Genomic DNA, 56,815 nt, shown 5'->3' on the forward strand with positions numbered 1-56,815 from the left:
GTACTCGATCTCCTCGGGCACGCTCTGCTCACCGACGAAGACGTCCTTGCGGACCTGGAAGCAGGCGGCGAGGTCCTGCTCGCCGACGGCGACGCGGGTGGTGTACGGAGCGGGCACGCCGGTCACCGGCTCTCCGCCGCGATCCGGTCGAGGGCCGTCCGCAGGTCGTCCGGGTAGTCGCTGGAGAACTCCACCCAGCCGCCGTCGGAGGGGTGCTCGAAGCCGAGCCGGACGGCGTGCAGCCACTGCCGGGCAAGGCCGAGGCGCTTGGCCATCGTCGGGTCGGCGCCGTAGGTGAGGTCGCCGACGCAGGGGTGGCGGTGAGCGGACATGTGCACCCGGATCTGGTGGGTGCGGCCGGTCTCCAGCTTGATGTCCAGGAGGCTGGCGGCCCGGTACGCCTCGATGAGGTCGTAGTGCGTCACGGAGGGCTTGCCCTCGGCCGTGACGGCCCACTTGTAGTCGTGGTTCGGGTGACGCCCGATGGGTGCGTCGATGGTGCCGCTCATCGGGTCCGGGTGGCCCTGCACCAGCGCGTGGTACTTCTTCTCCACGACCCGGTCGCGGAACTGCGCCTTCAGCAGGGTGTAGGCCCGCTCCGACTTGGCGACGACCATCAGGCCGGAGGTGCCGACGTCGAGGCGGTGGACGATGCCCTGGCGCTCGGCCGCGCCGGACGTGGAGATCCGGTACCCGGCCGCGGCGAGCCCGCCGATCACCGTCGTGCCGGTCCAGCCGGGGCTCGGATGGGCGGCGACCCCCACCGGCTTCACGATCACCACGATGTCGTCGTCGTCGTGCACGATCTCCATGCCCTCGACGGGCTCGGCGACGATCTGGACCGGTGCGGGCGCCTGCGGCATCTCCACCTCCAGCCAGGCGCCGCCCCGAACCCGCTCGGACTTCCCGACCACCGCGCCGTCCACCTGCACCTTCCCGGCGGCGGCCAGATCGGCGGCCTTGGTGCGGGAGAAGCCGAACATGCGGGAGATGGCGGCGTCGACGCGCTCGCCCTCCAGGCCGTCGGGAACGGGCAGGGTGCGGACCTCGGGATACGTACTCACCCGATCGAGTATGCCTTGCGGCCGCCGGTCCTCGTGCACGGTCGGTCCCCGCGCACGGTCAGCCCTTGCGCAGGGGTCAGTCCTTGTGCACGGTGCCGTCGGGGTCCAGGCCCCGGAAGGAGAGGAGCACGATGAGGATGCCGCCGCAGACGATCGCGGAGTCGGCGAGGTTGAAGACGGCGAAGTGCTCGACCGAGATGAAGTCCACCACCGCGCCCCGGAAGAAGCCGGGCGCGCGGAGGAGGCGGTCGGTGAGGTTGCCGAGCGCCCCGCCGAGCAGCAGGCCGAGCGCGATCGCCCACGGCAGGCTGTAGAGCTTGCGGGCCAGCCGGGCGATCACCACGATCACCGTCGCCGCGATGGCGGTGAAGACGATCGTGTACGCCTCGCCGAAGCTGAAGGCGGCGCCCGAGTTGCGGATCACGTCGAATCTGAGCCAGGTACCGATGGCCTCGATCGGCTGGTGGTGCTCCAGCTTCGCGACCACGACCAGCTTGCTGACCAGGTCCAGCAGATAGGCGACGACGGCCACGCCGAAGAGCGCCGCGATCTTCCGCCTGCCCGTGCCGGCCGTCGCCCCGGACGCCTCGTCGGCCGTCCCGTCGGCCGGGTTCCCGGTCCGGTCCCCGGGCCCCTCCCCCTCGGTCCCCTCAGCATCGGGGATGTCCGGCGTACCGATGATGCGCTCCGCCTCTGCCACGTGAGTCCCTCAACCTAGGTTCCTGACTGAGGACGAGGGTACGACACGCCTCGGCGGATCAGCCGCGTCGCTCCTGCTTCTGTTTGTCCTCGACGCAGAGAGTGGCGCGGGGGAACGCCTGCATCCGCGCCTTGCCGATCGGTTTGCCGCAGACCTCGCACAGCCCGTACGTGCCGGCGTCGAGCCGGGCCAGCGCCCGCTCGGTCTGGTCCAGCATCTCCCGGGCGTTGGCGGCGAGCGCCATCTCGTGCTCCCGGGTGATGTTCTTGGTCCCGGTGTCCGCCTCGTCGTCGCCCGCCCCGTCGCCGGAATCGCGCATCAGCCCGGCGAGCGCGGCACCCGCGGACTCCAGTTCGCTGCGCAACCGCGTGATCTCGCCGCTCAGGGCGGCCCGCGCCTCGTCGACCTCCTCCGGGGTCCAGGGGTCCTCGCCCGGCCGGACCGCCAGCTCGCCCGGAACGGTCGTGGCGACCCCGCCGCCCGACGCGGCGGGTGCCGCCCCCTCGTCGGCCCTGCGGGTCCTGGCCCTGCTCTTCTTGGCTACCACCGTGTGGGCTCCCGTCTGCTCGGCGGACTCGGCCGCCTCCGTGGCCGCCGGGGCGGCCTTCTTCGAAGCCTTCCTGGCCGCGCTCTTCCTCGCGGGGGCCTTGCGGGCCGGTGCCGCGGCCCTCGCCCCCGAAGCCCTCTTCCCCGTGGACGTCCCGGCCGCGGCCTCCTCCGCCGCTTCGGCCGCCGAGCCCGTCCCGGCGCCGCTCTCCATACCCTCCTGCGGACCCGCGCTCCCCGCCACCGCACCCTTGGATCTCGCCGACGCCGTCTTCTTCGCGGCGGACTTCTTCGCCACCATGGCCGCGGCCCCTTCACATATTGTGATCTTGCACGCGAATCGTGCTGGGACGATAAATCGACACCGGCCCCGCGGCAACGGGGCACGCCGCCCGTCCACGCACGCCCGCACCCGTGCGCCGACCCGCCCCAATCCGTTGTGCCCAGCTCACCGGCCGGTAATCCGGCTCCCGGCACCCCGGCGGCCGTATCCGGACCGCCCCGTTCCCGTCTGTCCATTCGGGTCACCCCGGCGCCGCGCGATATATCGGTCGGCCGACGTCCGTACGGGCCCGTACACTGGCCTGAGCGAGAGGCGTGGATGGGACGAGTAGCGTCGTACGCGGCCAGGAGCGACCCGGGGACGGTGGAAGCCCGGGGGCGAGCGCGTCGTGAAGATCACCCGGAGCCGCCGGAAGAACGCCCCAGGGCAAGTAGAACCGGTATCGCGACCCCAATGAGGGGGCCACGGGCGCACACCCGGGGCCAAGGAGGGTGGTACCGCGGGAGTCGACGAGACTCTCGTCCCTCCGACGGAAGTGGAAATCGTCCGCCGGAGGAAGTCCCCCATGACATCGCCGCAGTACCGCCAGGTGCCCGCCCAGGTCGACCTGCCCGCGCTGGAGCACGCCGTGCTCGATCTCTGGCGCGAGAACAAGATCTTCGCCAAGACCCTCGAACAGTCCGAGGGCCGCCCGGAGTGGGTCTTCTACGAGGGCCCGCCCACCGCGAACGGCATGCCGGGCGCCCACCACATCGAGGCCCGCGTCTTCAAGGACGTCTTCCCCCGCTTCCGCACCATGCGGGGCTACCACGTCGGCCGCAAGGCCGGCTGGGACTGCCACGGGCTGCCGGTCGAGCTCGCGGTGGAGAAGGAGCTGGGCTTCAACGGCAAGAACGACATCGAGGCGTACGGCATCGCCGAGTTCAACGCCAAGTGCCGGGAGTCGGTGACCCGCCACACCGACGCCTTCACGGAGCTCACGACCCGGATGGGCTACTGGGTCGACCTCGACGACGCCTACCGCACGATGGACCCCGAGTACGTCGAGTCGGTGTGGTGGTCGCTGAAGGAGATCTTCAAGAAGGGCCTGCTGGTCCAGGACCACCGCGTCGCCCCCTGGTGCCCCCGCTGCGGGACCGGCCTGTCCGACCACGAGCTGGCACAGGGGTACGAGACGGTCGTCGACCCGTCGGTCTTCGTCCGCTTCCCCCTCACCTCCGGCCCGCTGGCCGGCGACGCCGCGCTGCTGGTCTGGACGACCACCCCCTGGACCCTGGTCTCCAACACCGCCGTCGCCGCCCATCCCGACGTCACCTACGTCGTCGCCACCGACGGCGAGGAGAAGCTCGTCGTCGCGCAGCCGCTCGTCGAGAAGGCTCTCGGCGAGGGCTGGGAGACGACCGGGCAGACCTTCACCGGCCGCGAGATGGAGCGCTGGACGTACGAGCGCCCGTTCGACCTCGTCGACTTCCCGAGCGAGGCGCACTACGTCGTCAACGCCGAGTACGTGACGACCGAGGACGGTACGGGTCTGGTCCACCAGTCCCCCGCCTTCGGCGCCGACGACCTCCTGGTCTGCAAGGCGTACGGCCTCCCGGTCGTGAACCCGGTCCGCCCGGACGGCACCTTCGAGGAGGACCTGCCGCTGGTCGGCGGCGTCTTCTTCAAGAAGGCCGACGAGACGCTCACCGAGGACCTGGCCACCCGCGGCAGGCTCTTCCGGCACGTCCCGTACGAGCACAGCTACCCGCACTGCTGGCGCTGCCACACCGCACTGCTCTACTACGCGCAGCCCTCCTGGTACATCCGCACCACCGCGGTCAAGGACCGGCTGCTCGCGGAGAACGAGAAGACCAACTGGTTCCCGGACTCGGTCAAGCACGGCCGCTTCGGCGACTGGCTGAACAACAACGTCGACTGGGCGCTGTCCCGCAACCGCTACTGGGGCACCCCGCTGCCGATCTGGCGCTGCGAGGACGGCCACCTCACCTGTGTCGGCTCGCGTGCGGAGCTCGGTGAGCTCACCGGCGCCGACCTCTCCGGGCTCGACCCGCACCGCCCGTTCATCGACGAGATCACGTTCACCTGTTCGCACGAGAACTGCCAGCTGGAGGCGTACCGCGTCCCCGAGGTCATCGACGCCTGGTACGACTCGGGCTCGATGCCGTTCGCCCAGTGGGGCTACCCGTACAAGAACAAGGAGATCTTCGAGGCCCGCTACCCGGCGCAGTTCATCTCGGAGGCCATCGACCAGACCCGCGGCTGGTTCTACACGCTGATGGCGGTCGGCACCCTGGTCTTCGACAAGTCGTCCTACGAGAACGTGGTCTGCCTGGGCCACATCCTCGCCGAGGACGGCCGCAAGATGTCCAAGCACCTCGGGAACATCCTCCAGCCGATCCCGCTCATGGACCAGCACGGCGCCGACGCGGTGCGCTGGTTCATGGCGGCCGGCGGCTCCCCCTGGGCGGCCCGCCGCGTCGGTCACAACACCATCCAGGAAGTCGTCCGCAAGACGCTGCTGACGTACTGGAACACGGTCGCCTTCCAGGCCCTGTACGCCCGGACGTCGAACTGGGCACCGTCCGCGGCCGACCCGGCCCCGGCGGACCGCACGGTCCTGGACCGCTGGCTGCTGAGCGAACTGAACGCACTGGTGGACCAGATCACGCAGGCCCTGGAGGGGTACGACACCCAGCGCGCCGGCAAGCTGCTGTCCGCCTTCGTCGACGACCTGTCCAACTGGTACGTCCGCCGCTCGCGCCGCCGGTTCTGGCAGGGCGACAGCGCGGCGCTGCGCACGCTGCACGAGGTCGTCGAGACGGTGACCCGGCTGATGGCCCCGCTCACCCCGTTCATCACCGAACGGGTCTGGCAGGACCTGGTCGTTCCGGTCACCCCGGACGCCCCCGAGTCGGTCCACCTCTCGACCTGGCCCGAGGCGGACCTGTCGGCGATCGACCCGTCGCTCTCCACGCAGATGGCGCTGGTGCGGCGCCTTGTCGAACTGGGCCGGGCCACCCGTGCCGAGTCGGGCGTCAAGACCCGTCAGCCGCTGTCCCGGGCCCTGGTCGCGGCGTCCGGCTTCGAGTCGCTCCCGCCCGAACTGCGCGCCCAGATCACGGAGGAGCTGAACGTCTCCTCGCTCGCCTCGCTCTCCGAGGTCGGTGGCTCGCTGGTCGACACCACGGCGAAGGCCAACTTCCGCGCGCTCGGCAAGCGCTTCGGCAAGGGGGTCCAGGCGGTCGCGAAGGCGGTCGCGAACGCCGACGCGGCGGCGCTCTCGCTGGCTCTGCGCGACGGCACGGCGACGGTCGAGGTGGACGGCGAGACCGTCGCCCTCGCCCCCGACGAGGTGATCATCACCGAGACCCCGCGCGAGGGCTGGTCGGTCGCGTCCGACTCGGGCGCGACGGTCGCCCTGGACCTGGAGATCACCCCGGAACTGCGCCGCGCGGGCCTCGCCCGTGACGCGATCCGGCTCATCCAGGAGGCCCGCAAGAACAGCGGCCTGGACGTCGCCGACCGCATCGCCGTCCGCTGGACGTCGGCCGACGCCGCCACGGTGGACGCGCTGACCGAGCATGCCGCCCTGATCGCGGACGAGGTCCTCGCGCTCGACTACGCGCAGGGCGAGGCCGACCCCGCCTACGGCGCCCCGTTCGAGGACGAGGGCCTGGCCCTGACGTTCCGCCTCCGCAAGACGGAGCACACCGTGCGGTGACCGGAACGCGTCACACGGAGGCCCGCCCCGGACAGATCCTGTTCCGGGGCGGGCCTCCGCCATGTTCCCCCATCGGTTCCGGCCACGACCACGGCCACGGGAAAAGGGCCGGGCCCCGGGGAAGTCCCCGGGGCCCGGCCCTCAGCCTGCCGACGGCTACGCGCTCATCGCGCGCACCCGGCTCAGTTGTCGTCCTCGTCGATGAGGAAGCCGCGCATCGGCGAAGGTGCCTGCTGCATCGGCTGCGGCGCCTGCGGGCGCACCGGCGCCATCGGCTGGGTCATCGCCGGCGACATCTGCTGCTGGCCGCCGTACGAGGGCCCACCGCCCATGGACGGGTTGCCGCCCATCGGCTGGCTGCCGTGGTTGCCGTGGTTGCCGCCCATGCTGTGCCCCATGGCACCCGCGCCGGCCGGGGCCAGCGACGGAGAGGGGGACGGCGGGAGCGAGGCGGCCGCCGGGGTCCGCGGCGGGGCGAGCGAGTCGTCCGCCTGCGTCTCCAGCTGACGCAGCTGGCTCTCCAGGTACGACTTCAGGCGGGTGCGGTACTCGCGCTCGAAGCCGCGCAGGTCCTCGACCTTGCGCTCCAGCGTCGCGCGGGCCGACTCCAGCGAGCCCATCGCCACACGGTGCTTCTCCTGCGCGTCCCGCTCCAGCGCGTCCGCCTTGGCCCGCGCGTCGCGCTCCAGGCCCTCGGCGCGGCTGCGGGCCTCGCCGACGATCTTGTTGGCCTCGGAACGGGCCTCCGCGATCGCCTGGTCGGCGGTCTGCTGCGCGAGGGAGAGGACACGGGCGGCGCTGTCGCCACCGGGGCCCTGGCCGGGCTGCTGCATCTGCGGCGGCGGCTGCATCTGCTGCATCTGCTGCTGCGGGGCGTGACCGCCCATCGGACCGCCCATCGAGCCGCCCATCGGGCCGCCCATGGGGCCGCCCTGCATCGGGCCGGGGCCGTGCGGGCCCTGCGGACCGGGGCCGTGCTGACCCTGGGGGCCAGGACCATGACCACTGGGACCGGCGGGCAGCTGCGGAGCACCACCGGGCAGCTGGGGGGGACCCATCTGCGGGGGCTGCTGCTGGACCGGCGGACCCGATATGGCGGCGGGCACGGGAGCCCCCGGCCGGTCCTGCGGCTCCGGCTTGCGCATCGCCTGCTGCTGCTGGTTCTGCGCGGCGGCACGCGTGGCGGCGGCCAGCTTGGCGCGCAGGTCCTCGTTCTCACGGAGCAGGCGGTTCAGCTCGGCCTCGACCTCGTCGAGGAAGGCATCCACCTCGTCCTCGTCGTAGCCTTCTCGGAGGCGGACGGTAGTGAACTGCTTGTTCCGCACATCCTCGGGGGTCAGCGGCATCTCTTCTTCACCTCTACGTAGTCGTCGGCAGTCGGCAAGACCGTATCGCTCACAACCCGATCACGATGCCTCTCAGGATGAAAACGATGATCATCAGAACGAAGAAGGACAGGTCGAGTGCCACGCCCCCGAGACGCAGCGGCGGGATGAACCGCCGCAGAAGCTTGAGCGGTGGATCGGTGACCGTATAAGTGGCCTCGAGTATGACGACCATCGGCTTGCCTGGCTGCCATGAACGTGCGAACTGGAAGACGTAGTCCATGACCAGCCGGAAGATCAGCACGATGAGGAAACACGTCAACGCGATATAGACAACCTGCAGTGCGACGCCCATCCCGCGTTTCCCTCTCCCCTGGCTCTCTGGCTCCGGCCTCGCGGCCGGGTCGTTCCCGGTGTCGTGTTCTCAGCTCTGGTTGAAGAATCCGCCCTCAGCGATGCGGGCCTTGTCCTCCGCCGTGACATCGACGTTAGCAGGCGACAACAGGAACACCTTCTGCGTCACGCGCTCAATGCTGCCATGGAGACCGAAGACGAGTCCTGCGGCAAAGTCGACAAGTCGCTTCGCGTCCGTATCGTCCATCTCCGTGAGATTCATGATCACCGGAGTGCCCTCACGGAAGTGTTCCCCGATGGTACGGGCCTCGTTGTAGGTCCTGGGGTGCAGTGTGGTGATGCGGTACGGCTCCCGCTCGGACACGACCTTGGGCATGATCACCGGTGCGTTCTTCTCCATGTTCGGGCGTTCAGGTGTGATGGATGCCACGGGGGCGATTCGGGCGGGTCGCTCCCTTTCCGCCGGGATCTGAACCGGCTCCCGCTGTGCGGGAGGCTGCACCGCTCGTACCGGTTCGTCCCGCTCGCGCTCACGTTCCCGCTCGACCTGATGCGCGGGCTGGTGCCGCCGCCGGTCCCGCTCGGGCTCCGGCTCGGGTTCGAATTCGTCGTCGGGGTCGAACCCCGGACCGTCGTACCCATCGTCCTCCACGAGGCCGAGGTAGACCGCCATCTTGCGCATCGCGCCGGCCATGCTCTGCATCCTCCGCTCTGTGGTGGATCGGCATCTGTCACCAAGTGCCCCGCGATCCACTGTGGCCTGCCCGCCATCGGCGGGATTGACCATATTTTCTGCTGTGGTCCGACTCGCTTGGCGACGTTACCCGAGCCTCGGTCGGACTCCGAGTACCGCCGTACCGACGCGTACATGTGTCGCTCCGGCCGCGATCGCGTCCTCAAGGTCCGAACTCATCCCCGCGGACACCATGTTCGCAGCCGGATGGTTCGCGCGCAGGCGGGATGAGAATTCCATCAGCCGACCGAAGGCGGCGCGTTGGCGTCCGGCATACGGTCCGGCGAGCGGTGCGACGGTCATCAGACCGTCGAGCCGCAGTCCGGGCGCGGACTCGACCGCGGCGGCCAACTCCTCGATCCCGTCCGGCGCGACGCCGCCCCGCTCCCCCCGCTCACCGCTCTCCGCGTCGAGTGCGACCTGGACGAGGCAGCCGAGTTCGCGGCCCTCACGCGAGGCCGCCGCCGACAGAGCGTTGACCAGTCGAATCCGGTCGATCGACTGCACAACATCGGCATAACTCGTCACAGAACGAACCTTGTTCGTCTGCAATTGACCGACAAAGTGCCATGTGAGCGACAGATCCGCACATTCGGCAGCCTTCGGCGCGGCGTCCTGGTCACGGTTCTCCGCGACGTGGCGCACACCGAGTTCGTGCAGAATCCGCACATCGCTCGCAGGGTAGGTCTTGGTGACCACGATGAGGGTCACGTCCTCCCGCGCACGGCCGGCGGCGTCGCAGGCCGAGGCGATGCGCTCCTCCACCCGTGCCAGGTTCCCGGCGAGTTGAGCCCTACGGTCCGTCATGCCCTATCCGTCCAGCCAGACATATCCGGCGAGCCGCCCGGTGGTGCGGTCGCGGCGGTACGAGAAGTGATCGCCCGATTCGAGGGTGCAGACCGGCGAGGCCTGCCGGTCCGTCACCCCGAGGGCCCGGAGCTGGGCGTGGACCCCGGCGGTGACGTCCACGGCCGGGGTGCCCCAGCTCGTCTCGGACCAGGAGGCCGGGACGGCCTCTGCCACCTCGGCCCTCATCCCGGACGGGACTTCGTAGCACCGCCCGCAGACGGCCGGCCCGGTACGGGCGACGATCCGGGAGACCTCGGCGCCGAGCGCGACCATGGCCTCGACCGTGGCGGGGACGACTCCGGCGACCAGGCCGGGGCGGCCGGCGTGCGCGGCCGCCGCGACCCCGGCGACGGGATCGGCGAGCAGTACGGGGGTGCAGTCGGCGGTGAGCACGGCGAGCGGGAGTCCGCGCCGCGCGGTCACCACGGCGTCGACGGCGGGAATCCGCGAGGCGTCCTCCCAGGGGCCGTCGACGACGGCGACGTCCCGCCCGTGCACCTGGTTCATCCAGACGACACGCGCCGGATCCAGGCCCAGGGCCCCGGCGGCGCGCCCCCGATTGGCCAGAACGGCGGCCGGGTCGTCGCCGACCGCGCCGCCGAGGTTGAGCTCCTCGTACGGGGCGGCGCTCACTCCGCCCCACCTGTCGGTGAAGGCGAAGTGCGCGTGGCCCCCCGAGGTTTCCGAGGGCTCCCCCGGAACCGGGTGGTGCGGGACTATCACTTCAGGAAGTCCGGAACATCCAGCTCTTCGACCTGCGAGTCCTGGTAGGGGCGGGCCGGCGGGATGTGCGGCGCGGTGACCGGGGGCAGGTGCGACTCGGCGACCGGGACGGACTCGGCCGGGGCCTTGGGCTCGTCGCGCGGGGGCACGGAGCCCAGTCCGCCGTTCTGGCGCACCGGTTCGGCGGGCCGGACCGGCGACGTCGTCTCCTCGCGCTTGGCGGAGCTCGCGCCCAGCACGTTCTCACGACGGGCCGGCGGCTGTCCGCCGTCGAAGCCCGCCGCGATCACGGTGACCCGCACCTCGTCGCCCAGCGCGTCGTCGATGACCGCGCCGAAGATGATGTTCGCCTCGGGGTGTGCCGCCTCGCTCACCAGCTGGGCGGCCTCGTTGATCTCGAAGAGACCGAGGTCGCTGCCGCCGGAGATGGAGAGCAGGACGCCTCGGGCGCCGTCGATGGACGCCTCCAGGAGCGGCGAGGAGATCGCCATCTCCGCGGCGGCCACCGCGCGGTCGTCGCCCCGGGCCGAGCCGATGCCCATGAGTGCCGATCCCGCCTCGGACATGACCGACTTGACGTCGGCGAAGTCGAGATTGATCAGACCGGGCGTGGTGATCAGGTCGGTGATTCCCTGCACGCCCGAGAGCAGCACCTGGTCGGCCGACTTGAACGCGTCGAGCACGCTGACCTGCCGGTCCGAGATGGACAGCAGACGGTCGTTGGGGATGACGATGAGGGTGTCGACCTCTTCGCGGAGTTCGGCGATGCCGTCCTCCGCCTGGTTCGCACGCCGCCGGCCCTCGAAGGTGAACGGGCGGGTGACCACACCGATCGTCAGGGCGCCCAGCGAGCGGGCGATGTTGGCGACGACGGGTGCGCCGCCGGTGCCGGTGCCGCCGCCCTCTCCTGCGGTGACGAAGACCATGTCGGCCCCCTTGAGGACCTCCTCGATCTCCTCCCGGTGGTCCTCTGCCGCCTTGCGACCGACGGCCGGGTTGGCCCCGGCGCCGAGGCCGCGGGTGAGTTCACGGCCGACGTCGAGCTTGACGTCGGCGTCGCTCATCAACAGGGCTTGCGCATCCGTGTTGATCGCGATGAACTCGACGCCCTTGAGGCCGACCTCGATCATTCGGTTGATGGCATTGACACCACCGCCGCCGACACCGATGACCTTGATGACTGCGAGGTAGTTCTGCGGTGCTGCCACGTCGAAGGCCTCTCGCCTCGAGTTACGTGTCGTCGCTTCGCGGTGTTCCCGCCGCGACGACGGATGCCGATTGGGGCGGTCCGAAACGCCGACCCAAACCCTAACGTTGAAGTTTAGGGTTACCAGTGTGTCTGCTTCATGGACTCTTCCGAACAGGACACTAAGTCGACAAGTGGCGCGCGTTCAACGAACACGCCGAACCTCCCGTTTTTCTTTTCACCCTATGTGATCACCCGTAGCGATGACCAACCAGGGTGCTGGCCAGGCCAGATGTTCGTCAACCACCCGACGCCGCAGGGGCGGTGGGGGCACTCACGTCGAAGTGCCCCGCTTTGGGCGCCGTTTTCATCAGAGCGGTGAGGACCTTCGCCTTCACCGGCCCGTCCTCACCACTGCCCCAGTTCACCGTGCGCCCCCGGGTGAGTTCCAGGGAGATCGAGTCGTACGAGGTGACCCGCACGACTTCGGTGTCCCTGGCGACGCGGTCCGGAAGCCCGCCCGCCACCCGGACCGCCTCCCGGACCAGCCGGGCACTGCCGAAGCGTCGCAGACTCGCCGACCGGTCGGGGGTCAGCACCAGGAGCGGCACCCGTCCGGGCGAGGTGTCCACGGTCGCGAAACGGACGCCCTTCGCGTCCACTTCGACGAACTTCGTGCCCTTTTTCATCAAGAGGACCGGTTTCCGTTCGGTCACCTTAAGTCCGATTCCGTGCGGCCATGACCGTACGACATCCACGGAGTCGATACGAGGCACCTTCCGGAGCAACCGGTCGGCGATGGCGTCGGTGTCCACGGAGACGAGCGGGGCATCGATCGGCACCGACGCGGCGGCCTCCACCTCCGCCGGGGTCAGCACGTCGACGCCGGTCGTCTCGACCTGTTCGACCCGGAGCCAGGAGGAGCCGTAGAGCACCCAGACCGTGCCCGAACCGAGCAGCAGCACCAGCACACCGATCAGGATCAGCTGCCTGCGGCCGAGTCGTCGGCGCCCCTCGGGCCGGGGGCGCGGCGGGCGGGCCGGGGCGTCCTCCCGCTGGGGTGCAGCACCGCGCTGGGCGGTCGTCGGTCCGGCCACGCTCGCTCCTTATGCCGGTTCCGGGGGCGACGCCCCCGGAACCGCCCGCCTCACGCGCCTCGGCGTGCGGCGATCGCCTCGTACACCATGCCGACGAGCAGGTCGTCGGCGTCCCGGCGGCCGAACTCGGCCGCGGCGCGGGACATCTCGTACAGCCGGTGCGGATCCGCGAGCACCGGCAGGACGTTGCCCTGCACCCACTCGGGGGTGAGCGCCGCGTCGTCCACCAGCAGACCGCCGCCCGCGTTCACCACCGGCTGGGCGTTGAGCCGCTGCTCGCCGTTGCCGATGGGCAGCGGTACGTACGCGGCCGGGAGCCCGACGGCCGAGAGTTCGGCGACGGTCATCGCGCCCGCGCGGCAGAGCATCATGTCGGCCGCCGCGTACGCGAGGTCCATCCGGTCCACGTACGGTACCGGGATGTACGGGGGCATCCCGGGCATGTTGTCGATGCGCGGCATTTCGTTCTTCGGCCCGACGACGTGCAGGATCTGGATCCCGGAACGCTGGAGCAGCGGGGCGACCCGCTGGACCACCTCGTTGAGATGGCGCGCGCCCTGCGAACCGCCGGACACCAGCAGGGTCGGCAGGTTGGGGTCCAGGCCGAAGGCGGCACGCGCCTCGGGGCGGGCCCTGGCGCGGTCCAGGGTCGCGATGGTGCGGCGCAGCGGGATGCCGATGTAGCGGGCGCCTCGGAGCTTGCTGTCGGGGGTGGAGACGGCGACCCCGTGCGCGTACCGCGAGCCGATCTTGTTGGCCAGTCCCGGCCGGGCGTTGGCCTCGTGGACGACGATCGGCACACCGGCCCGCTTGGCGGCGAGGTAGCCCGGCAGGGCGACGTAGCCGCCGAAGCCGACCACGCAGTCCGCGCCGGTGCGCTCCAGGACCTGCTCGGCGGCCTTGATGGTGCCGCGCAGTCGTCCCGGGACGGTGATCAGCTCCGGAGTGGGCTTGCGCGGCAGCGGCACGGCAGGGATCAGGGCGAGTTCGTACCCCCGCTCGGGTACGAGCCTGGTCTCGAGTCCGCGCTCCGTGCCGAGGGCAGTGATCCCCACGGTCGGGTCCTGCCTGCGCAGGGCGTCCGCGAGGGCGAGCGCGGGCTCGATGTGGCCGGCGGTCCCCCCGCCGGCGAGTACGACATGCACCGAAATTCACCGCTCTCCGGACGGACGCTTCTTGACGCGCCGTCTCATCGTCTTCCATCTCACCCCGGGCCTCCGCATCGCCAGGGCCGCCTTCGCGGCGGGTTCCTGTCGCGCGAACGCGATCAGCAGCCCGAGCGCGAACATGGTCGGCAGCAGGGCCGACCCCCCGTAGGAGAACAGCGGGAGCGGGACACCGGCGATCGGCAGCAGGCCGAGCACCGCACCGACGTTGATCACGGCCTGCGCCATGATCCAGGTGGTCACGCCTCCCGCGGCATACCTCACGAAGGGGTCCTCCGTGCGTCCGGCCACGCGGATACCCGCATAGCCTAGAGCCGCGAAGAGGGCGAGTACCGACAGCGTCCCCGCCAACCCCAGTTCCTCACCGGTGATGGCGAAGATGAAGTCGGTGTGCGGTTCAGGTAGTTGACCCCATTTTTCCACACTCGCACCGAGTCCGGAACCGAACCATCCGCCGGATGCCAGAGCATAGATGCCGTGCACGGCCTGCCAGCAGGAGTCCCCCGGACCCGGTTCGCTGGCGCCGATGCAGGCGAGCCGGGACATCCGGTTCGGACTGGTCTTGATCAGCAGGAAGGCGATCGCTCCCGCGAAGCCGAGCACTCCGGCGAAGAGCCGGGTGGGGGCGCCTGCCAGCCAGAGCAGTCCGAACAGGATCGCCGTGAGAATGATCGCAGTGCCCATGTCGCCGCCGAGCATGATCAGCCCGAGCAGCATGAAGGCGCCCGGGACGAGCGGTACGAGCATGTGCTTCCACTGCGTGAGCAGGTGCTTGTCCTGTTTGCGGGCGAGCAGGTCCGCGCTCCACAGGACCAGGGCGAGCTTGCCGAACTCGCTGGGCTGGAGCTGGAAGGGGCCGCCCAGGTAGAGCCAGTTGCGGTTGCCGTTGACCGTCATCCCTATCCCCGGCACCTGGACCAGTGCCATCAGGAAGACGGTTCCCACGAGCAACGGGTAGGCGAGGGCACGGTGCAGTTTGGTGGGCATCCGGGCGGCGAGCGCCATCAGACCGCCGCCGATGACGGCGGCGAGGAACTGTTTGCGGAAGAAGTAGCTGCCGGGCTTGCCCAGCTCCAGGGCCTTGATCATCGAGGCGGAGTAGACCATCACGAGGCCGAGCACGGTGATCAGCAGGCCGGCGCCCAGGATCAGGTAGTACGCGGTCAGCGGCCGGTCCCAGGCCCTGCGCACCCGCTCGTAGGTCCGTCGCGCCCCGCCGCCGCGGGGGGCACGCGGGGAACCGGTGGAGCGTCCCTTGGCCCGCGGCGCCGCGGGCCGCCGGGCCCCGGCCGCGGAACGGACCCGCAGAGCCGCCCCCGGCGGCACCGGGGCGCCCGCACCGGCGAGCAGCGGCGGGGCGAGTGCCCGGCTGATGGCCGCAAAGGCCCGTGGGCGGCCCCCGCGGGGTACGGCAGAGCTCTCGTCGGCCGGCATGGTCGCTGTCCCCTCCACTGTGCGTGCCCGGGGCCGCCGCCGAGGGCCGGGGCCCCCGGACGGCCGCCCGCGCCCGGTCGTCCGGGACAGTACGGCGCGGGGGCCGGGCCCGTCAGTCGCTCTCGGCTGCGAGCGCGCGCACCGCGTCCGCGAACGCCTCGCCCCGCTTGTTGTAGTTGACGAACATGTCCATCGAGGCGCAGGCCGGGGCCAGCAGCACGGTGTCCCCCGGCCGGGCGAGCCGTGCCGCCTCGCGGACCGCCTCGGACATCGCCCCAGTGTCGGTCCGGTCGAGGTCCACCACCGGGACCTCGGGGGCGTGTCGCGCCAGGGCTTCGCGGATCAGCGCCCGGTCGCGTCCCATCAGCACGACGCCGCGCAGCCGCCCGGCGGCGCCGGTGACCAGTTCGTCGAAGGTGGCGCCCTTGGCGAGGCCGCCGGCGATCCAGACGATCGGGTCGTAGGCGGCGAGGGACGCCTCGGTGGCGTGGGTGTTGGTGGCCTTGGAGTCGTCCACGTACGCGACCCCGCCGACGTCCGCGATGTGCTCGATGCGGTGCGGATCGGGCCGGAAGGCCCGCAGGCCGTCCCGCACGGCCGCGGGCTCGACGCCGAAGGCGCGGGCCAGGGCCGCCGCGGCCAGCGCGTTGGCGATGTTGTGCGGGGCCGGCGGGTCGATGTCGGTGACCTCGGCGAGCTCCTGGGCCTGCTTCTGCCGGTTCTCCACGAAGGCGCGGTCGACGAGGATGCCGTCGACGACACCGAGTTGCGACGGTCCCGGCGTGGCCAGGGTGAAGCCGATGGCGCGGCAGCCCTCCTCCACATCGGCCTCGCGGACCAGGTCCTCGGTGGCCTTCTCGGCCGCATTGTAGACGCAGGCGACCCGGTTTCCCTCGTAGATCCGGCCCTTGTCCGCGGCGTACGCCTCCATGGAGCCGTGCCAGTCGAGGTGGTCGGGGGCCAGGTTGAGGACGGCCGCGGAGTGGGCGCGCAGCGACGGCGCCCAGTGCAGCTGGTAGCTGGACAGCTCGACGGCGAGCACGTCGTACTCCCGGTCGCCGAGGACGGCGTCGAGGAGGGAGACGCCGATGTTCCCGACGGCCGCGGTGCGCAGCCCGGCCGCCTCCAGGATGGAGGCGAGCATCCGTACGGTTGTGGTCTTGCCGTTGGTGCCGGTCACCGCGAGCCAGGGGGCCGGTTCCCGGCCGTCGAGGCCGCGCAGCCGCCAGGCGAGTTCGACGTCGCCCCAGACCGGAACGCCCGCCTCGGCCGCTGCGGCGAACAGCGGCTTGTCGGGCTTCCAGCCGGGGGCGGTGACGACGAGTTCGGTGGACTCGGGCAGGGTCGCCCCGTCGCCGAGGCGCACCGTGATGCCCTGCGCCTCCAGCTCGGCGGCCTGCGCGCGGGAGCGTTCGTCGTCGCCGTCGTTGACCACCGTGACGACGGCTCCGAGGCCGTGCAGCACCCGGGCCGCCGGAATTCCGGAGACGCCGAGTCCGGCGACGGTGACGTGGGTTCCCTGCCAGTCCACTGTGCTCACTTCTCGGCTGCCCATCCCGCGTAGAAGAGACCGAGGCCGACGATCACGCACATGCCCTGGATGATCCAGAAGCGGACCACCACAAGGACTTCGGACCACCCCTTGAGTTCGAAGTGGTGCTGGAGCGGTGCCATCCGGAAGACCCGTTTGCCGGTCATCTTGAAGGAGCCGACCTGGATGACCACGGAGAGGGTGATCATCACGAAGAGGCCGCCGAGGATCGCCAGCAGGAACTCGGTGCGGGAGCAGATCGCCAGACCGGACAGGGCGCCGCCGAGGGCGAGCGAGCCGGTGTCGCCCATGAAGATCTTGGCGGGCGAGGTGTTCCACCACAGGAAGCCGAAGCAGGCGCCCATCAGGGCGGAGGCGACGACGGCGAGGTCGAGTGGATCGCGTACCTGGAAGCAGGCGTTGGGATTGGTCAGGGTCTCCGCGTTGACGCAGGACTCCTGGAACTGCCACAGCCCGATGAAGGTGTACGCGCCGAAGACCATCACCGACGCGCCGGTGGCCAGGCCGTCCAGACCGTCCGTCAGGTTCACGCCGTTGGACATGGCGAGGATCATGAACAGCGCCCAGACGACGAACAGCACCGGGCCGATCGACCAGCCGAAGTCCGTGACGAACGACAGCTTCATGGAGGCCGGGGCGTTGCCGCGGGAGTCGGCGAACTGGAGCGAGAGCACCGCGAAGGCGATGCCGACGATCAGCTGGCCCGCCATCTTCGCCTTGGCCCGCAGACCCAGCGAACGCTGCTTGACGATCTTGATGTAGTCGTCGAGGAAGCCGACGAGGCCCATGCCGGCCATCAGGAAGAGCACCAGCACGCCGGAGAACGTCATCGGTTCGCCGGTGATCACCTTCGTGAGGAAGTACGCGATGATCGTCGCCAGGATGAAGGCGATCCCACCCATGGTGGGGGTGCCCTTCTTGGACCCGTGGGTGCGCGGGCCGTCGTCCCGGATGAACTGACCGTATCCCTTGCGGGCCAGCAGCTTGATCAGCAGCGGGGTTCCGACCAGGGTCAGGAAGAGCCCGATGGCCCCCGCGAACAGGATCTGCCTCATCGGCCGGCGACCTCGCCCTCGGACGCGTTCCCCAGCAGTGCCATGGCGACCTGCTCCAGGCCGACCGACCGGGACGCCTTCACCAGCACGACGTCTCCCGGGCGCAGTTCACTGCGCAACAGGTCGACCGCAGCCTGTGCGTCGGACACGTGCACCGACTCCTCACCCCACGAACCCTCGTTGTATGCGCCCAGTTGCAGCCACGAGGCCTCTCGGCCCCCGACCGCGACGAGCTTGCTGACGTTGAGCCGGACGGCGAGCCGTCCGACCGCGTCGTGCTCGGCGAGCGAGGCGTCGCCCAGCTCGGCCATCGGGCCGAGCACCGCCCACGTGCGACGGCCCTTCCCCATGGCAACCAGCGCGCGCAGCGCCGCTCTCATGGATTCGGGGTTCGCGTTGTAGGCGTCATTGACGAACGTCACGCCGTCCGGTCGCTCGGTGACCTCCATGCGCCAACGGGAGAGGGTGCCCGCCTCGGAGAGCCCTTCGGCGATCTCGTCTGCGGACAGGCCCAGCTCATGGGCGACGGCGGCCGCGGCGAGCGCGTTCGACACGTGGTGCTCACCGTACAGGCGCATGGTCACATCGCTGCACCCGGTGGGTGTGTGGAGCGCGAAAGCGGGGCGGCCGTCCTCGGTGAGACGTACGTTCTCGCCCCGTACGTCCGCTTCCGGGGCCTCGCCGAAGAGGACGACCCGGGCCTTGGTGCGGGAGGCCATGGCGCGTACCAGCGGATCGTCGGCGTTGAGCACCGCGATGCCGTCCTCGGGCAGCGACTCGACCATCTCGCCCTTGGCCTGGGCGATCTGTTCCCGGCCGCCGAACTCGCCGATGTGGGCGGTGCCGACGTTGAGGACGAGGCCGACCCGGGGCGGGACGAGGCCGGTGAGGTAGCGGATGTCGCCGATGTACCGCGCACCCATTTCGAGGACGAGGTGCCGGGTGTCCTCGGTGGCGCGCAGCGCGGTGAGCGGCAGGCCGATCTCGTTGTTGAGGTTGCCCGCCGGGTAGACGGTGGGCCCCTTGCGTTCCAGGAGCTGGGCGATGAGGTCCTTGGTGGACGTCTTGCCCGCGGAGCCGGTGAGGGCGACGACGGTGGTGCCGAGGCGGGCGACGACGGCGCGGGAGAGCGCGCCGAGGGCGGCCACGACGTCGTCGACGACGATCGCCGGAACGCCGACGGGGCGGGCGGCCAGCACGGCTGCCGCGCCCGCCTCGACGGCGCGCTGCGCGTAGTCGTGGCCGTCGGCCCGTTCACCGGCGAAGGCCGCGAACAGACTGCCTTGTTCCACCTTCCGGGAGTCGATGACGACGGGCCCGCTGACGACTGCTGCCGGATCGGGTATGTCGTGCGACTGCCCGCCGACGATTTCGGCGATCTCGGCGAGGGAAAGGGCGATCACTTGGTCATCCCTGACTGTTGTTCTCGTGGGTGTGGGCGTGGTCGGCGGCGTTCTCGGTGCCGCCGTGTCCCAGGGAGCGTTCGATGGCCGCGCGCAGGACCACGCGGTCGTCGAAGGGGCGTACCACGCCGTGGATGTCCTGCCCCTGCTCGTGGCCCTTGCCGGCGATCAGCACGGTGTCACCGGGCTCGGCACGGGCGACCGCGGCGGCGACGGCGGCGGCCCGGTCGGCGTCGACCAGGACGTCGCCCCGCTCGTGGACGGGCACCTCCGCGGCGCCCGCGAGCATGGCGGCGAGGATTCCGAGGGGATCCTCGGAACGGGGGTTGTCGGAGGTCAGTACGGCGGTGTCGGCGAGCCGGGCGGCGGCGGCGCCCATCGGACCGCGCTTGGTGGTGTCGCGGTCGCCGCCGCAGCCGAGGACGATGTGCAGCCTGCCCCGGGTGACCTTGCGCAGCGAGCGCAGGACGGACTCGACGGCGTCGGTCTTGTGCGCGTAGTCGACGACGGCGAGGTAGTCCTGTCCGGCGTCGACGCGCTCCAGCCGGCCCGGGACGCCCGGGACGGCGGCGATTCCGTCGGCCGCGGTCTGCGGGTCGAGGCCCGCGACGGCGAGCGTGACGATCGCGGCGAGGGTGTTGGCGACGTTGAACGGGCCGGGCAGCGGGGCCTCGGCGGCGATCCGCTCGCCCTTGGGGCCGACGGCGGTGAAGGCGGAGCCCTGCGGCCCGACCTCGACGTCCTCGGCGCGCCAGTCGGCGTCCGGGTGGCCCTCGGCCGAGAAGGTGACGACCGGGACGGACGCCTCGGCGATCAGCCTGCGGCCGTACGCGTCGTCGAAGTTGACGACGCCCTGCCGGCTGCGCCGGGGGGTGAAGAGCTGCGCCTTGGCCTGGAAGTAGTCCTCCATCCCGGAGTGGAACTCCATGTGCTCCGGGCTGAGGTTGTTGAAGACCGCGACGTCGAAGACGCAGCCGTCGACCCGGCCCAGCACCAGTGCGTGGCTGGAGACCTCCATGGTCACCGCCTCGACGCCGCGTTCGCGCATCACGGCGAACAGGGCCTGGAGGTCGGTGGCCTCGGGGGTGGTGCGCTCGGACTTGATGCGCTCGTCGCCGATCCGGGTCTCCACCGTGCCGATCAGGCCGGTGGCGCGCCCGGCGCCGCGGAAGCCGCCCTCGACGAGGTAGGCGGTGGTGGTCTTGCCGGAGGTCCCGGTGATGCCGATCTGCAGCAGGCCGGCGCCGGGCCGTCCGTAGATCTCGGCGGCGAGTTCGCCCATCCGGCCGCGCGGGTCCTCGGTGACCAGGACCGGCAGTCCGGTGGCGGCGGCCCGCTCGGCGCCGGTCGGGTCGGTGAGGATCGCCGCGGCGCCGAGCCCGGCCGCCTGGGCGGCGAAGTCGGCACCGTGGAAGCGGGCGCCCGGCAGGGCCGCGTAGATGTCACCGGGGCGGACCGCGCGGGAGTCGTGGGTGATGCCGGTGACCTCGCCGGTCCCCGGTGGTTCGGCTCCCAGCCGGGCCGCCAGCTCGCCGAGGGGCGTCGGGCCGAGCCGATCCGGACGGGGCGCTCCCGGGTAGTTCACAGGGGCGTCCTTCTGGGTGGTTTGGAACTGATCAGCGTGGGGCACGGCGGTGAGCGTACCGGGCTCACCGGGCCTCTCGCGAAGTGAGGGCCCGGCGTTGCGGTGGTTCTCGTTCCGGTTCCCGGGATCGGGCGTGATGGTTGTCACTGGTCGGTTCCCCGTGTTCATTCGCCGGGATCGAAGGAGACCGGCAGCCGGGCCGGCGGGCTGCCGGACGGCGGGGTCTGGAGGGTCTTCAGCGCGAACTCCATGACCTGTTTGTAGATCGGTCCGCAGATCTGGCCGCCGAAATAGCTGCCCGCGGTGGGGTTCTGGATCGCGCAGTAGACGGTGATCTGCGGGTCGTCGGCCGGTGCGAAGCCCGCGAAGGAGGCGGTGTAGCCGTGGTACCCGCCGCGTACCGGATCGACCCGGTTGGCCGTACCGGTCTTGCCCGCCACGCGGTAGCCGGGGATCTTGGCCTTGGTCCCGGTGCCCTCCTCGTCGCCGACCACCGATTCCAGCATGGCGGCGAGCGTCCTGGCGGTCTTCTCGCTGACCACCCGGGTCTTCTCGGGCGCGGGCGCGGGTTCGTAGTGCCCGTCGGGGCCCTTGGTGCCGCGCACCAGCGTGGGCGCGACGCGGACGCCGCCGTTGGCGATCGTCGAGTAGATCGAGGCTGCCTGCATGGCGTTGAGCGAGAGGCCCTGGCCGAACGGGATCGTGTACTGCTGCGAGGTCGACCAGTCCCCGGGTCTGGCGAGAATGCCCGGGGTCTCGCCCGGGTAGCCGAGGCCGGTCGGCGAGCCGATGCCGAACTTGCGCAGGTAGGAGTAGAGGACCTTGTTGGCCTCGGGCTGTGTCTTGCCCAGCTCGCCGGTGGCCAGAATGGTGCCGATGTTGCTCGACTTGGCGAGTACGCCGTTGAGCGTCAGGTGCCATTCGGGGTGGTCGATGTCGTCCTTGAAGAGCCGGTCGCCGCGGTGCAGCCGGTTGGGGACGGTGACGTGGGTGCCGGGGGTGGCGGCTCCCTCCTCCAGCACGGCGGCCATGGACATGACCTTGCTGGTGGAGCCGGGCTCGTACACGTCCTGGAGCGCGGCGTTGCCCAGCGACGCGGGATCGGCCTTCGAGAGGTCGTTGGGGTCGAAGCCGGGAGCGTTGGCCATGGCCAGGACCTCGCCGGTCCTGGTGTTCTGCACGATGACGTAACCGCGGTCCGCCTTGGACTTCTTCACCTGCGCGGCGATGGCCTGCTGGGCGGCCCACTGGATGTCGCGGTCGATGGTCAGCTCGATGTCGGAACCGGGGACGGCCGGAACCTCCTTGGTGTCCACCGTGGGCACCCGGCGTCCACCGGACTGGGCATACCTGATCGTGCCGTCCTCGCCCGCGAGCTCCTTCTCCAGCTGTGATTCGAGGCCGCCCGCGCCCTTGCCCTCGGCGTTGACGTAGCCCAGTATTCCGGCGGCGAGTCCGCCGTTGGGGTAGACGCGCTTGGTCGTCGTCTCCTGGAAGATCCCCGCCAGCACGCTGGTCCCGGGGCCGCCCGCCGACCTGTCCTTCGCGGCCTTCTCGGCGAAGACGGACTTGAGGTCCCTGATCTGGTTCCAGACCTGTGGGGTCTGCCGACGGGCCAGAACGGCGTAGCGTCCCTTTCCGGACAACTTCTTGGTCAGTTCGGCGGCATCGGTGCCCAGGATCGGGGCGAGGAGCGCCGCCGCCTGCTGGGGCGCGTCGGGGACCTTGCTGAAGTCGGGCGTGAACATGAACGGGTCGGCGGTGATGTCGTACGCGTCGACGCTGGTGGCCAGCGCGATCCCGCTGCGGTCGGTGATCTGGCCGCGTTCGGCCGAGACGGTGTAGCTGAGGTAGCGGTTCACCTTCGCCTTGGCCGCGTACGCGTTGGCGTCGACGGCCTGGACCTGGAGGAGCCGGACGACGAACACCAGCATGACGAGCGTCAGGGCGAGGCTGACGAGGCGGAGGCGCGGGCGCGGGCTGCCGAGCCGGAGCGGGCGCCCGGAGCGGCTGCGGGGCGCCCGGGGGCGCGGTGCCGGGGACGAGGGGCGGCGGGCCGCGGGCCGCGGGCGGCCCTGACCGCCGGCGGCGCCGCGCGGGCGGGCGGGGCCGGGGACCCGGCGGCGCGGTGGTTCCTTGGGCGGCACTGCGTCACCTGCCGGGGCTCGTCGGGGACTGGTCTGCCGGGGCGGGCGCCCCGGCGGGCGGGTTCGCGAAGGCACCGGGCTTCGCGGCGGCGCCCGGCGAGCCTGCCGGTGCCGACGGGGAGGACGGGGCCGGGGTACCCGCGGACGCGGTGGTCACGGGTGCGACGGGCTGCCGCGTCGGCGTCGGCGTGGGCGTCGGCTCGGCGCTCGCCTCGACGGGCACGCCGCGCACCTTTCCGTCCGGATCGAGGAAGGCCGGGCTGCCGCCGGGCACCATGCCCAGTTCGCGGGCCCGCCGCTCCAGGGCGTCCGGCTTCGAGAAGCCGTCGACGTCGTGCTGGAGGGCCTGCTGCTCGTCGGTGAGCTCGGTGGTCCGTTTCTTCAGTTCGCTGAGCCGGAACGATCCCTCACTGAGGGCCGAGTTGAGCAGCAGCAGCGTGATGAGACCGCCGCCGAGGAGCAGCACGACCAGCAGGACGAAGGGGGTGCGGGCCGCTGTGCTGGGCCCGGACGGCATCAGCCGGCCGAGCCGGGCGGCCCGGCCCTTCAGCTGCCGGGCCGGGCCGCTCACCGCGCCGCCCCGGTCCACACCGGTGCCCGCGTCCCCGAGCGCCGGGCGCTCACCGCGCGTCCTCGCGGATCCGCTGGGCGCCGCGCAGCCGGGCGGGGGCGGCGCGCCGGTTCTCGGCGACCTCCTCCTCGGTGGGCAGTTCCGCGCCGCGGGTCAGCAGCTTCAGCCGGGGCTGGTAGCGCTCGGGCACGACCGGCAGGCCGGGCGGGGCGGTGGTGGCGGCGCCCGCCGCGAAGACCTGCTTGACCAGCCGGTCCTCCAGCGAGTGGTACGAGAGGACGGCGATCCGGCCGCCGACCACGAGGCTCCGCACCGCGGCCGGAATGGCCCTTTCCAGGACGGAGAGCTCTCCGTTGACCTCGATGCGCAGCGCCTGGAAGGTGCGCTTGGCCGGGTTGCCCCCGGTGCGCTTGGCGGCCTGCGGCAGCGCGTCACGGATCAGCTCGACGAGTCGGCCGCTGTTGCTGAACGGCTCCTTCTCGCGCTCGCGGACGATCGCCGAGACGATCCGCTTGGCCTGCTTCTCCTCGCCGTACGCGCGCAGGATCCGGACCAGTTCGCCCGGCGGATAGGTGTTGAGCACCTCGGCGGCGCCGATACCGGTCGTCTGGTCCATGCGCATGTCGAGCGGGGCGTCCTGGGCGTACGCGAAACCTCGGTCGGCCTCGTCCAGCTGCATGGACGAGACACCGAGGTCGAACAGGACGCCCTGGACCCGGGGCACGCCGAGCCGGTCGAGCACCTCGGGCAGTTCGTCGTAGACGGCGTGCACCAGGGTGGCCCGGTCGCCGTACGGGGCGAGTCGCTCGCCGGAGAGCCGCAGCGCCTCCTTGTCCCGGTCCAGGGCGATCAGCCGAACGGAGGGGAAGGCGGAGAGCAGCGCCTCGCTGTGCCCGCCGAGGCCGAGGGTGCAGTCGACGACCACGGGCTGAGGCGGCCCCGGCGCCTCCAGAGCCGGGGCCAACAGGTCCAGGCACCGCTGGAGCATCACCGGGACGTGTCGGGTCTGGCTCATGCGCCCTCTCAGGCTCAGTGCCCGTGCGGCAGGACGTACGGCCTGGTCCCCGCCCGCTCAGAAGGGGAGGTCGGCCGGCGCCGGGGAAGGGGCGTCGGCCGACCGGCGAGCGGGAGAGGGCCGGACCGTACGTACGCGGCGCACGGGGGAAATCTACGGAATGTGCAGGGTGTCGTAACTTCCCGTCACTTTAGTCCACCCTGCCATTCGATCGATTCCCGATCAATCAGCCGGACAGCGCGTCGCACCGCCCTCGGTTCACCCGGTCGAGCGAACGGCGGTGAGACTTGTGGGTTACCTCACAACAAGCGTCATTGACGTTCTTTGTTCCCTTCCGCAACACGACGCGGCACACCCCGGGGGATAACGTCATAGCCATGTCGACTTCCGCGCACTCCCCCGCCGAGCCCTTGGCCCCCGCCGCCGATCGGACCCTCACCGAGGACACGGTCACCGATCGCCTGGTCGAGGCGAACGTCCGGTACGCCGCAGACTTCGAGGACCCCGGCATGGACGCCAAGCCGGTGCTGCGGGTCGCCGTGGTGGCCTGCATGGACGCCCGGCTCGACCTGCACGACGCGCTCGGGCTGTCGTTGGGCGACTGTCACACCATCCGCAACGCGGGCGGCGTCGTCACCGACGACGTCATCCGTTCGCTGACCATCAGCCAGCGGGCCCTCGGCACCCGCAGCATCATCCTGATCCACCACACCAACTGCGGCCTCGAATCGATCACCGAGGAGTTCCGCCAGGAGCTGGAGGTGGAGGTCGGCCAGCGTCCGGTCTGGGCGGTCGAGGCGTACAAGGACGCCGACCAGGACGTGCGGCAGTCGATGCAGCGCGTGCGCACCTCACCGTTCCTGCTGCACACGGACGACGTCCGCGGTTTCGTCTTCGACGTGACCACCGGACTGCTGCGCGAGATCCTGCCCGCCGCCTGACCGTCCAGACCCCTCTCCCTGAATCCGATAACCCTCCGAACCCGACATACCGCCCCTGGTTGTCCACAGGCGAGTGACACGAAGCGGTAACGGCAACAAGAATGCCCGTGTGGCATCTCGCCGGACGTCTCCGGTGAGGTGTCCACGTTTCGGGGTGGCCGGGTCGCTGCGCGCGTCGGCCCGTGAGTGCGGTATCCCCTTGCTCCTGGTGAGCGCGGGACAGGGCCGAGGAGGGCCGGGTGACGACCTATGACGACCGAGCGAGCCTCACAGATCTGACCACGACGGCGGAGCGGGTGCGCGGGTCGGTGGAGAGCGTGATCGAGGGCAAGCCCGAGGTCGTGCGGCTTTCGCTGACCGTGCTGCTGGCCGAGGGGCATCTCCTCATCGAGGACGTCCCGGGGGTCGGCAAGACGATGCTGGCCAAGGCACTGGCGCGGTCCATCGACTGCTCGGTGCGGCGCATCCAGTTCACGCCCGACCTGCTGCCCTCGGACATCACCGGTGTCTCGATCTTCGACCAGCAGCGGCGCGACTTCGAATTCAAGCCGGGCGCGATCTTCGCCCAGATCGTGATCGGCGACGAGATCAACCGCGCCTCGCCGAAGACGCAGTCGGCGCTGCTGGAGTCGATGGAGGAGCGTCAGGTCACCGTCGACGGGCACACCTACGAGCTGCCCGACCCGTTCATGGTGGTGGCCACCCAGAACCCGGTCGAGATGGAGGGCACCTATCCGCTGCCCGAGGCCCAGCGCGACCGGTTCATGGCGCGGGTGTCGATCGGCTATCCGAGCGCGGACGCCGAGCTGCGGATGCTCGACGTGCACGGTGAGACCTCTCCGCTCGACGATCTGCGGCCGGTGGCGCACGCCCACGAGATCACGAAGCTGATCGACGCGGTGCGCACGGTCCATGTGGCCGACGCCGTGCGCCGATACGCGGTGGAACTGGTCGGGGCCACCCGCGGTCATCCCGACCTCAGGCTCGGTGCCTCGCCGCGCGCCACCCTGCATCTACTGCGCGCGGCCCGGGCGTCGGCGGCGCTGAGCGGCCGGGACTACTGTCTGCCGGACGATGTGCAGGCCCTCGCGGTCGCGGTGCTCGCCCACCGCCTGTTGCCGACGGCGCAGGCCCAGCTGAACCGTCGCACCGCCGAGCAGGTCGTGCTGGAGATCCTCCAGCGAACCCCGGTGCCCGCTGCCGACGGCGGCACCCGGATGCCCCGGAGCCGGCCGTCCGGTCCGGCGTACGACCGGCAGCAGTCCGGCATGCGGCGGGTGTGATGGTCTCCGGGGAACGGACCCCGACGGACGGCGGCGGCGACCGCGGCGGCCTGCGGGCCGCGCTGAGCGGACTGACCACGCGCGGGCGTTCCTTCCTCGCGGCAGGTGTCGCCGCGGCCGTCTGCGCGTATGTGCTGGGCCAGGCGGACCTGCTCCGGGTCGGGCTGCTGCTCGCCGCGCTGCCGCTGGTCTGCACGGTGGTGCTGGTCCGTACGCACTACCGGGTCGCGGGCACGCGGTGGCTCTCGCCGTCCCGGGTGCCCGCGGGCACGGAGGCCCGTGTCCATCTGCGGGTCGAGAACGTGTCACGGCTGTCGACCGGGCTGCTGATGCTTCAGGACAAGGTGCCCTACGTCCTCGGACCGCGACCGCGGTTCGTGCTGGACCGGGTCGAGGCGGGCGGCCGTCGTGAGGTGTCCTACCGGGTCCGTTCGGATCTGCGCGGGCACTATCCGATGGGGCCGCTGCAACTGCGGCTGAGCGATCCGTTCGGCATGTGCGAACTGATCCGCGCCTTCAGCACGCACGACACGCTCGTGGTCGTCCCGCGGACCGAGCCGCTGCCGGCGGTGCGGCTGTCGGGCGAGGCCCCGGGGTACGGCGAGGGGCGTCAGCGCTCCACCGCGCTGGCCGGGGACGACGACGTGATTCCGCGCATCTACCGGCACGGGGACGACCTGCGCCGGGTCCACTGGCGCTCGACCGCGCGCCACGGCGAACTGATGGTGCGCCGTGAGGAACAGCCGCAGCGGCCCCGGTGCACGGTCCTGCTGGACACCCGGCGGACCGCCTACCGGGGGGCCGGCCCGGACTCCGCGTTCGAGTGGGCGGTGTCGGGGGCCGCGTCCGCCCTGGCGCACATGCTGGAACGGGGTTTCGCGGTCCGGCTGCTGACGGACGACGGCAACGCCGTTCCGGGTGAGGCCGCGGGAGGCTTCGCCGGATCGACGCAGGAGTCCGCCGACTCCTCGGGCCTGATGATGGACACCCTGGCGGTGATCGACCACTCCGACGGGGGCGGTCTGTCACGGGCCTACGACGTGCTGCGCGGCGACGACGGTCTGCTGATCGCGTTCTTCGGCGATCTGGACGAGGAGCAGGCGGCGCTGGCCGCCCGGATGCGTCGGCGCGGCAGGGGCGCTGTCGCGTTCCTGCCGGACGGCACGGCCTGGGAACCGCCGGACGACGTCCCGCCCGCGGGGGCGCGGGAGGCGTTCGAGCGACGTCTGCGGCTGCTGCGCGAATCGGGGTGGACCGCGGTGGCGGTGGAGCCCGGGACCGGTCTCGCCCAGTACTGGCGGCAGGCGGGACAGGGCGCGGCGGTGGACGGACCCACCGCGGTCGGCGGAACGACGGGGGCCTCGGGGGGATGGTCATGAGCGGCCGCGGTCGGCTGACGCTGTGCGCCTACGCCGCCACACTGCTGGCGGCGTGTTCGATGCTGCCGCTGGTCGAACCGGCGGTGTGGATCCTGTCGGCGTCGATCCTGCTGGCGGTGCAGAGCGGGACGACGGCGCTGGTGCGCCGCGCGCCCGTGCCCCGGACGCTCGTCGTCGCCGCGCAGGCGCTGGTCATGCTGCTTCTGCTGACCCTGGTCTTCGCCAGGCACCAGGCGGTGGCCGGTGTCGTACCGGGCCCGGAGGCGGTGCAGCGGCTCGCGCATCTGCTGGTGTCGGGGGCCGAGGACGTCGGGAGGTACGCCACTCCGGCGCCGGCGACGGACGGTATCCGGCTGATACTGATCGGCGGTGTGCTGCTGGTCGGCCTGGTGGTGGACACGCTCGCCGTGACCTTCCGCAGCGCGGCACCGGCCGGTCTGCCGCTCCTCGCGCTGTTCTCGGTCGCGGCGGGGCTGTCCGAGGGCGGGGCGGACTGGCTCTGGTTCCTGCTCGCGGCCGGTGGCTACCTGCTGCTCCTGCTGGCGGAGGGCCGGGACCGGCTCTCCCGGTGGGGGCGGGTCTTCAGCGGTGGTGCCCCGGGCCGGAGGCGGGACGGTGCGGCGCTCCCGGGCGGACGGCCGACGGCTCCGGTCCGCACCGGACGCCGCATCGGTGCGCTGGTGCTGGGCATCTCACTGGCCGTACCGGCGGTGCTGCCGGCGCTGGGCGGTGGTCTGCTGGCGGGTACGGGCGACGGCAACGGCAACGGCGGCACCATCTCCGCGGTGAACCCCCTGGTGTCGCTCCAGGACAACCTGAACCAGCCGGAGAACCGGCAGGTGCTGTCCTACCGCACCGATTCCCGCGATCCACAGGGCTTCTATCTGCGGATCCTGGCCCTGGACCGGTTCGACGGCAACGAGTGGCGGCCCTCCACCCGCCGGCTTCAGGACCTGCCGAAACGACTTCCGGTCCCGGAAGGTCTCGGCCCGGACGTCCTGGCCACCGAGGTCAGGTCGAACATCTCCGCCTCCCGCTCCTACCAGCAGACCTATCTGCCGCTCCCCTACCCCGCGACCGAGGTCGGTATCGACGGGTCCTGGCGGTACGAGCCGGCCGGACGGACCCTGGTCGGCGACGGCGGGGAGACGACCCGCGGTGCGCGCTACCAGGTCGCCAGCCTGGTGGTTCAGCCGACCGCCGGTCAGCTCGCCGCGGCGGGGCCTCCGCCGCCCTCTCTGCTGCGTGAGTACACCCGGGTTCCGAGTTCCCTGCCGAAGGTGGTCGCCGACACGGCGACGAAGGTGACGGAGGGAGCCGCCAACGCCTACGAGCAGGCGGTGAGACTCCAGGACTTCTTCGCCTCCGACGGCGGTTTCAGCTACAACACCTCGGTCAGCTCGGGCACCGGAAGCGCGGCGATCGGCCGGTTCCTGGAGGACAAGCAGGGCTTCTGCGTCCACTTCGCGTTCACCATGGCGGCGATGGCCAGGACCCTGGGCATCCCGGCCCGGGTCGCGGTCGGCTTCACTCCGGGCACCGCGCAACCGGACGGTTCGGTGTCGGTGGGGCTGCGGGACGCGCACGCGTGGCCCGAGCTGTACTTCGAGGGAGTCGGCTGGACGCGCTTCGAGCCGACCCCGACGCGGGGCTCCGTCCCGTCCTATGCGCGGCCGGACGCCCCGGAGGAAGGCACCGCCGAGGTCACCGTGGACGACCAGGTCCCCTCGGCGGCGCCGAGTGCCGCACCGTCCGCCGCGGACGACTGCCCGGTCCAGATGCGCAGGCAGGGCGAGTGCGGTCCCTCGGAGGCCCCGGCGGTGGCGGCCCCGACGGATTCCGGGACGCCCGCGGGCACCGTCCTGGCACTCGTCGTGATCGTCCTGGTGGTCCTCGCGCTGACGCTGCTGCCGGCGTTCTGGCGGCTGCGGCAGCGCGGACGGCGGCTGGGCCACCCGGCCGGACGTACGCCCGCGGACGAGGCGGCGAGAGCGCTGGGCGCCTGGCAGGAGGTCACCGACACCGCCTGGGACCACGGGATCGAACCGGACGACTCCCTGACGCCGCGCCGGACGGCCGAGCGGTTGACGCGGCGGGGGCGGCTCGGCCCCGATGCGGCCGACGCGGTGCACCGCTTGGCGGGGGCCGTGGAGCAGGTGCTCTACGCCCCGGAACCCCGCCCGGGTTCCGGGCTCGCCGAGGACGCCGGGACGGTACGGGCCGGTCTGCGGGCATCGGCCGATCGGGCGGCCCGGATCCGCGCGGTCCTGGCGCCGCGCTCGGCCGTTCAGGTGATCTGGACAGTGTCGGACCGCTGGTCGGCATCGACCCGAGCATGGGCGGCCCGCCGGGGCCGGATTCGGTGGACGGGCCGACTGCGGCGGCCGTCCCGCGGGCGGGAGTGACGGGGCGGAGGCCTCTCCCCGGTACCGGTGGGGTGATGCCCCGGCCCGGGTACGCGCGAGGGGCGGCCGCGAAACGCGGCCGCCCCTGTTCACGTGTGTCCGGGCGCTACCGGCCCTGTTCGTCGCGGCGCCGCTGCCACCGCTGCTCGATCCGGTTCATCACCGTTCGGCGCTGCCTGGGCCGACGGTTCGCACCGCTGCCTCCGGCTGCTTGCTGCTCCCCCGGTTTGGGCGCCTTGCGCCAACCAGTGACCGCAAGGACCGCGCAGCCCAGCATGACGAGAAATCCCACCACGCCGATCCAGATCTGCTGAGCGACCATTCCGGCCATGAGGAGCGCGATACCCACAAGGAAGCCTGCGACCGCCTGGTAGACCCGTCGCCGGGTGTACGTACGCAGCCCGCTTCCCTCGAGCGCTGTCGCGAACTTGGGATCTTCGGCGTACAGCGCTCGCTCCATCTGCTCGAGCATTCGCTGCTCGTGCTCCGAGAGCGGCACGGAGTCCTCCTCGTCGTCGGCCGCGGGGGGCGACCGGTCTGCGGCCCTTCCAGGATAGGCAGGGAATCGCCCCCGTGAAACCCGCCCTCATTGCCACACAGCCAGTCCGGGCCGCCACGAAGGATCAGCTGCTGAGGCCTTGATTCCCCAACCTCCGATCCGTCATGCCGGATGCTGTCCCCCGATCATACGGGGCGAAGCCCCCGATCGGGGGTCTCGGGGCGTACTCCGTCTGCGGCTGCGTACCTGATCAACCGCACTGCGGCAGGTCCGGCGCCGGTCCGGCCGTGTCGCCGGCGGCCCTCGGCCCGCGGCGCCCGCTCAGGCCCGCTTCGTGCCCAGGACGTGAAGCTGCGTCGCCACCGAGTGGAACGCGGGCAGCTCGGCGGCTGCCGCCTCCAGCTTGAGCAGGGCTTCCATGGCGCCGGGCTCGGTGTCCACCAGGACGCCCGGCACCAGGTCGGCGAAGACCCGTACCCCGTGCACGGCGCCGACCTCGACGTCCGCCGCGGAGACCAGCTCGGTGAGCTGGTCCGCGGTGTAGCGCCGGGGCACGGGGTCACCCTCGCCCCAGCGGCCCGCCGGGTCGTCGAGGGCCTGCCTCGCCTCGGTGAAGTGACCGGCCAGGGCCCGGGCCAGGACGGCTCCGCCGAGCCCGGCGGCGAGCAGGCTGAGCGCGCCGGAGGGGCGGAGCGCCGCGACGGCGTTGCTCACGCCCTCGGCCGGTTCGTCCACGTACTCCAGGACTCCGTGGCACAGGACCGCGTCGAAACTCTCGCGCCCGACCACGTCGAACAGGCCGTGGATGTCTCCCTGGACTCCCCGGACACGGTCGGCGACCCCGGCCTCGGCGGCGCGGCGCTCCAGGGCGAAGAGCGCGTTGGGGCTGGGGTCGACGACGGTGACCCGGTGGCCGAGGCGGGCGACCGGAACCGCGAAGTTTCCGGTGCCGCCGCCGGTGTCCAGCACGTCCAGGGCGTCCCTTCCGGTCGCCTCGACCCGGCCGTCGAGGGCGCCCCTCAGGACGTCCCAGACCACGGCGGTACGGAGGGACGCTCGGGGGCGCAGCTGGTCCGACACGGCAGTTGACTCCTCGGCACGGTGCCGCCGGTGACGGCGGAGCGTGAACAGTGCAGGTGGTACAGGTGCTTACCACCCTATTGCCTCGCACCGCCGTCGCCGTCACCCCGCCTCGGGCCGGTCCCTCCGGGGCTGCGGGAGAACCGGCTGGAGCACCAGCATCCGCTCGACCAGACGCAGGAACATCGCCGCGTCGCGCAGCAGGTCGTCGGCGTCCCGGGTACCGGCCGCGCCCGGTATACCGGCTTCCGCACGGGCTCTGCGCGTGGCGCCGGAGGCGAACAGCGCGCTCCATTCGGTCAGCTCGGGCGCTATTTCGGGGAGCAGCTCCCAGGCGCTGCGGATCCGCTCCCGGCGGCGCCTGGAGGTGTCGGGCCGGGCCCGCGCGGCGAGTACCGCGGCGGCGGTGCGCAGTGCGGCGAGGTGGGCGGTGGCGTAGCGCTCGTTCGGCACGTCGAGGCCGGCGGCCTCGTCGAGACCGGCGCGGGCCAGGGCGAGCAGGTCGAGGGCGGCCCTGGGCGCCGCGGCGCGGCGCGGAACGGGATGGACATCGTGGGCCGGACCGGTCAGCGAGGGGGCAGGGCCGTCTGCGCGGCGCCGCGGTGCGGCTGCTGCGGACGAATGGGCCATGACGAAACCTCCTGTCTCGTGTGGCGACTCCGTTGCCGTACGTGTCCATCGTGGCGGCCACCACTGACAATCCCCGCGGCCCAGCCCCCCACCTGCGCTTTTGCCTCGATCCCGAGTTCGGGCTAATCTTTTTGCACTGACTGGTCAGTTCAAAACAAGGGGGATTCCGTGGACAGCCCGCACGGGACAGCCGTCGCAGCCGAGGGCCTCGGCCTCAAGGGGCCGCGCGGCTGGGCCTTCCGGAACGTGGACATCGAGGCCGCGCCCGGGTCTCTGGTGGCGATCGAGGGCCCGTCCGGCTCCGGTCGCACCTGCCTGCTGCTCGCGCTCACCGGCCGGATGCGCCCCACCGAGGGCCGCGCGGAGATCGGCGGACTGCGCCTGCCGCGCAAGATGGCCGCCGTCCGCCGCCTCAGCGCACTGGGCCAGGTGGCCGGGGTCAACGAGCTCGACCCGGCCTTCACCGTCGCCGAGCACCTGCGCGAACGCGCCCTGCTGCAGCGTCGCTTCGACGGATCGTTCCGCGCCCTGCTGCGTCCGCGCGCCGAACGCGTCGCCGCCGCCCGGGGACGGATCGACGCGGCGCTGGACGCCGCCGGCCTCGACACCAACGCCCTGCCCAAGGGCGAGCGGACCTCCGTGCGGGACCTCGAACGGCTGGAGGCGCTGCGGCTGTCCCTCGCCCTCGCGCTGATCGGCCGGCCCCGGCTGCTCGCGGTGGACGACACCGACCTGAAGCTCTCCGACACCGAACGCGCCCGGGCCTGGGAACTGCTGCGCTCCCTCGCCGACAGCGGCACCACCGTGCTCGCCGTGTGCAGCCAGGCGCCCGAGGGCGCCGTCACCGTACGTACCGACACCACGGTCGCACCGGCGGACGCGCGGAACACCGCGGCCGAGCAGACCACGACCGAGGAGGAACCGGCCGATGCGTCTGCCGAAACTCGCCGCGCTTGAGCTGAAGCGTTTCGGCAGGGGGAAGCTGCCGGTCGCCGCGCTGATCGCGCTCCTGCTGCTGCCGCTGCTCTACGGCGCCCTGTACCTGTGCTCCTTCTGGGACCCGTACGGCCGCCTCGACAAGATCCCGGTCGCCCTGGTCAACGACGACAGGGGCGCGACCGTCGACGGCGAGCGGATCACCGCCGGCGACGAGATCACCGGCAAGCTCCTCGACTCCAGGACCTTCGAGTGGCACGAGGTCGGTTCCGCCGAGGCCCACCGGGGCGTGGAGAACGGCACGTACTACCTCTCCCTCACGATGCCGTCGGACTTCAGCGAGCGGATCGCGTCGAGTTCGGGCGACTCCCCCGAGACCGGCGCGCTCCAGGTGCGGACCAACGACGCCAACAACTACATCGTCGGACAGATCTCCCGGTCGGTGTTCTCCGAGGTGCGCACGGCCGCGTCGACCAACGCGTCGCGCGGTTTCCTCGACCGGATCTTCATCAGCTTCTCCGACCTGCACGACGCGACGGCGAAGGCCGCCAAGGGCGCCGACGACCTCAAGGGCGGCATCGGCAAGGCGAAGAAGGGATCGCAGGACCTCGCCGACGGGCTGAAGAACGCCAAGAACGGCAGCAGCGACCTCGCCGACGGGATCGTCCGGCTGAACAAGGGCGCGGGCGACCTCGAATCCGGCTCCCGGCAGGTCGCGGACGGCACCCAGGCGCTGGCCGACAAGGTCAACGGGGTGGCGACCGACCTGCGTCCGTTCCTCAAGGACAACGGCAAGTCGATCGGTGACACCGCCCGGCTGGTCTCCGACTCCGCACAGACCGTGCGGGACAACCTCGATCTCCTGGTGAAGTCGGCGCCCACCGCGGCCACCGCCGCCGCCACCGCGTCCGACGACCTTGCCGAGGTCTACCGCACCACGTGCACCGAGCAGTCGCCCGCCGACCCCACCGTCTGCCCGCCGCTCGGCCGCGCCAGGACCGCGGCGGCCGATGTCGCGAAGGTCGCCGACGACGTGAACGCGCTGGTCACGAATCAGCACGGCGACCTGAAGAAGCTGCGCTCCCAGCTGACCACGTTGCAGCGGCAGGCCGACGACCTGGCCGGCAGCGCCCCGCGCCTCGACAAGGACCTGAAGTCCGCCGTGGCCAAGGTCAACGCGCTCAACACCGGCGCCCACAAGGTCGCCAAGGGCGCGAACGAGCTGCACACCGGTCTGACCACGGCCAGGACCGGCTCCGCCGACCTGGACACCGGAGTCAGCAATCTCAGGAAGGGCGCCGTCAACCTGGACAGCGGCCTGATCAGGCTCGGCGACGGTTCGACGAGCCTCGCCCAGGGACTCAACGACGGCGTCGGCAAGATCCCCGACTACGACAAGAAGGACCGCGACGCGCGCACCGAGGTCATGGCCGACCCCGTCCAGCTCGCCTCCACATCGCTGCACGCCGCCCCCAACTACGGCACCGGCTTCGCCCCCTATTTCATTCCGCTCTCCCTCTGGGTCGGCGCGATGGTGGCGTACATGCTGATCCAGCCGCTCAACCGACGGGCACTCGCCGCCGGGGCATCCGCCCTGCGGATCGCCTTCGCGGGCTGGCTGCCGGTGGCCGCGATCGGACTGCTCCAGGTGGCTGCCCTGATGGCCGTACTGCACTGGGGACTCGGGCTGCAGATGACCCGGGCCGCCGGGACGATCGGCTTCCTCGCGCTGGTGACCTGCTGCTTCGCAGCGATCGTGCAGTGGCTCAACGCCCGGTTCGGAGCCGCGGGACGCATCCTCGTGCTGGCCGTGCTGATGCTCCAGCTGACCTCGGCCGGGGGCACCTACCCCGTCCAGACCAGCCCCGGGTTCTTCAACGCGATCCACCCGTACCTGCCGATGAGCTACATCGTCGACGGCCTGCGCCGGCTGATCACGGGCGGCGACCTCGGCCCGGTCTGGCACGGCTGTGCGGTGCTGCTGGCCTTCACGGTGGGCGCGCTCGCCCTGACCGCCGTCGCCGCACGCCGCAAGCAGGTGTGGACCCTGAACCGGCTGCACCCGGATCTGAGTCTGTGAGCGCGGTGGGACCTGTGAGAATCAAGGCCATGGAAAGCAGTAGCGGCACGCGCCGCCAGGCCACCCGGCAGAAGCTCTACGAGGCAGCCGTGACCCTCATCGCCGAGAAGGGCTTCTCGGCGACCACGGTGGACGAGATCGCCGAGCGCGCCGGGGTCGCCAAGGGCACGGTCTACTACAACTTCAAGAGCAAGACCGAGCTCTTCGAGGAGCTCCTGCGGCACGGTGTCGGGCTGCTCACGGCGTCGCTGCGCTCCGCGGCCGAGGAGACCGAGGAGCGCGACGGCACCCGGGTCGAGGCCCTGGACGCGATGATCAGGGCGGGTCTGGTCTTCATCGACCGTTACCCGGCCTTCACCCAGCTGTACGTCGCGGAGCTGTGGCGCACCAACCGGGCCTGGCAGTCGACCCTGCTGGTGGTGCGTCAGGAAGCGGTCGCCGTCGTCGAGGACGTGCTGCGCGAGGGGGTGGAGCGCGGCGAGCTCAGCGAGGAGATCGACATCCAGCTCACGGCCGCCGCGCTGGTCGGCATGGTGCTGGTGGCGGCCCTGGACTGGCAGGCGTTCCAGCCGGAGCGGTCCATCGACGACGTGCACTCCGCGCTGTCGCTGCTGCTGCACGGGCGGGTCAGCGGACGTTGAGACCTGCCGGGTGACGCAAGCCGGACGCCGGTCCGGCGAGGCTCGATCCCCCCGAGCCCGCACCGTACCGGCGTCCGAACAGCTGCCGGAGAGCCGTCCCCCGTGACCGCGTTCTCCCCCGTGGTCCCCGGGCTCTCCGTCGTACTCCCCCGTTCCGGACAGGGATGCCGCGCCCGTTCCGCCGCCCCGTGTCGGCGGTGCCGGGGGCCGTGCCCCTGTCCGTGCGTCCCACTCTCCCGTCCGCACGGGTGGGAACCCATCCGCGTACCTACTCATCTCACTGCCTAGGTACGGATACTCAGGGCCGCGCACGGCCCCCTCCCCGGACCGCGGCCCGGCTCGTTACGATCGCGTCCGTGTCCGTACTCCCCCTGGTGTTCACGAGCGGCTGGGCGAGCGGGATCAACGCCTACGCGGTGGTCCTGCTGCTCGGCATATTCGGCGCGACCGGTCTCTCCGACGACGTGCCGGCGTCACTGCAGCGCACCGACGTCCTCGTCGTGGCGGCCGTACTGTTCCTGTGCGAGGTGGTGGCGGACAAGATCCCGTACGTGGACACGGTGTGGGATTCGGTGCACACCGTGGTCAGGCCGGTCGCCGGCGCGGTCGTGGCGGCCCTGCTGGCCGGCGACGACGGTTCGCTGCCCCAGGTCGCGGCCGGCGCCATCGGCGGCTCCACCGCGCTGGTCAGCCACCTGGTGAAGGCGGGCACCAGGATGGCGGTCAACACCTCTCCCGAACCGTTCAGCAACATCGTGGTGAGCGTCGCCGAGGACCTGGGCGTCGCCGGAATCATCACGTTCGCCATATTCCACCCGGTGATCGCGGCGGTCGTCGCCGGGACGGTGCTGCTGGCCGGCGTCGTGATCGTGCTCCTGCTCGTCTCCCGCATCCGCCGCTACCTGCGCCGCAGGGCCCGGCGCCGCGAGGAGAGACGCCTCGCCCGGGCCGCCGCGTCGTGACCCCGGGCCCGCCGCCCGCCGCTTCGCCCCGACCGCCCGGGCCGGTTGTCACAGGCGGCCGTTAAGGTCACTGACATGGCACGTATTGCGGTGATCGGCGCAGGGATGGGCGCGATGGCGGCGGCCGCCCGGCTCGCCGTGGCAGGCCACCGGGTGACGGTGTACGAGCGGTCCGGGACCTTCGGCGGCTCGGTGGGCCGCTACGCCCACGAGGGTTTCGCCTTCGACACCGGCCCCGCGCTGCTGCATTTGCCCGCGGTCTACCGCGACCTGTTCGTGAAGACGGGCAAGGAGCCGCTGGAGCGGTGCGTCACGCTGACCCAGGTCGACCCGGCGAGCCGCCATGTCTTCGCGGACGGCACCGCCCTCGCGTTGCCGAACGCCTCGCGGGCCGGGGTGGTCGCCTCCCTGGACGCCGCGCTGGGGGGCGGCGCGGGTGTGGTCTGGGGCGAGTTCCTCGACCGGGCGCGGGACGCCTGGGACCGGTCGAGACGTCCGCTCCTGGAGGAGCCGCTGCGCTCCGACTGGCAGGTGCTCGGCCGCGATCCGTATCCCGCGCTCCGGCGGCGCCGGCTGCTGCGTGCGGCCCGGGAGGCGGGCACGGTGGCGGAGATCGGCGCGTGGGAACTGCCGGACCCCCGGCTGGCCGCGCTGCTCGACGGGTACGCCATGTCGTACGGGCTCGACCCGCGGCGGGCACCGGCGGCGGCGGCACTGCTGCCGTACATGGAGGAGACCTTCGGCAGCTGGTACGTCTCCGGCGGGATCCGGGCCCTGGCTCAGGCCGTGCACGAACGCTGCCTGGCCCGGAGGGTGGAGTTCGCGCTCGGGTGCGAGGTGGCCCGGGTGGTCGAGAAGGACGGCCGGGCCGCGGGTGTCGAACTTGCGGACGGAACGGTCGCCGAGGCCGATCACGTGGTGCTGGGGGCCCGGCCGCGGCCCGGTCTGATGCCCGGTCAGGAGCTGTGGCGGGACGGCGAGGTGACGGTCCAGCCGAGGCCCGGGCAGGAGCGGGGGCAGGCGGTGGTGCCGGGCCGGTTCGTGGTCATGCTGGCGCTGCGCGGCGCCCGGTCCGCGGATGCCGCGCACCGGACCGTGGTGCACCCGGCGGACGGTGCGGCGGAGCAGGAGGCGGTGTTCTCCGGGAGGATCGCCGAGCACCCCACGGTGACGGTGCTGCGTCCGGACGACCCGTCGACCCGCCCCGACGACGCGCACGAGGCGGTGACGCTGACGGCGACGGTCGCCCCGCACGGAGCTGTCGACTGGACGGACGCGGCCCGGCGCGCGCGCTTCGCCGACGCCCTGATCGACGCGGCGGCGGCGGTCGTGCCCGGCATCCGGGAGCGATTGCTCCACGTCGAGGCGCGGACCCCGGCCGAGACGGAGGCCGACACCGGTGCCGAGGGCGGTTCGGTGCCCGCGCCCGCGCTCGCCGGGGCGGGCGGGGCGTATCTGCATCCGGGCAACCGCACCCGGATACCGGGGCTCCACTCCGTGGGCGGCTGGTCGCATCCGGGGGGCGGACTCGCCCACGCGGGGATGTCGGGGGCGCTGGTGGCGGGTCTGATCGTGGAGGGGGACACGTTCCGGGGCTCCCGGTGATCTCCGGCGCCCCGTGCCGGACCGGCCGTCGGCGGCGCCTCGCACCGGGCCCTCCGCGGACCGCGGCCCCGCCCGCCGGACCGGTCGCCGGCGGTCGGACCGCCGTCGGTCAGCGGTACGGCTGTTCGTCGTAGCCGCTGCCGTTGTTGTAGGCGTTCGGGAACGGGGCGGGCCGTGCGGACTGCTCCGGGGGCGCGGGCGGGTACTGCTCCCCCTCGCGCTGCTGCGGAACCCAGACACCGCCGGGCGGGGTCTCGTTGTACTGCTGCTGGGCATACGGCTCGGCGGCGTACTGCTGGCCGCCGAAGGCGTCGTAACCGTTGCCGCTGCTGTAGCCGTTGTCGTACGAGGCACCGCCGCCGGTGCCGGTCCCGACGTAGGGGTCGGAGTACGCGGCGTACTGCTGCCCGTCGGTGCCGTAGTCGTACGGGCCCGCGAAGGAGTTCTGGCCGCCCTGGGAACCGTCCGGGAAGCCCTGCGGGGCGGTGGAGAACGCGTCGTGGCCGCCGTACGGGTCGTGACCCTGCGCCGGGTGGCCGGCAGGCGCGGTGTGGGCGTCCGCCGGGTAGCCGGCGGGGTCGGTGCGGGCGTCGTACGCGGCGTACTGGGGCTGTGGCTGCCCGTGCGGGCCCTCGCCGCCCTCGGCAGCCCTCCGGTGGCCGGAGTACACGCCGTACTGGCCGGTGTCGTCGGGAAGCGGTTGCGGCTCGTGGACCGGGGCCGCCGACGGCTTCGCCGCCGCCTGCTCGGGGCCCTGCCCGTGGTCTTCCGTCTCCAGCTCCGAGACCTGGAGCGCCGGTTCCTTCCTGCGGCCGTCGCGACCGCTGCCGCCACGGCGACGACGACTCGCGCCCGGGCTGCCCCCTATGGCCCAGCCGGTGGAGAAGCCGCGCCGGAAGGACAGCGTCACATACGTCTGGCCGGTGGCGAAGGCGATGGCGCCGAAGGCGATCACGAACCTTGACGACATCAGCACGCCGACGACCACGCAGAGGAACCCGGCGAAGGCCAGCAGGCGCCAGCGCAGGCGCGCCTTGTACTGCAGGAGCACCTCGCCGAGCAGCCACAGCGCGACGATTCCGAACGCGGTGTAGAGGACCGTCCAGCCCATGTCCGCCCCCTCCTACGGCCACCGCCCGGGTCGCGGCGGGTACGGCCGGTCACGACTGCTTGTGCAGTCCGAGATTCTCGTAGATTTCGAGCGTCGCCGTCGAGTTGTTGAGCGTGATGAAGTGCAGCCCGGGCACACCCTCGGACAGCAGCCTCGCGCAGAACCGCGTGGCGAAGTCGATGCCAATGGAGCGTACAGCGGCGGGATCGTCCTTGGCGGCGAGGATGCGTTCCCTCAGGGAGGACGGGAAAGAGGCATTGCTGAGTTGCGCGAACCGTTCGAGTTGTTTGACGCTGGTCAGCGGCATGACCTCGGGAATGATCGGGGTATCGCAACCGGCCGCGACCACCCGGTCACGCATCCGGACGTAGTCGTCCGGATCGAAGAACATCTGCGTGATGGCGTAGTCGGCACCGGCACGGCACTTGTCCACGAAATGCCGGATGTCGGCGTCCCAGTCGGCCGAACGCGGGTGCATCTCGGGAAATGCCGCGACGCCGACGCAGAAATCCCCGGATTCCTTGATGAGCCGGACGAGATCCGCCGCGTACCGCACACCGCTCGGGTGCTCGACCCATTCGCCCATCGGGTCGCCCGGCGGGTCGCCGCGCACGGCGAGGATGTTCCGGATCCCGGCATCGGCGTACTGCCCGATCATGTTGCGCAGCTCGGCGACGGAGTGGTTCACCGCCGTGAGGTGCGCGACCGGGGTCAGGGTGGAGTCGGCGGCGATCTGCTGGGTGGCCCTGACCGTCCCGGCCCGGGTGGAACCGCCGGCCCCGTAGGTCACGGAGACGAAGCTCGGCCGCACCGCCTCGACGCGGCGCAGCGCGTTCCAGAGGTTCCGTTCGCCCTTCTCGGTCTTGGGCGCCCAGAACTCGAAGGAGTACGAGGTCTTGCCGGTCGCGAGGAGATCACGCACCGTGCGCGCGTGATCCGTCCTGGTGGAAGGTGTCCCAAGGGCCATACGGGCAGGTTAACCAGAGCGCGGGGAGCATAGGACCAGACCAGCACCAATTGCCCGAAATGACCTGTTGTTTGTCCATGACGTGTCCATACTTCGGACATCTGGCCGGATCACGCTCCGACGCGTGCCCGGATCCTTCCGGCGAGGTCGGCCGTCGCGGCGGCGGGGTCGTCGGCCTCGGTGATGGCCCGCACGACGACGACGCGGCGCGCGCCGGCGTCCAGCACCTCGTCCAGGTTGCCCGCGTCGATCCCGCCGATGGCGAACCAGGGACGCCGGGTGGCGAGGGAGGCGGCGTACCGCACCAGGTCCAGCCCCGGTGCGGGCCTGCCGGGCTTGGTCGGGGTGGGCCAGCACGGGCCGGTGCAGAAGTAGTCGGTTCCGGCCTCCGCGACGGCGGCGTCCACCTCGGACGCGGCGTGGGTGGAGCGGCCGATCAGCACGTCGTCGCCGAGGACGGCGCGGGCGGCGGGGACCGGCAGGTCGCCCTGGCCGAGGTGGAGCACGTCGGAGCCGATGGCGTGGGCGACGTCCGCCCGGTCGTTCACCGCGAGGAGCTTGCCGTGGCGTCGGCAGGCGTCGGCGAGGACGGCGAGGTGTTCGAGCTCCTCGGCGGCCTCCATGCCCTTGTCGCGCAGCTGGACGATGTCCACCCCGGCCGCGAGAACGGCGTCGAGGAACGCGGGAAGGTCGCCCTGGTGCCTGCGGGCGTCCGTGCACAGGTAGAGCCGGGCGTCGGACAGCTGCGCGCGAGGCGTGGGCATGGTGCGGTTCCCCCTGGAGGAGCGTTGTGGAGCGGCGGTCGGAGCGGCGGCGGCGCCGGTCGGGCGGCCTTGGCCGTGCGTGACCGCCCGGCCCGGAGGCCGCCCGACCGGCGCTCGGGTGCGGGCCGGTTTCACGGCCCGCACCTCACCCGCGGTCGCCCGTCAGACGGCGAGCGCCTGGGCGCGGCGCTTCACCTCCGTGCCACGATTCTCGCTCAGTGCCTGGGCGGGGGTGCCGGGCAGGGTCGGGTCGGGGGTGAAGAGCCACTCCAGCATCTCTTCGTCGGTGAAGCCGTCGTCCCGCAGGAGGGTCAGGGTGCCGGAGAGGCCCTTGACCACCTTGTCGTCGGCGATGAAGGCCGCCGGCACCTGGAGAGCCCGGTTCTCACCACGGCGTACGGCGATGAGCTGGCCCTCCTTGACCAGCTGCCGCACACGTGTCACCTCGACGCCGAGCATCTCGGCGATGTCGGGAAGGTGGAGCCAGGCGGGGACGAGAGCATCGATTTTTGCGTCAATCTCGGTCACGGGGACAAGCGTGCCATCCCGGACCGACAGTCGGTAGCCGGGCCGACCGTACGAGGCGTGTGCTACTCCGTCAGGGTCGCCGACTTCAGCGGAACGGACGGGTCGCCGGCCCGCGCCGGGTCGAGCCGCGTTCCCGCCTCGATGAGCCTGCGCCCCTGCGCCAGGTCCCGGGGGCGGCCGACGGCGAGGACCGCGACCAGGACGCCGTCGCGCAGCCAGCACACCGACCAGGAGGCGGTGGCGGGGTCACCGCGCCACAGCAGGGTGTCGGCGGGCGTGTGGTGGCCCGCGTACTGCACGAACCTGTCGAACTGCTCGGACCAGAAGTACGGGACGGGGTCGTAGGCGGGCGGCAGCGGGCCGTCCCCGGCCGTCTTCCCGGCCGCCGCAGCGACGATGTGGGCGGCGGCGGTGCGCGGGCCCTGGAGGGCGTTGTCCCAGTGGTGGACGAGCAGGCGTTCGCCGTAGCGGGCGGAGGGGAACGAGGCGCAGTCGCCGACCGCGTACACGTCGGGCAGCGAGGTGCGCAGCGCGGCGTCGGCGGTCACCGACCCGTCGGGGCCGAGCTCGATGCCGGAACCGGTGAGCCAGCGGGTGGCGGGCCGGGCGCCGATGCCGACGACGACAGCACCGGCCGGGATCACGCGGCCGTCGGCGAGGACCACGCTGCCCGGTTCGACATGGTCGACCCGGGCGCCGGTGAGGAGTTCGGCGCCGCTCTCGGCGTACCAGGCGGCCATCGGGGCGGCGACCTCGGCGGGCACCACTCCGGCGAGCGGCCGGTCGAGGGCCTCCACGACCGTGACCGCGCAGCCGGCGGCGCGGGCGGCGGTGGCGAACTCGGCGCCGATCCAGCCCGCGCCGACGACCACGACGTCGTGCCCCTCCTCCAGGACCGGGCGCAGCCGCTCGGCGTCGTCGAGGGTGCGCAGCAGGTGGACGCCGGGCACGCCCTCGGTGCCGGGCAGGACGAGCGGTTCGGCGCCGGTGGCGATCACCAGGAGGTCGTAGGGGACGGGGCCGGACTCCGTGTCCAGTTCGTGCGCGGCGGGCCGCACACCGGTGACGTCGAGGCCCAGTCGCAGTTCGATGTCCAGCGCCTCGAAGTCGATGTCGAAGGCGGAGTGCTCGGCCTTGCCGAGCAGGACCGCCTTGGACAGCGGGGGCCTGTCGTAGGGCTGGTGCGGCTCGGCCCCGATCAGGGTGACGGGGCCGGTGAAGCCCTGTTCCCGCAGGGCGACGGCCGTCTGCACACCGGCCATGCCCGCGCCGACGACGACCACCCGGCGCTCCGTCGGCAGATTCGTCCGCTCTGACTTCCGCTGCTCGCTCACGTGTCACACCTTAGACACCTGATGATTCGTCAAGAAAGAGGGAGTTCTCCGACGAGCGGTGCGGGGACGGGTCCGTCGGGCGAACGGGCCGCGGCCGCCGCCCTGCCGGGTCCGGTACGGGGTCCGGGGGCCGGGGTTTAGGGTGGCCGGTGCAAGACACTCGCGGGAGCCCGGGCGCAACGGGCTGAGAGGGAGGCTGGGGCGGCCTCCGACCGTACGAACCTGATCCGGGTCATGCCGGCGAAGGGAGGGGCTGGACGCCCATGCGTTCTTCTCACCACGGGGACGGGTACGACGTCCTGGTCGTCGGGGGCGGGATCATCGGCCTGGTCACCGCCTGGCGGACCGCGCAGCGCGGGCTGCGCGTCGCGGTCGTCGATCCCGAGCCGGGCGGCGGGGCCGCCCGGGTGGCGGCCGGGATGCTGGCCGCCGTCACCGAACTCCACTACGGCGAAGAGCTGTTGCTGGGCCTCAATGTCGCCTCGGCCGCCCGCTATCCGGCCTTCGTGGCGGAGCTGGAGGCGGCGAGCGGCCGGGAGACCGGTTTCCGGGCCTGCGGCACGCTGGCCGTCGCGCTGGACTCCGACGATCGCGCCCATCTGCGGGAACTGCACGCCCTGCAACAGCGCTCGGGGCTGGATTCGCAGTGGCTGACGGGCCGTGAGTGCCGGCGCCTGGAGCCGATGCTCGCCCCGGGCGTCCGCGGCGGGCTGCGGGTCGACGGCGACCACCAGATCGATCCACGCCGGCTGGCCGCCGCGCTGCTGACCGCCTGCGAGCGGGCCGGAGTGGTCCTCCACCGCGCCCGGGCCGAACGCCTGGCGGTGGTGCGCGACCGGGCCGCCGGGGTGGCGCTCGCCGACGGCGCGGGGCTCGCCGCCGACCAGGTGGTGCTCGCCGCGGGGAGTCTCAGCGGCCTGCTCGCCGGATTGCCGGACGGGGTCGCGCCGCCGGTCCGGCCGGTGAAGGGGCAGGTGCTGCGGCTGACCGTGCCCGCCCCGTACGCGCCCTTCCTCAGCCGGACGGTCCGGGCCCTGGTCCGGGGCGGCCACGTCTACCTCGTCCCGCGCGAGAACGGCGAGCTGGTCGTCGGTGCCACCAGCGAGGAGATGGGCTGGGACACCACCGTCACCGCCGGTGGTGTCTACGAGCTGCTGCGGGACGCCCACGAGCTGGTACCCGGCATCACCGAGCTCCCGCTCACCGAGACCCGGGCCGGTCTGCGCCCCGCCTCCCCCGACAACGCCCCGTTGCTCGGTCCCACCGCGCTGCCCGGTCTCCACCTCGCCACCGGCCACCACCGCAACGGGGTGCTGCTCACCCCCGTCACCGGCGACGTCATGGCGGCGCTGCTGGCCGACGGCGAGCTGCCCGAGGAGGCCCGCCCCTTCACCCCGCACCGCTTCCCGTCCTCCGCCGACTCCGCACGTCAGGAGCAGCCCGCATGACCGAGCCCGTCCACACCCCCGCGCCGCCCGTCCCCACGCCGTCCGCCCCTGAATCCGCGCCGCTCTCCGTGGCCGTGAACGGCGAGCCGCGACGGCTCGCCGCGGGCACCACCCTGGCCGCCCTCGTCGCGACCCTGACCGCCGCGTCCTCCGGCGTCGCCGCCGCCGTCAACGAGGCGGTCGTACCGCGTGGGCAGTGGCCGGCCGCCGAGCTGCGCGACGGCGACCGGGTCGAGATCCTGACCGCCGTCCAGGGGGGCTGACCCGCCGTGTCCGACGACCTCCTCGCCCTCGGCGACACCTCCTTCGGCTCCCGGCTGATCATGGGCACGGGCGGGGCGCCCAGCCTCGACGTGCTGGAACGGTCCCTGGCCGCCTCCGGCACCGAGCTGACCACCGTCGCGATGCGCCGCCTGGACCCGACCGTGCGGGGCTCAGTGCTCTCCGTCCTGGAGCGGCTCTCCATCCGCGTCCTGCCGAACACGGCGGGCTGCTTCACCGCGGGCGAGGCCGTGCTGACGGCCCGGCTGGCCCGCGAGGCCCTCGGCACCGACTGGATCAAGCTGGAGGTGGTGGCCGACGAGCGGACCCTGCTGCCGGACCCGGTCGAGCTGCTGGACGCCGCGGAGATCCTGGTGGACGACGGCTTCACCGTGCTGCCGTACACCAACGACGATCCGGTGCTGGCCCGCAGGCTCCAGGACGTGGGCTGCGCGGCCGTGATGCCGCTCGGCTCCCCCATCGGCTCCGGTCTGGGCATCCGCAATCCGCACAACTTCCAGCTGATCGTCGAGCAGGCCCGGGTGCCGGTGATCCTCGACGCGGGTGCCGGAACCGCCTCGGACGCGGCGCTGGCGATGGAGCTGGGATGTGCGGCGGTGATGCTGGCGTCCGCGGTGACCCGGGCCCAGGAGCCGGAGCTGATGGCCGCCGCGATGCGGCACGCGGTGGCGGGAGGGCGGCTGGCGTACCGGGCCGGGCGGATTCCGCGCCGCCACTTCGCCGAGGCGTCGTCGCCGGTGGAGGGGCGCGCGGTGCTGGACCCGGAGCGCCCGGCGTTCTGAGCCCGTCGGGGCGGACCGGACAACGTGTCCCTGTCACGGCTCGGCTGCAGTACGGCGCCGGGGCCGCCCGGGCCGTACGGGGTGTCCGTGACGGCTCGTAGACTCGCTTCCGTGGATACGACCCTCCAGGACCCGCTCGTCGGGCAGCTGCTCGACGGCCGCTACCGCGTCGATGCCCGCATCGCCGTGGGCGGCATGGCCACGGTCTACCGGGCCGTGGACACCCGGCTCGACCGGGTACTCGCCCTGAAGGTGATGCACCCGGCACTCGCCACCGACGCCACGTTCGTCGAGCGCTTCATACGCGAGGCCAAGTCCGTGGCCCGGCTGGCGCACCCCAACGTGGTCGCGGTCTTCGACCAGGGCGCGCAGGGGCAGTACGTCTACCTCGCGATGGAGTACGTCGCGGGCTGCACCCTGCGCGACGTGCTGCGCGACCGCGGCGCGCTGCAGCCGAGGGCCGCGCTGGACATCCTGGAGCCGGTGCTCGCCGCGCTCGGCGCCGCGCACCGGGCGGGCTTCGTGCACCGGGACATGAAGCCGGAGAATGTCCTGATAGGGGACGACGGCCGGGTCAAGGTCGCCGACTTCGGCCTGGTCCGGGCGGTGGGTTCGGTCACCAGCACCACCGGGTCGGTCCTGGGCACGGTCTCCTATCTGGCTCCCGAGCAGATAGAGCACGGCACGGCGGACACCCGCACCGACGTGTACGCCTGCGGCGTCGTGCTGTACGAGATGCTCACCGGTGCCAAGCCGCACACGGGGGACACTCCGGCCCAGGTCATCTACCAGCACCTCAACGAGGACGTCCCGGCCCCGTCGGCGCTCGTCCCGGACCTGCCGGTCGCTCTGGACGGGCTGGTGGCGAGCGCCACGGCGCGCAACCCCGAGGTCCGCCCGTTCGACGCGGTGGCCCTGCTCGCCGAGGCCCGCGAGGCCCGTTCCGAGCTCACCGAGTCCCAGCTCGACGCCCTTCCCCCGCAGGCGCGTGCCGAGGAGCACGACGCCACCGAGGACCGCACCAGCGTGATCCCGCGCCTGCTCCCGGCCGACCAGGGCGTCGCCCACCACACCAGCCGTCTGGAGACGCCGCCGCAGGAGCCCGCCGGGCCCGGGCCGCGGGCGTCACGCCTGCGCATGCCCCGCCGCTCCGTCATGGCCGCGGTCGTCGCGGTGCTGCTGGTCCTGGGCATCGGCACGGGTGTCTGGTACATCAACTCCGGACAGTTCACCCGGGTCCCCTCGCTGCTCGGCCAGACCGAGAAGGACGCCCGCCAGCGGCTCTCGGACGCCGGTCTGGACGTCAAGGGCGTCGACCGGTCCTACAGCGACACCGTGACGCGGGGCACGGTCATCAGCAGCGACCCCGACTCCGGCGCCCGCATCCGCAGGAACGACGGGGTGCGGCTGGTCGTCTCGCGCGGCCCCGAGATCGTGCGGGTGCCCGATGTCGGCGGCCTCTCCCTCGCCGACGCCCGGCACGAGCTGGAGAAGGCGGGTCTGGTGCCCGGCATGGTCACCAAGGACTTCGACGAGGAGACGCCCCGGGGCGACGTGATCGGGACCGATCCCGAGGCGGGCACCGAACGGCACCCGGACTCCGCGGTCGCCCTCGTCGTCAGCAGGGGCGCACCGGTCGACGTCCCCGGCGTCACCGGGCTCTCCGTCGCCGACGCCACTGCCGCGCTGGACGAGGCCGGACTGAAGCTCAAGGTGCTGCCCGACCGGATCAACTCGCCGGAGGTCGCCGGCGACATCGCGCATCAGTCACCGGCCGAGGGGGCCCGGGCCGGCGAGGGCGACACCATCACGCTCACCGTCTCCAAGGGGCCGCGGATGGTCGACGTCCCGGACGTCACCGGCAAGGACGTCGACGCCGCCACGGCCGAGCTGGAGGACGCGGGCTTCGAGGTCGAGGTCAAGCGCCCGTTCCTCTCGTTCAGCGACACCATCGCCAGTCAGTCCGTCGGGGGCGGCAAGCAGGCCCCCGAGGGCAGCACCATCACCATCAGGACCAAGGGGCTGTAGATCATTCACATGCGCAACCCGGTCGGCGGCCACATCCCGGTGGCCGGTGGCCTCGCCAAGGTCGGTCTCCCCTACGCCCGGGAGATGGGGGCCGAGGCCGTACAGGTCTTCGTCGCCAACCCGCGCGGCTGGGCGACGCCGGTCGGCAACCCGGCCCAGGACGAGCTGTTCCGTGCCGGGTGCGCCGCCGCGTCGCTGCCGGTGTACGTGCACGCCCCGTACCTGATCAACTTCGGCTCGCACACCGAGGCCACCGTCGAGAGGTCGGTTCAGTCACTGCGCCACTCGCTGCGCCGTGCCCGCGACATCGGCGCGCTCGGCGTCGTGGTGCACACCGGTTCGGCGACCGGCGGCCGGCCCCGCGCCGAGGCCCTCGCGCAGGTGCGTACGCACCTGCGGCCGCTGCTGGACGAGCTGACGCACGACGACGACCCGTACCTGCTGCTCGAATCCACCGCCGGACAGGGGGCCTCGCTCTGCTCCCGGACGTGGGACTTCGGGCCGTACTTCGAGGCGCTCGACGCCCACCCCAGGCTCGGGATCTGTCTGGACACCTGCCACATCCACGCGGCGGGCCACGACCTGGCCGGCCCGGCCGGGATGCGGCGGACCCTGGATCTGCTGGTGGACACCGTGGGCGAGGGCCGGCTGAAACTGATCCATGCCAACGACTCCAAGGAGGCGGCGGGCGCCCACAAGGACCGGCACGCGAACATCGGCGCGGGGGACATCGGCGAGGAGCCGTTCCGTGAGCTGTTCTCCCATCCGGCGACCGCGGGCGTGCCGCTGATCATCGAGACACCGGGCGGCAAGGAGGGGCACGCCGCGGACGTGGCCCGTCTCAAGGCGCTCCGCGACCGGTGACGGCCCGGCCGCTGAGCGGACCGGCCGCGGGTCAGAGCTCGGGGCCGTCCCCGGGCTCCTCCTGGTACGAGTAGCGCTGCTCGCGCCACGGGTCGCCGATGTTGTGGTAGCCGCGTTCCTCCCAGAAGCCGCGGCGGTCGGCCGTCATGTACTCGATGCCGCGGACCCACTTGGGCCCCTTCCAGGCATAGCGGTGCGGCACGATGAGCCGGAGCGGGAAGCCGTGCTCGGCGGTGAGCAGTTCGCCGTCCTTGTGAGTGGCGAAAATCGTCCGGTCCGAGGCGAAGTCGGAGAGCCGCAGGTTCGAGCTGAATCCGTACTCGGCCCAGACCATCACATGCGTGACGTCCGGTGCGGGCGGGGCGAGCTCCAGGACCGTACGGGCGAGGACTCCGCCCCATTCGGCACCGAGCATGCTGAATTTGGTGACGCAGTGCAGGTCGGCGACGATCGTGCTGAACGGCAGCGCCGAGAACTCCTGGTGGTTCCAGCAGTGCTTCTCGCCGTCCGCCGTGGCGCCGAAGACCCGGAATTCCCAGCGGTCCGGCTTGAACTTGGGTACGGGGCCGTAGTGGGTAACCGGCCAGCCGCGTTGGAGTCGTTGTCCCGGCGGAAGCTCGGACTGCTCTGACACGCGGTTTTCCCGGCTTTCCGGCTGACCCATGCCTCCATGGTGACAGACGGGTACGGATGATCCCGACCGGGGCAGGGGCGATTCCGGACAACTCATACTAAGCATGCACTTACTGGACGATCTCCGGGCGCGATGCGAGGATGCGGCCAACTTGCCCAGTTCACCGGTTGGAAGGAGCCTCTGCGATGCAGGGCGACCCCGAGGTCATCGAGTTCCTGAACGAGCAGCTGACCGCCGAATTGACGGCCATCAACCAGTACTTCCTGCACGCCAAGATGCAGGAGAACTTCGGCTGGACGAAGCTCGCGAAGTACACCCGCTCCGAGTCGTTCGACGAGATGAAGCACGCGGAGATCCTCACGGACCGCATCCTCTTCCTCGATGGGCTGCCCAACTACCAGCGGTTGTTCCATGTCCGGGTGGGCCAGACGGTCACCGAGATGTTCCAGGCCGACCGTCAGGTCGAGGTGGAGGCGATCGACCGCCTCAAGCGCGGGATCGAGCTGATGCGCGGCAAGGGCGACATCACGTCCGCGAACATCTTCGAGTCGATCCTCGCCGACGAGGAGCACCACATCGACTACCTCGACACCCAGCTGGAACTCATCGAGAAGCTCGGCGAGCCGCTGTACATCGCCCAGGTGATCGAGCAGCCCGACAGCTGAGGACCCTCCCGGTGACGGTCAGGCCGCCTCGGACAGCCGCGGGCCCGGGGCCGCGCCGGGAACGGGACCCGGACCGGCATCCTGCGCGGCCTGCGCGGGGACGTTTCCCGCGGACGCCGATCGCGCGGGGACGGAGTCCTCGGCGACGGCGGACGTCCGCTCCCGGCCGAGCAGCTCACGGCGCGGACAGGCGCCCCGGCCGAGCAGGGCCTGAATGGCACGGACGCAGCCGCCGCAGTCCGTGCCCGCCTTGCACACGGAGGCGATCTGGCGGGGCGTGCACGCCCCGGCCTCCGCATGCTCCTTGACCTGCTTGTCCGTGATGCCGAAGCAGGAGCAGACGTACATGCGGTTCACCTCCCGACGGGTCCGGTTGCCGGTGCTGTTCGTGGCGCCGTCACCCCGTTTCTCGGTGAGGCTAACCTAACCTTACCCGCGCCGGGGCTTCCCGAAAGCCCCGGAACGCCCGGTGGGGCACGGATCACATCGATCCGTGCCCCACCGTCGTACGCGTGTCACCTGCGGTGATGCCTACTGGTCCCGGTACATCTCGGCCACCAGGAACGCCAGGTCGAGGGACTGGCTCCGGTTGAGCCGCGGGTCGCAGGCCGTCTCGTAGCGCTGGTGCAGATCGTCCACGAAGATCTCGTGGCCGCCGCCGACGCACTCGGTGACGTCGTCGCCGGTGAGCTCGACGTGGATGCCGCCCGGGTGCGTGCCGAGGCCCTTGTGGACCTCGAAGAAGCCCTTGACCTCGTCCAGGACGTCGTCGAACCGGCGCGTCTTGTGTCCGGAGGCGGCTTCGAAGGTGTTGCCGTGCATCGGGTCGGTGACCCAGGCCACGACGGCCCCGGACGCGGTGACCTTCTCGACCAGCTCGGGAAGCTTGTCGCGGACCTTGTCGGCGCCCATGCGGACGATGAACGTCAGCCGGCCGGGCTCACGGTCCGGGTCGAGGCGCTCGACGTACTGCAGCGCCTCCTCGGCCGTCGTGCTCGGACCGAGCTTGATCCCGATCGGGTTGCGGATCTTCGAGGCGAACTCGATGTGGGCGTGGTCAAGCTGCCGGGTGCGCTCACCGATCCACACCATGTGACCCGAGACGTCGTACAGCTGCCCGGTGCGCGAGTCGACGCGGGTCAGCGCCGACTCGTAGTCCAGCAGCAGCGCCTCGTGCGAGGCGAAGAACTCGACCGCCTTGAACTCGGCGGGGTCGGTGCCGCACGCCTTCATGAAGTTCAGCGCGTTGTCGATCTCGCGGGCGAGCGCCTCGTAGCGCTGGCCGGACGGCGACGACTTCACGAAGTCCTGGTTCCAGGCGTGCACCTGGCGCAGGTCGGCGTAACCGCCGGTGGTGAAGGCGCGCACCAGGTTCAGCGTGGAGGCGGACGCGTGGTACATCTGCTTCAGCCGCTGCGGGTCCGGGACGCGGGCGTCCTCGGTGAAGGCGAAGCCGTTGACGGAGTCGCCTCGGTAGGTCGGCAGGGTGAGGCCGTCGCGGGTCTCGGTCGGCTTGGAGCGCGGCTTGGAGTACTGGCCGGCGATCCGGCCCACCTTGACGACCGGGACGGACGCCGCGTAGGTGAGGACGGCGCTCATCTGGAGGAGCGTCTTCAGCTTGGCCCGGATGTGGTCGGCCGACACGGCGTCGAACGCCTCGGCACAGTCACCGCCCTGGAGCAGGAACGCCTCGCCCTTGGCGACGGCTCCCATACGGGCACGCAGCTGATCGCACTCGCCCGCGAAGACGAGCGGCGGATACGACGCGAGTTCCGCGAGTACATCGCGCAGAGCCTCGGCATCGGGGTACTCGGGCTGCTGCGCCGCGGGAAGGTCTCGCCAGGTGTGGCCACCGGCGACGGAGGTATTGGCGTTCACGGTCACACCGACAACATTACGGGGTCCGGCGCTCCGTCCATTCTCAGGCTCAATAGTTGAGACGGGCGCTCGGATGACGCCGTCGTCCGCTAAGGTTCGGGGCATGTTCGCGCAGACGACCCAGAACTGGTGGTGGACCGCTCATCCGGCGGCCCACTGATCGATCGCGCGACAGACCACGCGAAGGCCGCCCGAGGGGCGGCCTTCTTCGCGTTTCGGGAGCCGTTCCTCCTCATGGAAGGAACCCCCATGTACCAGCCCCACCGCACCGGCCCCGTCATCCAGCGGCTGCTCGGTGACGACTGCCCGCCGTTCGCGCTGCTGCACAGGCGGACCCCCGGCCACGACCAGGACATCGTCGAGGTGCTGATCGGCCGGGTGCGGGAGGCGGACCGGCTCGCCGACCTCCCGGTCGGGCCGCTGCCCTCGCTCGCCCTGGTGCCGTTCCGGCAGATCGCCGAGCGCGGGTTCGACGTGCGCGACGACGGGACGCCGCTGTCCGTGCTGGTCGCCGAGGAGACGTACGCGCTGCCGCTCGCCGAGGTGCTGAGACACCTGCCCGCGCACGAGGTACGCGTCGAGGACGGCGGCTTCGACGTGCCCGACGAGGAGTACGCCGGGATCGTCCGGCGGGTCATCGAGGACGAGATCGGACAGGGCGAGGGCGCGAACTTCGTGATCCGGCGGACCTTCCGGGGCGAGATCCCCGGCTTCGGCAGGGCCGACGCGCTCGCCCTCTTCCGGCGGCTGCTGGCCGGGGAGCGGGGCGCGTACTGGACGTTCGTCGTGCGCACCGGCACCGGCGGAGCCGCCGGGACCCCCGCGACGGGACGGACCCTGGTCGGCGCGAGCCCCGAGGTGCATGTGCGGATGTCCGGCGACACGGTCGTGATGAACCCGATCAGCGGCACCTACCGCTACCCGGCCGAGGGGCCGACCGTCGAGAACCTGCTGGCCTTCCTCGCCGACCACAAGGAGCGGGACGAGCTCTCCATGGTCGTCGACGAGGAGCTCAAGATGATGTGCACGGTCGGCGACATGGGCGGGGTGGTGATCGGGCCGCGGCTCAAGGAGATGGCCCATCTCGCGCACACCGAGTACGAACTGCGCGGACGTTCCTCGCTGGACGTGCGGGAGGTGCTGAGGGAGACCATGTTCGCGGCGACCGTCACCGGCTCCCCCGTGCAGAACGCCTGCCGGGTGATCGAGCGGTACGAATCGGGCGGGCGCGGCTACTACGCGGGCGCGCTGGCGCTGCTGCGGCAGGAACCGGGCGGGGCACAGACCCTGGACTCGCCGATCCTGATCCGCACCGCCGACATCGCCGCCGACGGACGGCTGCGGGTGCCGGTGGGGGCGACACTGGTGCGCCACTCCGATCCGGACAGCGAGGTCGCCGAGACCCACGCGAAGGCGGCCGGGGTGCTGGCCGCGCTGGGGGTGCGGCCCGGTCGTCCCAAGGACGGGGCGGCGCGCCCGGCGCGGCTGGCCGACGACCCGGGGGTACGGGCGGCGCTGGACGCCCGGCGGGACGGTCTCGCCCCGTTCTGGCTGCGGATGCAGGAGCGCGCCCGGGACCTGTCCGGCCACGCGCTGGTGATCGACGGCGAGGACACCTTCACCGCGATGCTGTCCCATCTGCTGCGCTCCTGCGGACTGGAGGTCTCGGTGCACCGCTTCGACGAGCCGGGGCTGCGCGCCCGGGTGCGCGGGCACGAGGGCCCGGTCGTGCTGGGCCCCGGACCGGGGAACCCGGGCGACACCGCCGATCCGAAGATGCGGCTGCTGCGCTCCTTCGCGGCGGAGCTGGTCCGCGACCACCGGCACGGCCTGCTGGGCGTCTGTCTCGGCCATGAGCTGATCGCGGCGGAACTGGGGCTGGACATCGTCCGCAAGACCGTGCCCCACCAGGGCGCGCAGGTCGCCATCGATCTCTTCGGGCGGCCGGAGACGGTCGGCTTCTACAACAGTTTCACGGCGCGCTGCGACGAGGGGGTTGTCACCGAGCTGGCGGCGCACGGCATCGTGACGAGCACGGACCCGGCGACCGGGGAGGTGCACGCGCTGCGCGGGCCGGGTTTCGCGTCGGTGCAGTTCCATCCGGAATCGGTGCTGACGCTGCGCGGCACGGCGATCGTGACGGAACTGCTCGCGGGACTGCCGGTCGGCGGCTGAGAGCCTGTCGGGTGGGGCCCCGGGGTTCCGGGGCCTCAGACCGCCGGACGGGCGGGGACGAGGACGTTGTCGCCCCGGCGGCCGGCCAGGTAGTCGTCGACGTTCCGCACGGTGGCGTCGATGATCTGGCCCACCGCGTCCCGGGTGTAGTACGCCTGGTGCGAGGTCACGATGACGTTCGGGAAGGTGACGAGCCGGGCGAGGGTGTCGTCGTCGATGCCCTCCAGGGACTTGTCGAGGAAGAAGAGCCCGGCCTCCGCCTCGTACACGTCGAGCCCGACCCCCAGGAACCGGCCGGCCCGGAGTTCGGCGACCAGCGCGGTGGTGTCGATGAGTCCGCCGCGACTGGAGTTGATCAGGATCGCGTCGTCCTTCATGCGGGTCAGGGCGTCCGCGCCGATCAGGTGGTGGGTCGAGGACAGCAACGGGACGTGCAGGCTGATCAGGTCGGACTCGGCGAGGAGCCGGTCCTTGTCGGCGTACTCCATGCCGAGGCCGACGCAGGCGGGATTCTCGGCGACGTCCCAGCCGAGCAGCTTCATGCCGAAGCCGTGGGCGATACGGGTGAACGCCTCACCGATCTTGCCCGTGCCGATCACCCCGGCCGTGCGCCCGTGCATGTCCCGGCCGAGCAGGCCGTCGAGCCGGAAGTCGAAGTCGCGGGTGCGGCCCGCGGCCCTGATGACACGGCGGTTGACCGCCATGGCGAGGGTCCAGGCGAACTCGGCGACCGAGTACGGCGAGTAGTGGGAGACCCGGGCGACCGTGAGGGCGAGCCGCTCGGCGACATCGAGGTCGATGTTGTTGAAGCCGGTGGAGCGCTGGGCGATCATCTGGGTGCCGCCGGCCGCGAGGGTCTGCAGGACGCCGCTGTCCAGATCGGCGTTGACGCTGGTGGAGATGATCTCGTGGCCCGCCGCGATGGGGGCGGTGTCCGCGGTGAGGAAGACGTCCAGGCAGCGGACCTCGTGCCGCCCGTCGAAGGCCCGCTCGATCAGCGGCTTCTCGTCGGACTGCACGCCGAAGGCGAGGATCTCCACGTCTGCTCCCGTTCGTCGCGGATCGGGGACGTGCGCCGGTCGTCGCGAGCACGGCGCGGTCATCGCGAATATACGGCGCGTGTGCCCGGCCCGCCGCCCGGACCGCCGCGTGCGGGACGGTGGCCGCGGGGGACGGCGGGCGCGGACCGGACGGCGGGCGCGGCTTGCTCAGACGTCGTCGAGACCGCGTTCGATCGCGTACCGCACGAGCTCCACACGGTTGTGCAGCTGGAGCTTGCCCAGGGTGTTCTGGACGTGGTTCTGGACGGTGCGGTGCGAGATGACCAGCCGCTCGGCGATCTGCTTGTACGAGAGCCCCTTGGCGACCAGCCGCAGCACCTCCGTCTCGCGCTCGGTGAGCCGCGGGGCCCCCGGCTCGTCGGCGGCGACCGGCGCGGGGTCCGAGGCGAGCCTGCGGTACTCGCCGAGGACCAGTCCGGCCAGGCCCGGGGTGAAGACGGGGTCGCCGACGGCGGTGGACCGCACGGCCTCGGTCAGCTCCCGCGTGCTGGCCGACTTGAGCAGATAGCCGGTGGCGCCGGACTTGACCGCCTCCAGCACGTCGGCGTGCTCACCGCTCGCGGAGAGCACCAGCACGCGCAGCCCGGGCTGGGAGCCGACGAGCTCCTTGCAGACCTGCACGCCGGGCATGCCCGGCAGGTTGAGGTCGAGAACGAGGACGTCGGGAACCGCCGCCTTCGCCCTGCGGACGGCCTGCGGCCCGTCACCGGCGGTCGCCACCACCTCGAACCCCGACTCGGCGAGATCGCGGGCGACGGCGTCGCGCCACATCGGGTGGTCGTCGACGACCATCACCCTGATGGTCCGCTCCTCGGTGTTCCCGACACCCTGCGCGCTCATCTTCCCGATCCCGCCTTCCCCCGTGAAACCTTCGGTACCTTCAACTCGACCTCGGTGCCCTGGCCGGGCATGGAGGTCAACTCCGCCGTGCCGCCCAGGTCACGCAGTCTGCCCCGGATCGACAGGGCGACGCCCATCCGCCCTTCCCCCTCCGCCTGGGCGAGCCGTCCCTCCGGAATGCCCGGCCCGTCGTCCCGGACCGTGACGATCACCTCGTCCGGCCAGTCCTCGACGAGGATCCACGCCTGTGCCTCCTCCCCCGCGTGCACCCGCACATTGTCCAGGGCGGCACCGACAGCGGCGGCCAGCTCCGCGGCGGCGGCGGGGGCGAGCAGCACCGGGGCCCCCGGCTCCGCGAGGCTGATCCGGGAGCCCGCACGCGGGGCTAGCAGGGAACGCAGGTCGCAGTCGGCCGCCCCGGACGGTTCGTCGTCGACCTCCACGCTGCGGACCACGGCGCCCTCGGCCGCGTCCTCGGAGACCCGGGTGGCGGGCACCAGC

52 protein-coding genes and 1 riboswitch (2 of these 53 running past the window's edge) are annotated in these 56,815 nt (G+C 71.8%); of the genes, 18 read left to right on the plus strand and 34 right to left on the minus strand.

Annotation, left to right across the window (positions count from 1 at the left end; genetic code table 11):
* The 4 genes from ACF1CT_RS15725 to ACF1CT_RS15740 all read right to left on the minus strand — a co-directional run.
* Positions 1–126, minus strand: the start of a protein-coding gene (locus ACF1CT_RS15725; RefSeq protein WP_391784368.1) for a GNAT family N-acetyltransferase. It extends 351 nt beyond the left edge of the window; 126 of the gene's 477 nt are visible here — the first part of the coding sequence; its start codon is at positions 124–126; the stop codon falls past the left edge of the window.
* A complete protein-coding gene (locus tag ACF1CT_RS15730) occupies positions 123–1,064 on the minus strand; it encodes an RluA family pseudouridine synthase (protein ID WP_391784369.1) in 942 nt (313 codons plus the stop codon). The genes ACF1CT_RS15725 and ACF1CT_RS15730 overlap by 4 nt, the downstream gene beginning before the upstream one ends.
* 76 nt (positions 1,065–1,140) lie before the next feature.
* Positions 1,141–1,764 carry a signal peptidase II gene (gene lspA / locus ACF1CT_RS15735; protein WP_391784370.1) on the minus strand — a complete coding sequence of 208 codons (624 nt, stop codon included), beginning with the start codon at positions 1,762–1,764 and terminating at the stop codon, positions 1,141–1,143.
* A 58-nt stretch (positions 1,765–1,822) separates the two neighbouring features.
* Positions 1,823–2,611 carry a TraR/DksA family transcriptional regulator gene (locus ACF1CT_RS15740; protein ID WP_391784371.1) on the minus strand — a complete coding sequence of 263 codons (789 nt, stop codon included), beginning with the start codon at positions 2,609–2,611 and terminating at the stop codon, positions 1,823–1,825.
* Positions 2,612–3,158: 547 nt separating this feature from the next.
* Here ACF1CT_RS15740 and ileS point away from each other — a divergent pair.
* A complete protein-coding gene (ileS, locus tag ACF1CT_RS15745; protein WP_391784372.1) occupies positions 3,159–6,317 on the plus strand; it encodes an isoleucine--tRNA ligase in 3,159 nt (1,052 codons plus the stop codon).
* A 182-nt stretch (positions 6,318–6,499) separates the two neighbouring features.
* Here the strand turns inward: ileS and ACF1CT_RS15750 are convergent, their stop codons facing one another.
* The 16 genes from ACF1CT_RS15750 to rsmH form a co-directional block, all read right to left on the minus strand.
* Positions 6,500–7,663, minus strand: a complete 1,164-nt coding sequence (locus tag ACF1CT_RS15750; protein WP_391784373.1) for a DivIVA domain-containing protein — start codon at positions 7,661–7,663, stop codon at positions 6,500–6,502.
* Between the two features lie 49 nt (positions 7,664–7,712).
* Positions 7,713–7,997 (minus strand): YggT family protein, encoded by a 285-nt coding sequence (locus tag ACF1CT_RS15755; RefSeq protein ID WP_073788809.1) that lies wholly within the window; start codon positions 7,995–7,997, stop codon positions 7,713–7,715.
* Positions 7,998–8,066: 69 nt separating this feature from the next.
* The gene (locus ACF1CT_RS15760) at positions 8,067–8,690 is read right to left on the minus strand and encodes a cell division protein SepF (protein ID WP_391784374.1); all 624 of its coding nucleotides are present in this window, start codon (positions 8,688–8,690) and stop codon (positions 8,067–8,069) included.
* Positions 8,691–8,816: 126 nt separating this feature from the next.
* Positions 8,817–9,536, minus strand: a complete 720-nt coding sequence (locus ACF1CT_RS15765) for a YggS family pyridoxal phosphate-dependent enzyme (protein WP_391784375.1) — start codon at positions 9,534–9,536, stop codon at positions 8,817–8,819.
* 3 nt (positions 9,537–9,539) lie between these two features.
* The gene (gene pgeF / locus ACF1CT_RS15770; RefSeq protein ID WP_391784376.1) at positions 9,540–10,301 is read right to left on the minus strand and encodes a peptidoglycan editing factor PgeF; all 762 of its coding nucleotides are present in this window, start codon (positions 10,299–10,301) and stop codon (positions 9,540–9,542) included.
* On the minus strand, positions 10,298–11,509 hold the full coding sequence (gene ftsZ / locus ACF1CT_RS15775; protein WP_391784377.1) for a cell division protein FtsZ: 1,212 nt from the start codon (positions 11,507–11,509) through the stop codon (positions 10,298–10,300). Before ftsZ ends, pgeF begins: the two co-directional genes overlap by 4 nt.
* Positions 11,510–11,786: 277 nt before the next feature.
* Positions 11,787–12,584 (minus strand): cell division protein FtsQ/DivIB, encoded by a 798-nt coding sequence (locus tag ACF1CT_RS15780; protein WP_391784378.1) that lies wholly within the window; start codon positions 12,582–12,584, stop codon positions 11,787–11,789.
* A gap of 50 nt (positions 12,585–12,634) precedes the next feature.
* Positions 12,635–13,729 (minus strand): undecaprenyldiphospho-muramoylpentapeptide beta-N-acetylglucosaminyltransferase, encoded by a 1,095-nt coding sequence (murG, locus tag ACF1CT_RS15785; protein WP_391784379.1) that lies wholly within the window; start codon positions 13,727–13,729, stop codon positions 12,635–12,637.
* A 6-nt stretch (positions 13,730–13,735) separates the two neighbouring features.
* Positions 13,736–15,184, minus strand: a complete 1,449-nt coding sequence (gene ftsW / locus ACF1CT_RS15790; RefSeq protein ID WP_391784380.1) for a putative lipid II flippase FtsW — start codon at positions 15,182–15,184, stop codon at positions 13,736–13,738.
* 112 nt (positions 15,185–15,296) lie between these two features.
* Positions 15,297–16,724: a UDP-N-acetylmuramoyl-L-alanine--D-glutamate ligase gene (gene murD / locus ACF1CT_RS15795; RefSeq protein ID WP_391784381.1), complete on the minus strand. Its 1,428-nt coding sequence runs from the start codon at positions 16,722–16,724 to the stop codon at positions 15,297–15,299.
* The gene (gene mraY, locus ACF1CT_RS15800; RefSeq protein WP_391784382.1) at positions 16,721–17,791 is read right to left on the minus strand and encodes a phospho-N-acetylmuramoyl-pentapeptide-transferase; all 1,071 of its coding nucleotides are present in this window, start codon (positions 17,789–17,791) and stop codon (positions 16,721–16,723) included. The genes murD and mraY overlap by 4 nt, the downstream gene beginning before the upstream one ends.
* Positions 17,788–19,194 (minus strand): UDP-N-acetylmuramoyl-tripeptide--D-alanyl-D-alanine ligase, encoded by a 1,407-nt coding sequence (gene murF / locus ACF1CT_RS15805; RefSeq protein WP_391784383.1) that lies wholly within the window; start codon positions 19,192–19,194, stop codon positions 17,788–17,790. Before murF ends, mraY begins: the two co-directional genes overlap by 4 nt.
* A gap of 4 nt (positions 19,195–19,198) precedes the next feature.
* Complete coding sequence (locus tag ACF1CT_RS15810) at positions 19,199–20,926, minus strand: UDP-N-acetylmuramoyl-L-alanyl-D-glutamate--2,6-diaminopimelate ligase (RefSeq protein ID WP_391784384.1); 1,728 nt, start codon at positions 20,924–20,926, stop codon at positions 19,199–19,201.
* A 17-nt stretch (positions 20,927–20,943) separates the two neighbouring features.
* Positions 20,944–22,926 (minus strand): penicillin-binding transpeptidase domain-containing protein, encoded by a 1,983-nt coding sequence (locus ACF1CT_RS15815; RefSeq protein ID WP_391784385.1) that lies wholly within the window; start codon positions 22,924–22,926, stop codon positions 20,944–20,946.
* Between the two features lie 4 nt (positions 22,927–22,930).
* Entirely contained in the window at positions 22,931–23,497 is a 567-nt protein-coding gene (locus ACF1CT_RS15820; protein ID WP_391784386.1) for a septum formation initiator family protein, read from the minus strand.
* Between the two features lie 49 nt (positions 23,498–23,546).
* A complete protein-coding gene (rsmH, locus tag ACF1CT_RS15825; protein ID WP_391784387.1) occupies positions 23,547–24,512 on the minus strand; it encodes a 16S rRNA (cytosine(1402)-N(4))-methyltransferase RsmH in 966 nt (321 codons plus the stop codon).
* Positions 24,513–24,889: 377 nt separating this feature from the next.
* On the opposite strand from rsmH, the gene ACF1CT_RS15830 reads away from it, so the two are divergent.
* From ACF1CT_RS15830 to ACF1CT_RS15845, 4 genes are all read left to right on the plus strand, one after another.
* Positions 24,890–25,453: a beta-class carbonic anhydrase gene (locus ACF1CT_RS15830; RefSeq protein WP_391784388.1), complete on the plus strand. Its 564-nt coding sequence runs from the start codon at positions 24,890–24,892 to the stop codon at positions 25,451–25,453.
* A gap of 239 nt (positions 25,454–25,692) precedes the next feature.
* Positions 25,693–26,736 (plus strand): AAA family ATPase, encoded by a 1,044-nt coding sequence (locus tag ACF1CT_RS15835; protein ID WP_391784389.1) that lies wholly within the window; start codon positions 25,693–25,695, stop codon positions 26,734–26,736.
* Complete coding sequence (locus ACF1CT_RS15840; RefSeq protein WP_391784390.1) at positions 26,736–28,115, plus strand: DUF58 domain-containing protein; 1,380 nt, start codon at positions 26,736–26,738, stop codon at positions 28,113–28,115. Before ACF1CT_RS15835 ends, ACF1CT_RS15840 begins: the two co-directional genes overlap by 1 nt.
* Positions 28,112–30,520 carry a DUF3488 and DUF4129 domain-containing transglutaminase family protein gene (locus tag ACF1CT_RS15845; protein ID WP_391784391.1) on the plus strand — a complete coding sequence of 803 codons (2,409 nt, stop codon included), beginning with the start codon at positions 28,112–28,114 and terminating at the stop codon, positions 30,518–30,520. The genes ACF1CT_RS15840 and ACF1CT_RS15845 overlap by 4 nt, the downstream gene beginning before the upstream one ends.
* A 106-nt stretch (positions 30,521–30,626) precedes the next feature.
* Here the strand turns inward: ACF1CT_RS15845 and ACF1CT_RS15850 are convergent, their stop codons facing one another.
* The 3 genes from ACF1CT_RS15850 to ACF1CT_RS15860 form a co-directional block, all read right to left on the minus strand.
* Complete coding sequence (locus ACF1CT_RS15850; protein WP_391784392.1) at positions 30,627–31,019, minus strand: DUF3040 domain-containing protein; 393 nt, start codon at positions 31,017–31,019, stop codon at positions 30,627–30,629.
* A 321-nt stretch (positions 31,020–31,340) separates the two neighbouring features.
* Positions 31,341–32,099 carry a class I SAM-dependent methyltransferase gene (locus ACF1CT_RS15855; RefSeq protein WP_391784393.1) on the minus strand — a complete coding sequence of 253 codons (759 nt, stop codon included), beginning with the start codon at positions 32,097–32,099 and terminating at the stop codon, positions 31,341–31,343.
* 102 nt (positions 32,100–32,201) lie between these two features.
* Positions 32,202–32,729 carry an SAV_6107 family HEPN domain-containing protein gene (locus ACF1CT_RS15860; protein WP_391784394.1) on the minus strand — a complete coding sequence of 176 codons (528 nt, stop codon included), beginning with the start codon at positions 32,727–32,729 and terminating at the stop codon, positions 32,202–32,204.
* Positions 32,730–32,897: 168 nt separating this feature from the next.
* Here ACF1CT_RS15860 and ACF1CT_RS15865 point away from each other — a divergent pair, with 168 nt between their 5' ends.
* The 5 genes from ACF1CT_RS15865 to ACF1CT_RS15885 all read left to right on the plus strand — a co-directional run bounded on the left by ACF1CT_RS15865 (position 32,898) and on the right by ACF1CT_RS15885 (position 38,953).
* Positions 32,898–33,686 (plus strand): ATP-binding cassette domain-containing protein, encoded by a 789-nt coding sequence (locus tag ACF1CT_RS15865; RefSeq protein ID WP_391784395.1) that lies wholly within the window; start codon positions 32,898–32,900, stop codon positions 33,684–33,686.
* Complete coding sequence (locus tag ACF1CT_RS15870; RefSeq protein WP_391784396.1) at positions 33,658–35,745, plus strand: YhgE/Pip family protein; 2,088 nt, start codon at positions 33,658–33,660, stop codon at positions 35,743–35,745. The genes ACF1CT_RS15865 and ACF1CT_RS15870 overlap by 29 nt, the downstream gene beginning before the upstream one ends.
* A gap of 29 nt (positions 35,746–35,774) precedes the next feature.
* A complete protein-coding gene (locus ACF1CT_RS15875; protein ID WP_391784397.1) occupies positions 35,775–36,386 on the plus strand; it encodes a TetR/AcrR family transcriptional regulator in 612 nt (203 codons plus the stop codon).
* 356 nt (positions 36,387–36,742) lie between these two features.
* On the plus strand, positions 36,743–37,348 hold the full coding sequence (locus ACF1CT_RS15880) for a DUF4126 domain-containing protein (RefSeq protein WP_391784398.1): 606 nt from the start codon (positions 36,743–36,745) through the stop codon (positions 37,346–37,348).
* A gap of 75 nt (positions 37,349–37,423) precedes the next feature.
* Entirely contained in the window at positions 37,424–38,953 is a 1,530-nt protein-coding gene (locus ACF1CT_RS15885; protein WP_391784399.1) for a phytoene desaturase family protein, read from the plus strand.
* A 109-nt stretch (positions 38,954–39,062) separates the two neighbouring features.
* Here ACF1CT_RS15885 and ACF1CT_RS15890 read toward each other — a convergent pair whose 3' ends face one another.
* The 5 genes from ACF1CT_RS15890 to ACF1CT_RS15910 form a co-directional block, all read right to left on the minus strand.
* The gene (locus ACF1CT_RS15890; protein WP_391784400.1) at positions 39,063–40,064 is read right to left on the minus strand and encodes a hypothetical protein; all 1,002 of its coding nucleotides are present in this window, start codon (positions 40,062–40,064) and stop codon (positions 39,063–39,065) included.
* A 49-nt stretch (positions 40,065–40,113) separates the two neighbouring features.
* Positions 40,114–41,031, minus strand: a complete 918-nt coding sequence (metF, locus tag ACF1CT_RS15895) for a methylenetetrahydrofolate reductase [NAD(P)H] (protein ID WP_391784401.1) — start codon at positions 41,029–41,031, stop codon at positions 40,114–40,116.
* 110 nt (positions 41,032–41,141) lie between these two features.
* Positions 41,142–41,795 (minus strand): thiamine phosphate synthase, encoded by a 654-nt coding sequence (gene thiE / locus ACF1CT_RS15900; RefSeq protein ID WP_391784402.1) that lies wholly within the window; start codon positions 41,793–41,795, stop codon positions 41,142–41,144.
* A 162-nt stretch (positions 41,796–41,957) separates the two neighbouring features.
* On the minus strand, positions 41,958–42,323 hold the full coding sequence (locus tag ACF1CT_RS15905; protein ID WP_391784403.1) for an Rv2175c family DNA-binding protein: 366 nt from the start codon (positions 42,321–42,323) through the stop codon (positions 41,958–41,960).
* Positions 42,324–42,385: 62 nt separating this feature from the next.
* Positions 42,386–43,657, minus strand: a complete 1,272-nt coding sequence (locus ACF1CT_RS15910) for an NAD(P)/FAD-dependent oxidoreductase (RefSeq protein WP_391784404.1) — start codon at positions 43,655–43,657, stop codon at positions 42,386–42,388.
* A 152-nt stretch (positions 43,658–43,809) separates the two neighbouring features.
* Positions 43,810–43,923, plus strand: a riboswitch (TPP riboswitch).
* Between ACF1CT_RS15910 and thiO the strand changes: the two genes are divergently transcribed.
* The 5 genes from thiO (at position 43,921) to ACF1CT_RS15935 (ending at position 49,061) form a co-directional block, all read left to right on the plus strand.
* The gene (gene thiO, locus ACF1CT_RS15915; protein ID WP_391784405.1) at positions 43,921–45,105 is read left to right on the plus strand and encodes a glycine oxidase ThiO; all 1,185 of its coding nucleotides are present in this window, start codon (positions 43,921–43,923) and stop codon (positions 45,103–45,105) included. It overlaps the preceding riboswitch by 3 nt.
* The gene (gene thiS / locus ACF1CT_RS15920) at positions 45,102–45,368 is read left to right on the plus strand and encodes a sulfur carrier protein ThiS (protein WP_391784406.1); all 267 of its coding nucleotides are present in this window, start codon (positions 45,102–45,104) and stop codon (positions 45,366–45,368) included. Before thiO ends, thiS begins: the two co-directional genes overlap by 4 nt.
* Before the next feature lie 6 nt (positions 45,369–45,374).
* Positions 45,375–46,169: a thiazole synthase gene (locus tag ACF1CT_RS15925; RefSeq protein ID WP_391784407.1), complete on the plus strand. Its 795-nt coding sequence runs from the start codon at positions 45,375–45,377 to the stop codon at positions 46,167–46,169.
* 111 nt (positions 46,170–46,280) lie between these two features.
* Positions 46,281–48,197 carry a Stk1 family PASTA domain-containing Ser/Thr kinase gene (gene pknB, locus ACF1CT_RS15930; protein WP_391784408.1) on the plus strand — a complete coding sequence of 639 codons (1,917 nt, stop codon included), beginning with the start codon at positions 46,281–46,283 and terminating at the stop codon, positions 48,195–48,197.
* A 9-nt stretch (positions 48,198–48,206) separates the two neighbouring features.
* The gene (locus tag ACF1CT_RS15935) at positions 48,207–49,061 is read left to right on the plus strand and encodes a deoxyribonuclease IV (RefSeq protein ID WP_391784409.1); all 855 of its coding nucleotides are present in this window, start codon (positions 48,207–48,209) and stop codon (positions 49,059–49,061) included.
* A 31-nt stretch (positions 49,062–49,092) separates the two neighbouring features.
* Here ACF1CT_RS15935 and ACF1CT_RS15940 read toward each other — a convergent pair whose 3' ends face one another.
* Positions 49,093–49,725 carry a sulfite oxidase-like oxidoreductase gene (locus ACF1CT_RS15940; protein ID WP_391784410.1) on the minus strand — a complete coding sequence of 211 codons (633 nt, stop codon included), beginning with the start codon at positions 49,723–49,725 and terminating at the stop codon, positions 49,093–49,095.
* A 155-nt stretch (positions 49,726–49,880) separates the two neighbouring features.
* Between ACF1CT_RS15940 and bfr the strand changes: the two genes are divergently transcribed.
* Entirely contained in the window at positions 49,881–50,360 is a 480-nt protein-coding gene (bfr, locus tag ACF1CT_RS15945) for a bacterioferritin (protein WP_391784411.1), read from the plus strand.
* A gap of 18 nt (positions 50,361–50,378) precedes the next feature.
* Here the strand turns inward: bfr and ACF1CT_RS15950 are convergent, their stop codons facing one another.
* On the minus strand, positions 50,379–50,708 hold the full coding sequence (locus tag ACF1CT_RS15950; RefSeq protein ID WP_391784412.1) for a bacterioferritin-associated ferredoxin: 330 nt from the start codon (positions 50,706–50,708) through the stop codon (positions 50,379–50,381).
* 183 nt (positions 50,709–50,891) lie between these two features.
* A complete protein-coding gene (locus ACF1CT_RS15955) occupies positions 50,892–52,244 on the minus strand; it encodes a class II 3-deoxy-7-phosphoheptulonate synthase (RefSeq protein ID WP_391784413.1) in 1,353 nt (450 codons plus the stop codon).
* Between the two features lie 97 nt (positions 52,245–52,341).
* Here ACF1CT_RS15955 and ACF1CT_RS15960 point away from each other — a divergent pair, with 97 nt between their 5' ends.
* Positions 52,342–52,398, plus strand: coding sequence for a trp operon leader peptide (locus ACF1CT_RS15960; protein ID WP_078513512.1), 57 nt, complete (start codon positions 52,342–52,344; stop codon positions 52,396–52,398).
* Positions 52,399–52,487: 89 nt separating this feature from the next.
* The gene (locus tag ACF1CT_RS15965) at positions 52,488–54,413 is read left to right on the plus strand and encodes an anthranilate synthase family protein (RefSeq protein ID WP_391784414.1); all 1,926 of its coding nucleotides are present in this window, start codon (positions 52,488–52,490) and stop codon (positions 54,411–54,413) included.
* 35 nt (positions 54,414–54,448) lie between these two features.
* Here ACF1CT_RS15965 and ACF1CT_RS15970 read toward each other — a convergent pair whose 3' ends face one another.
* From ACF1CT_RS15970 to macS, 3 genes are all read right to left on the minus strand, one after another.
* A complete protein-coding gene (locus ACF1CT_RS15970) occupies positions 54,449–55,453 on the minus strand; it encodes a 2-hydroxyacid dehydrogenase (RefSeq protein ID WP_391784415.1) in 1,005 nt (334 codons plus the stop codon).
* A gap of 168 nt (positions 55,454–55,621) precedes the next feature.
* A complete protein-coding gene (locus tag ACF1CT_RS15975; protein WP_391784416.1) occupies positions 55,622–56,314 on the minus strand; it encodes a response regulator in 693 nt (230 codons plus the stop codon).
* Positions 56,311–56,815: the final stretch of a MacS family sensor histidine kinase gene (gene macS, locus ACF1CT_RS15980; RefSeq protein ID WP_391784417.1), read on the minus strand. It continues 719 nt past the right edge of the window; 505 of the gene's 1,224 nt are visible here — the last part of the coding sequence; its start codon lies off the right edge, out of view; the stop codon is at positions 56,311–56,313. The genes ACF1CT_RS15975 and macS overlap by 4 nt, the downstream gene beginning before the upstream one ends.

Origin of the sequence: Streptomyces sp. NPDC014734 (genome assembly GCF_043083325.1) — a bacterium.
Lineage (GTDB): Bacteria > Actinomycetota > Actinomycetes > Streptomycetales > Streptomycetaceae > Streptomyces.

Coding starts and splice junctions, on each gene's coding strand:
- ACF1CT_RS15740 (WP_391784371.1), bottom strand. CDS start 2,611: ATGGTGGCGAAGAAGTCCGCCGCGAAGAAGACGGCGTCGGCGAGATCC.
- ileS (WP_391784372.1), top strand. CDS start 3,159: ATGACATCGCCGCAGTACCGCCAGGTGCCCGCCCAGGTCGACCTGCCC.
- ACF1CT_RS15750 (WP_391784373.1), bottom strand. CDS start 7,663: ATGCCGCTGACCCCCGAGGATGTGCGGAACAAGCAGTTCACTACCGTC.
- ACF1CT_RS15755 (WP_073788809.1), bottom strand. CDS start 7,997: ATGGGCGTCGCACTGCAGGTTGTCTATATCGCGTTGACGTGTTTCCTC.
- ACF1CT_RS15760 (WP_391784374.1), bottom strand. CDS start 8,690: ATGGCCGGCGCGATGCGCAAGATGGCGGTCTACCTCGGCCTCGTGGAG.
- ACF1CT_RS15765 (WP_391784375.1), bottom strand. CDS start 9,536: ATGACGGACCGTAGGGCTCAACTCGCCGGGAACCTGGCACGGGTGGAG.
- ftsW (WP_391784380.1), bottom strand. CDS start 15,184: ATGCCGGCCGACGAGAGCTCTGCCGTACCCCGCGGGGGCCGCCCACGG.
- mraY (WP_391784382.1), bottom strand. CDS start 17,791: ATGAGGCAGATCCTGTTCGCGGGGGCCATCGGGCTCTTCCTGACCCTG.
- rsmH (WP_391784387.1), bottom strand. CDS start 24,512: ATGAGCCAGACCCGACACGTCCCGGTGATGCTCCAGCGGTGCCTGGAC.
- ACF1CT_RS15830 (WP_391784388.1), top strand. CDS start 24,890: ATGTCGACTTCCGCGCACTCCCCCGCCGAGCCCTTGGCCCCCGCCGCC.
- ACF1CT_RS15840 (WP_391784390.1), top strand. CDS start 26,736: ATGGTCTCCGGGGAACGGACCCCGACGGACGGCGGCGGCGACCGCGGC.
- ACF1CT_RS15845 (WP_391784391.1), top strand. CDS start 28,112: ATGAGCGGCCGCGGTCGGCTGACGCTGTGCGCCTACGCCGCCACACTG.
- ACF1CT_RS15860 (WP_391784394.1), bottom strand. CDS start 32,729: ATGGCCCATTCGTCCGCAGCAGCCGCACCGCGGCGCCGCGCAGACGGC.
- ACF1CT_RS15870 (WP_391784396.1), top strand. CDS start 33,658: ATGCGTCTGCCGAAACTCGCCGCGCTTGAGCTGAAGCGTTTCGGCAGG.
- ACF1CT_RS15875 (WP_391784397.1), top strand. CDS start 35,775: ATGGAAAGCAGTAGCGGCACGCGCCGCCAGGCCACCCGGCAGAAGCTC.
- ACF1CT_RS15885 (WP_391784399.1), top strand. CDS start 37,424: ATGGCACGTATTGCGGTGATCGGCGCAGGGATGGGCGCGATGGCGGCG.
- ACF1CT_RS15890 (WP_391784400.1), bottom strand. CDS start 40,064: ATGGGCTGGACGGTCCTCTACACCGCGTTCGGAATCGTCGCGCTGTGG.
- metF (WP_391784401.1), bottom strand. CDS start 41,031: ATGGCCCTTGGGACACCTTCCACCAGGACGGATCACGCGCGCACGGTG.
- thiE (WP_391784402.1), bottom strand. CDS start 41,795: ATGCCCACGCCTCGCGCGCAGCTGTCCGACGCCCGGCTCTACCTGTGC.
- thiO (WP_391784405.1), top strand. CDS start 43,921: ATGCGTTCTTCTCACCACGGGGACGGGTACGACGTCCTGGTCGTCGGG.
- thiS (WP_391784406.1), top strand. CDS start 45,102: ATGACCGAGCCCGTCCACACCCCCGCGCCGCCCGTCCCCACGCCGTCC.
- ACF1CT_RS15935 (WP_391784409.1), top strand. CDS start 48,207: ATGCGCAACCCGGTCGGCGGCCACATCCCGGTGGCCGGTGGCCTCGCC.
- ACF1CT_RS15940 (WP_391784410.1), bottom strand. CDS start 49,725: ATGGGTCAGCCGGAAAGCCGGGAAAACCGCGTGTCAGAGCAGTCCGAG.
- bfr (WP_391784411.1), top strand. CDS start 49,881: ATGCAGGGCGACCCCGAGGTCATCGAGTTCCTGAACGAGCAGCTGACC.
- ACF1CT_RS15950 (WP_391784412.1), bottom strand. CDS start 50,708: ATGTACGTCTGCTCCTGCTTCGGCATCACGGACAAGCAGGTCAAGGAG.
- ACF1CT_RS15965 (WP_391784414.1), top strand. CDS start 52,488: ATGTACCAGCCCCACCGCACCGGCCCCGTCATCCAGCGGCTGCTCGGT.
- ACF1CT_RS15975 (WP_391784416.1), bottom strand. CDS start 56,314: ATGAGCGCGCAGGGTGTCGGGAACACCGAGGAGCGGACCATCAGGGTG.